Source organism: Mesorhizobium sp. SEMIA396 (genome assembly GCF_024518615.1).
Taxonomy (GTDB): domain Bacteria; phylum Pseudomonadota; class Alphaproteobacteria; order Rhizobiales; family Rhizobiaceae; genus Mesorhizobium.
Window position 1 is genome coordinate 1 of record NZ_JANIFC010000008.1, and the last position, 57157, is coordinate 57157.

A 57157-nucleotide genomic window follows, 5' to 3' on the forward strand; every position below is an offset into this window, starting at 1 on the left:
CGCCCTTATCGGTCTTCTTCACCGGGGCTGCCGCATTGATCTGCGTGCGCAGCGCCAGCAGCGCATCGAGTTCGCAATCGAGCGTCAGGTAGAAATGCGGGATGGTGGTCTTGGCTTCGACCAGGCGGCGCGCGATGGTCTTGCGCATATTGTCATGCGGGACGAGGTCGTAGGAGCCCTGTTCGAACAGACGCAGCACGTCCCCCTCCCCCTTGAGGGGAGGGTGGCCGGCCACAGGCCGGTCGGGTGGGGTCGCTTCGACCGGTGTCGGCGCCAGGGCGGTGCTGAATTGGGCGGCGCCTCCTGAGGCGACCCCCTCCGTCCGCTTCGCGGACACCTCCCCCTCGAGGAGGGAGGAAAGTGCGGCGTCGATATCGGCTTTTACAACACGGCCGTATGGGCCTGTGCCGGATACGGTTGAGAGGTTCAGGCCAGCCTCGCGGGCTAGGCGCCTGGCCAAAGGTGTTGCGCGGGCTTTCCCCTCCCCCTCGAGGGGAGGGTGGCCGGCCGCAGGCCGGTCGGGTGAGGTCGGTTCGACTGGGCTCGACGGTACAGGGGTGCCTCCTGAGGCAACCCCCTCTGTCGACTTGGTCGACGTCTCCCCCTCGAGGGGGGAGATTGGCGCATAGCTTTCATCGTCGGCATAAATCCATGCAACAGCTGCACCGACCGCAATATCGACACCTTCCTTGCCGGTGACGTCGCGCAGCACGCCGCTGGCCGGCGCGTCGATCTCCATCGCCGCCTTGTCGGTCTCGATCTCGAACAGCACATCGCCCTTCTTGACGTGCGCGCCTTCCTCGGCGAACCAACGCGAGATCTGTCCGGTCGCCATGTCCATGTCGACCTTGGGAAGAATGACTTCGGTCGGCATTTCTCAGCGAACCCCTTTCACGAGGTCACGCGCAGCGGTGATGATGTCGGGAATTTGCGGCACCGTCGCCTTCTCGAGCTCCGGATTATAGGGGATCGGCGTTTCAGCGCCGCCCAGCCGCACGATCGGCGCATCGAGATAATCGAACGCTTCGCTCTCGGCGATCATGGCGCTGACCTCGGCGCCGATGCCCAGCGTCTTGACCGCTTCGTAGACGCATAGCAGCCGCGACGTCTTCTTGACACTGTCGATGACGGTCTGCTTGTCCATCGGCCGGATGGTGCGGAGATCGACGACTTCGACGTCGATGCCTTCGCTCTCCAGCGCGGCAGCCGCGTCGAGCGCCTTCTGCACCATGATCGAGGTGGCGACGATGGTCAGGTCGCGGCCCTCGCGGCGGATATCTGCCTTGCCGATCGGCACGGTGTAATAGCCTTCGGGCACCGGTCCCTTCATCTTGTAGAGCAGCTTGTGCTCGAAGATCATGACCGGATCGGGATCGGCGACCGCCGCCAACAGCATACCCTTGGCATCATAGGGGGTCGCCGGCTGGATGACTTTCAGACCCGGCACATGGCCGAGCCAGGCTTCCAGGCTCTGGCTGTGCTGAGCCGCCGCACCGGTGCCGGAACCGGCGGGAAAGCGCATCACCACGGGAACTGAAACCTCGCCGCCCAGCATGAAGCGCATCTTGGCCGCCTGGTTGACGATCTGCTCCATGGCAAGCGTGGCGAAGTCGGAAAACTGGAACTCGAAGATCGGCCGCATGCCCGTGAGGGCAGCGCCCACCGCGACGCCCGCGCCGCCCAATTCCGAAATCGGCGTGTCGATGACGCGGTCAGCGCCGTAACGTTCGACCAGGTCGCCGGTGACCTGGAAGGCGCCGCCATAGACACCGATATCCTCGCCCATCAGGAAAACGCGTTCGTCCATGTCCATGGCGATCGCCATGGCTTCCTGGATCGCCTGGGCGTAGCTCAGTTCACGCACCATCGCGTCCATCACGCCTGCTCCGTATACACGTAATTTCCGGTCTCGCTGATATCGGGCGATGGGCTCGCCTTGGCGAACTCGATGCCCTCGGCGATCTCTTGCGCCACGGCATCGCGAATGGCCTCGATGCCCTTGTCGTCGATGAAGCCGAATTCCCTGAGCTCGCTTTCGAACAGGGTGATCGGATCGCGGTTCGACATCCAGTCCTCGATCTCTTCCTTGGTACGATAGCGGTTGCGGTCGCTCTTGGAATGGCCGCGATGGCGGTAGGTCTTGGACTCGATCAGCGTCGGCCCCTCGCCGGCGCGGGCTCGGGCGATAGCCTGATGAGACGCCTCGGCGACCTCGGAGAAGATGTTGCCGTTGACGATGACGCCCGGCATCGAATAGGCGGCGGCGCGCTCGGCGATGTTCTTGACCGCGGTCGAGCGGGCTGTCGATGTGGACATGCCGTAGCCATTGTTCTCGCAGACGAAAATGACGGGCAGCTTCCAGACCGCCGCCATGTTGAGCGCCTCGTGGAAAGCGCCTTCATTGTTGGCGCCATCGCCGAAGAACGAGACCACGACCTTGCCGGTCTTCATCATCTTGGAGGACAATGCCGCCCCGACGGCGATCGGGATGCCGCCGCCGACGATGCCATTGGCGCCGAGATTGCCCTTGCCGACATCGGCGATGTGCATCGAGCCGCCACGGCCCTTGCAATAGCCTGTGGTCTTGCCGAAGAACTCGGCGAACATGCGCTTGACCTCGGCACCCTTGGCAATGCAGTGGCCATGACCGCGATGCGTCGAGGTGATCTGGTCATCCTCGGCAAGCGGCATGCAGATGCCCATGGCGCTGGCTTCCTGGCCGATCGACAAATGCATGGTGCCGTGGATGAGACCGCGCGTGTAGCACTCCTCCGCGCCCTCTTCGAAGCGGCGGATCAGGTACATCTTGTGGAGCACCTCCCTGAGCTGCTCGGCGCTGTACTGGCGGTAGACGAAGGGCAGATTGGCGCGACTGTCAGTGACGGCTTTGCTGGCTGTGGCCATGATCACGCTCCCACGGACCCATAGACGAGCTTGTCCTGGCGGGCGCGCAGTTCGGCGATCTTGGAGCCCGCCGCGGGCGCTGCATTCGCGTAGGTTATGAGCTCGCCCTTCTTGATCGGCGCGGTGACCGAGCCGCCCTGCAGCAGGCCGCAGGGAATGGCCTTGGCGGCGCGCGCCTCCGGCGTCGTCATGATCCAGGCGCGGTAGCAATATTCACCGATCGCATCGAGCTTCTCGCCGGGCTTCATGTCCTTCTTGGCCACGGCGGCGACTTCGGCCACCGGTTTGGCCAGCGGCACCATGTCGGCCTTGCCGTAGAGCACGACGCGCGCGCAGGTCAGCGGCACTTCGAGCGAGGTCAGGTGATAGGGACGATGGAAAGTGAAATACGGGCCTTTGCCCATCTTCAAATCTTCCATGCGCTCGGAGATGCGCGGATGCGACATGTCGGCAACGACGAAGACGCCGGGCGCGACACCCTTGCCGATCGAATAGTCGACGACGCCGACCCTCGACAGCACGCCGCCATCCTTCTGCGGCACCAGCACCTTGGACAGTTCGCCAAGCGTGGCCGCCGGGCCATGCATGCCGGCCTTGTCTGGAACCAGGCCGGTGGCATTGGCGATCGCCGCCATCTCGACCATGGTCTTGGAGCCGTCGACGAATTCGACCAGCATCCGCACATTCATGTGCCGGCGCTTGGCTTCCTCCTCATAGTCTGGGGGAATGGCGTCGATGTTGAGCGGGTTGTTCTTGCCCTTGCCGGCGGCAACGATCGGATGCCCCATGGCCGAAACGAACTCGATCAGCTCCATGCAGGAGGACGGCTCATCGCCGGCGCCCAGCGAATAGGTGACGCCGAGCCGGTCGGCCTCGCTCTTCAGATAGGCGCCGATGGTGACGTCGGCCTCGACATTCATCATCACCAGATGCTTGCCATGTTCCATGGCGCGCAGCCCGATCTCGGCGCCGACGGCGGGAACCCCGGTGGCGTCGATGACGACGTCGATCAGATCATTGTTGATGACAAGGCTGGCATCGTTGGTGACCGCCACCTTGCCGGCTTCCATCGCCGCCGTCATCGCCGACGCGTTCGACACCTCGCGCGCATGCCCGGTTTCCTGGAAGGCGATATCGACGGCCTTGCTGGCGGCAGGCAGGTTCAGTTCGGAAATGGCGCCGATCTCGATGCCCGACATATGGGCGACACGAGTGACGATGTCAGTTCCCATCTCGCCCGAGCCGATCAGGCCGATGCGGATAGGCTTGCCCGACTTGGCGCGTTCCTCGAGATCGCGGGCAAGGCCCGTCAACGAAACATTGGAAGCCATACCGCTCGTTCCTCCCATAATGCAGGCTTGTTCGATTGCCTGACGGGTATTGAACATCTGTATTTCTGTCAAGACTAATGTCCAGATTGTCGTGCTTAAAACCACTTTCCAGGCAGCCCGAACCATGGACGAAAACGAAGCCGCGAACCGCACGGCGCGCGAAGACAGGTTCGCTCGCAGGCGGAGCCAGCGCGGAACGCTTTTTTGCGATTACGGCCGGTCGTGAAATAAAAGTACCGAAATATTAGATTGTAAAATTTATCTTTCACAGCGTGTTCTCGCGTGCTAGCGTCGCGTCATGAACTGGAAATGAACTGCGCTTCCTGGGGTGGCCTTTTCCGGTCTGTTCCAAATAGGTCTGCCAAGGGACGTTGCGGCCGATGAAGATGAAAACGCCTGGCGAGAAGACTGTTTCCGGTGAGACCGAGGTGGCCAGCGCGCTGGAAGCCAGGTTGCGCGAGGGCTGGCTGGAGTTCGCGCGGACCGAGCAGGCAATCGCGCGATACCTGCTCGCCAACATCCATGACATTCCCTTTGAAACTGGCGCCACCATTGCCGCCGGCGCCGGCGTAAGCGAGGCAAGCGTTACCCGTTTCGTGCGGCGTCTCGGCTACACCGACCTCAAGGAAATGAAGCGTGGCCTGCGCTCCGCACCGAAAGCCGCTGGCCCGGGCCTGGACAGTGCCGAGTTGCGTTTCCGCATCGGCGGCGAAAAGCAGGAACGATTGGCTCGCAGCCTGGAGATGGAGCAGCAGGCCTTGACCGCGGCTTATGGCCTTGCCCAGGGCGAGATATGGTCCGAAATCGTTCATCTGCTGAGCACCTGCGATCGCGTGAACTGCGTCAGCTTCCAAGCCGTGAAGGGACTGGGGCTCGATTTCGCGACGCGTCTGCGCTGGGTGAGGAGCGATGTCCGCTTTGCCGAAGGTTTGGGCGGCACGTTCTCAGAAATCCTCACCGATAGCGGCGAAAATTCTTGCGTGCTGCTGATCGACACGGCGGAATACGCAGCGATGAGCTTTCGGCTGTGCGCCCAGATCAAGCGCCGAAAGATTCCTCTGATCATCGTTACCGACAAATACAGTCATTGGGCATCTGAATACACAAAACTGGCGCTCGAAGTATCGACGCGCGTCGACCTGTACTGGGATTCGACGGCCGCCATAAGTTCGGTTCTGAACCTCCTCACGCATTCCGTTGCCGAGAAACTTGGCAAATCGGCCGAGACGCGGATGAACGAGCTGGAGGATATCGCCGGGATCCTGCGAACCTTCCACAAACCGCCACGGCGCGTCGCACGGCACATCAAAGAGGAAGAAGGCGAAGAATGACGATGCATCACCCGTTGCTGAAACCGTGGACAGTCAGGGCAGGCGCATGAAGTTGACGGAATACGCCGCCTATGACGGCGTCGGTCTGGCCGAGCTCCTACGCAATCGGGAAGTTACGCCGCGCGAACTGGGCAACTGCATCCTTTCAGGGATCGCCGCGGTCAATCCGCAGCTCAATGCCGTGATCGAAACCTATGCCGATGCGATCGAGGGGCTGGGCGACGTTCCCGGACCCGCACCTTTCCACGGCATGCCGACATTGACCAAGGATTTCCCTATCGAAGCCGGCCGGCCGGGAGAGTTTGGCAGCGTTCTCGCCAAGGGTTTCATCTGCGGCGAGGATCACGCCTTCTGGGCGAAAATGCGATCCGGCGGCCTTGCCAATATCGGGCGTACCACCACGTCGGAATTCGGCATAGCGGCGGCAACCGAATCCTCTCTCTATGGTGCGACACGCAACCCCTGGGATACCAGCAGGGGTGTTTCGGGATCGAGCGGCGGCGCAGCCGCGGCCGTTGCCGCCGGCATCGTTCCCGTCGCGCAAGGCGCCGACGGTGGCGGCTCCATTCGCACCCCCGCCGCCTTTTGCGGGGTCGTCGGCCTGAAGCCGTCCCGTGGACGGATCAGCGGCGCGCCGGAATCGAATGCGCCAATGCTGGGTCTCGCCATTTCATTCATGCTGACACGCTCGATCCGCGACACGGCGGCTTTGCTTGATCTGGGTTCTGGTGCGCTTCCCGGCGACAGCTATGAGATCGTCCCTCCGACCACCAGCTATGCCCAGGCGATCAAGACGCCACCCAAGGCTTTGCGCATTGCCCTGTGCACAACGTCCTGGTCCGGCTATCCGCTCGACCCCGAGGTGAAGGCGGCAGTCCTCGAAGTGGGCAAGAGGCTGGAGCAACTGGGCCACAAGGTCGTCGAAGCCGGGCCTGTGTTCGATTATGAGCGCTATCTGGCGGCACAGAAAGTGATCTGGGCAGCTTCTACGGCGCAGTCGCTCGACGAGTTGGCGGGCCTGCTGCGGCGGCCGATCGATGAAGACAGCCTGCAGCAGACGACACTTGCCGTCTACCGCCATGGCCGAACGCTCGATGCGGCAAGCCTGATCGCGGCTCTCGCGGTGTATGACCGGATCACGCGGACGGTTGGCGAATTCCTGGCCGTCCATGACGTGCTGGTGACGCCGACTTGCGCGATCTCGCCGGAGTTGCTCGGCACGTACGACCCGGATCGTCCTGGCCGCGACATCGACACGGTGTTCGCCGATCTGGCGCCGAAGGAGACGTTCAGCGCGCTCTTCAACGGCACCGGATCGCCGGCGATATCCCTGCCGCTCGGCTGGACGCAAAACGGCCTGCCGATCGGAGTGCAGTTTGTCGCCGCGTTCGGACGCGACGATCTGCTGCTGCGGTTGGGTGCGGTGCTTGAAGCCGACTACGCCTGGCACCAGCGCAAACCACCTACCCACATCACCAAGACTGCTTGAACCAACAACGACTGCTTGAACCAACAAGCATGGAACCGCCCCGGGAACATCATCAACGAAAATGGGAGATTGTCATGGACCGCAGAGTATTCCTCAAAAGTGCGGCGTTTGCCGGCTTCAGCATCGCGACGTTGCCGGCCACATTGCTTCGAGCCAATGCTGACGGCAGCAAGATACTGCGTATGGCCTATGGAGCCGAGGTTCTCACCCTGGACCCGATCAAAACCACTTACGGAGCCGATATCCTCATCCAGGGCATGATGTATGCACGCCTGCTGCATGCCAATGCCGATCGCACTGAAGTCGGCCCGGGCCTTGCCGAGAGCTGGGACATCGCGGATGACGGCAAGACCTATACCTTCCACCTGCGCGAGGCCAAATTTTCCGATGGGTCGCCGATCACGGCCGAGGACGTGGCGTTCAGCTGGAACCGCATGCGCTTCCAGAAGGATTCCGCCTATGCGGCGCCGTTCCAGCCCCTGACCAAGATCGAGGCAAAGGACGCCAGGACAGTGGTGATGACGCTCGATCGCAAATTCACGCCCTTCCTGACGCTGACCGAAATCTGGAATACCGGCATTGTGCCGAAGGCAGCGGTCGAGAAAATGGGCGACGACGCTTTCGCCAAGGCGCCGGTCACATCAGGGCCGTTCAAATTCGTCGAATTGAAGCCGGGAGACCGCGTGGTCCTTGGCCGCAACGAGCACTATTACCGCCAAGGCGAGCCCAAGATCGACGGCGTCGAATTCCGCTATGTCCCGGACGACAACACCAGGGTCTCGATGTTCCAGGCGGGCGAGCTCGATGTCTGCCTAGGAGTTCCGGCCCCGCGCATGGCCGAGTTGAAGGCCGCCGGCTTCCGCGCCGACCCTGAACCTTCGAGCACCACTTATGACATGCTGATCAACCATTCGGCAGAACCCTTCAACGACCTCAAATTCCGCCAGGCCGTCAGCTACGGCATCGACCGCACCGCCATCAATGCCGCGGTGACGCTGGGTCTCGGCACGCCGGCCAGTTCCATCATGAGCCCGACACTCGATTTCTTCGACAAATCGCTGCCAGTCATTGCCCGAGACGTCGAAAAGGCCAAGGCCCTGTTGGCTGAATCCGGCAAGACCGGAGCCAGTTTCGAACTCATTCAGAATGCCGGAAGTGCCGACGAGGAAAAGGCGGCGGTGCTGATCCAGGCGCAGTTGGCGGAAGTCGGCATCACCGTCAACATTGCCAAGATCGATTCAACCCAGGCATGGACCCGCCTCGCCGATGGCGAGTACCAGGCGGAAATGAACTGGTGGTACAACGAGACGCGAGATCCCGACAACGCATTGCGCTGGTGCGTCTGGGGCGCGGGCGACAACAAGTCCTACTACACCCGCTACAACAACGAAACGGTCGACAAACTGATCGATGAAGCCTCGGGCGAGGCGGACAATGCCAAACGGGCCGAGCTCTATGCCCAGATCCAGAAGACCGTGGTGGACGAGGTGGCGCAGGTGGCGCTCTATCACCCGACGTGGCTCAACGCCTATGCTCCGAGCGTGAGAGGGTTGGTCCTGAACGTCGGCCTGCAATTCTCGTCCATCGGCGGGACCAGCCTGGATTGATCGGCACAGGATGCGAGACGGGGACGAGATCTTCGTCCCCGTCTCGCATCGATTTGACACCAGGATCCCGACCCATGAATCGATTCTCCTTCGTGCTCAGGCGGCCGATACAGTTGATCCCCGTGCTGCTGGGTATCAGTGTGATCACCTTCCTGCTGCTGCAAATGACACCCGGCGATCCGGTTCGCCTCATGCTTGGCCCCAAGGCCAGTCAGGAGGCGATCGAATTCGTGCGGGCGCGATACGGTCTCGATCAGCCCATCCCCGTGCAGTATTTCTATTACGTGCTGAATTGCCTGCGCGGCGATTTCGGTCAGTCGATCGCCTTCCGGGGTCCCGTCAGCGGCGTCATCGCGGCACGGATCGCGCCAACGGTTTTCTTGATCCTCTATGGCCTCGTGATCTCGCTGCTGTTGACATTCGCGCTCGCGGTCACCGCTGCCCGGCAGCGCGGACGGTGGATCGATCACCTCATCCGTCTCGTCTGCGTCGCGGGCGTCGGCGTGCCGTCCTACTTTGTCGGCCTGCTGCTGATCATGGGCTTCTGCCTGCGGCTGAAGATCTTCCCCGTATCCGGTTACGGGCCGACCTTTTTCAACAATCTGTGGCATCTGTTCCTGCCGGCCCTGACGATCGGCATCGGGGTGACGCCGATCCTCGCGCGCAATCTGCGCGCGACCTTCATTCAGCAGATGGACAAGGATTACGCGATCGCCTGCCGCTCCAGGGGCCTGCCGGAAAGCTACATCTTTTCCCGGCATGTGTTCTGGAATTCCCTTTTGCCGACAGTCAATCTGCTGGGCGTCGTGGTCGCCTTCCTGATCGGCGGAACGGTCGTTGTCGAAAATGTCTTCAACATTCCAGGGCTCGGCAACCTGCTCATCCGCGGCGTTCTCACGCACGACCAGTTCGTCGTCCAGGCGGTGGCCCTGCTGCTTGCCGTAGGTGTCGTCATTTCGAATTTTGCCGTCGATGTCTTGACCGCCATTCTCGACCCACGGGTGGAATTATGAGCGATGTGATGCAGGGCAGCGGCTCCTTGGCCATGGCGCGTATCCGCACGATGCCGGCAACCTTGATCATTGGCGGCGCCATCACCTTGGCCTGGATCGTCGTGGCCATTTTGGCGCCGGTGCTGACCAGTTTCGACCCGATCAAGGTCGATGTGATGCAGGCGCTGAAACCACCTGGCGCCGAGCATTGGTTTGGCACCGACGCCATCGGCCGCGATGTCCTGGCGCGGACACTGTTTGCCGCACGCTACGATCTCGCCATGGCCTTCTTCGGCGTCGTCGGTCCGATCATCCTGGGGACGATCATCGGCCTTATCGCCGGCTATCTGGGTGGCCGGATCGATGCGGCGCTGATGCGCATCCTCGAGGTCACCGTATCATTTCCCTATTTCGTCCTCGTGATCGCCATCGTGGCCGTGCTGGGGCCCGGCCTCAAGAGCTACTTCATCTCGCTCACCTTGGTGAACTGGGTCAGCTATGCGCGACTTGTGCGGAGCCAGGCGCTGGTGCTGCGCGGCGTCGATTTCGTGCTGGCGGCACGTGGCATGGGTTTTGGGCATTTGCGCATCATGCTGTTCCACATCCTGCCGAATGCCATCGTCCCATCGATCGTCTTCGTCATGACCGATGCCGTGCTGGCCATCGTGCTCGGATCATCATTGGGTTTTCTCGGCCTCGGCGTACAACCGCCAACGCCCGAATGGGGCGCCATGATCGCGGACGGGCAGACCTACCTGACGACCGCATGGTGGATTGCGATCTTCCCAGGCATCGCCATCTGCCTTCTGGCGCTGGGCCTCTCGTTGACCGCTGATGGTCTCGCCCGCCTCCTGAACACGGAATCCTGAGATGAGCGACCTCGTCAGCGTCGAGAACCTCACCATCGACTTCGCCACCAATTTTGGCGACGTCCACGCCCTGCGCGGCGTCAGCTTTTCACTGAAAGCGGGAGAGGTCCTTGGGATCGTCGGTGAATCCGGATCGGGCAAGACGGTGGCCTGCAGAGCCATCCTCAAGCTGATTGCCGGCAACGCACTGGTGAAGTCGGGTCGGATCATGTTCGAGGGCAGCGATGTCCTCGCCATGAAGGATGCCGATCTGGGCCAGCTGCGTGGCGGGCAAGCGGCGATGATCTTCCAGAACCCGTCGACGCATCTTGATCCGATCATGACGGTCGGGCGTCAGGTGGGAGAAGCGATGGTGGTCCATCAGGGCGTATCCTGGCGGCAGGCCAATGCGCGGGCGGTCGGACTGCTCGAAGACATGCACATCAAGGACGCGCCAAGGCGCGCGGGCGCCTATCCTCACGAGCTATCCGGTGGCATGCGTCAGCGGGTGATGATTGCGGCGGCCCTTGCCTGCGAACCGAAACTGCTGATTGCCGACGAGCCCACGACGGCACTTGATGTCACGGTGCAAGCTCAGATACTCGACCTGCTCCGCGGCATCCGGCGTGAACGCAAGCTGTCGGTCATTCTGGTCTCTCACGACCTTGGCGTGATCGCGGAAATGTGCGACCGCGTCGTCGTCATGAAGGACGGCGCGGTGCTGGAAATCGGCTCGGTCGATCAGATCCTGCGTGACCCCGCCCATGAATACACGAAGCGCCTGATCGCTTCCCAACCCTCGCTGATGAAGCCGACCACGCATGCATGCCCCGTGGCGACGGAACCGCATCTCCTGGTGAAGAACCTGTGCGTGAACTTCTACCCAGGGCAGAGCCTTGCAGCCTGGGCGACACGCAAGCCGCCGCAGATCGTGCGCGCGGTCGACAATGTTTCGCTGGCATTGCGGCGCGGTGGGGCACTGGGGATCGTCGGCGAGTCCGGTTCCGGCAAGAGCACCATAGCCCGGGCCATTGCAGGCCTGGTGCAGCCGGAACAAGGAGAGATCGAGGTGGACGGCCAATCGCTCGATCGCGCGCTAAGGCAGCGCCGACCGGAGCAGGTTCGCAAACTGCAGATGGTGTTCCAGGACCCGTTCATGTCCCTCAACCCGGCGTTTACGGTTGCGCGAACTCTGGCCGAACCGCTGCGGCAACAGAACATCTGCCCGGAAAGAGACATCCCGGAGCGGATCCGCGAGCTGATGGAAAAAGTGGAATTGCCACGCCAGTTGCTGGACCGACGCACCACGCAGCTTTCCGGCGGCCAGCGGCAGCGCGTCGGCATCGCCAGAGCCCTGGCGCTGGAACCTGAGATATTGATCGCCGATGAAGTCACCTCCGCTCTGGACGTCACCATCCAGGCCCAGGTGCTCGGCCTCTTTGCGCGGCTGCGCCGCGAATTGTCGCTGACGCTGATCCTGATTTCCCATGATCTGGGCGTGGTGCGTTATCTCTGCGAGCACGTTGCGGTCATGCAGCACGGCAAGCTGGTTGAGTATGGCAATACGGAAGATGTCCTGGATCGTCCGCAGCAGGCCTATACGCGAGAGTTGATCGCCGCTATCCCGAAACTCTCGCGTCGAACGAGCAGCGGAATCCAACCAGGAGACACCCCGCTACTGGCCGCCGGAAGCAAATGCTGAGCCTTCGGGGCCGGGCTACTGTGCCGTCCAGCCGCCGTCCATCTGCAAGGTCGTGCCGGTGATCTGCCTGGCTGCGTCCGAACACAGGAACAGCGTCAACGCAGCAAGCTCATCGACGGTGACGAATTCCTTGGTCGGCTGGGCAGCGAGCAGCACATCGTGCTTGACCTGTTCCTCGGTCATGCCGCGCGCCTTCATGGTGTCGGGAATCTGCCTTTCGACCAGCGGGGTCCAGACATAGGGTGGGCGACGCCTATTTGGCGATCTCGAGCAGGGACGATACCAGAAGCTCTCGCTCATCTTTCGACAGGACATCCGAATCGAAGAGGTTCATGCTGCGCAATCCCTCGATGGCGAGATAGCAGATTAACAGCGATTTGAGATCCGGCGTCTCACCTTTCAGCCGCTCGAAAAGCTGCCTCTTGAAGGTCTTTATCGGCATCATGAAATCGGGATCCTCGGCGATGGCCGAGAAAATCCAGGACGCCGACGGCTGCTTTTCCTCGCAATCATTGGCTGACAGCCTGATGTAGACAGCCAGGGGATTTTCGTCCTTGTCATTTGTGCGGGCGGCTTCCAGTGCGTGCTCGAACTCACGCAGATAGCCTTCGACCAAACCTTGCATCAATTTGGCCTTGGTCGGGAAATTGTAGAGGAGCCCTCCCTTCGACACGCCGGCACGGCTGGCTACGGCATCCAGCGACAGGCTGCCTGGTCCGGATTCCCGGGCAACATCAGCCGCCGCGGCGAGAATCTTCTCGCGCGAATTCGGTCTTTGGGCTCTCATGGGGCCTCCCATCGCAAGCTTAGGCCCAATTGACAAGACCGTCCAGACGGTACAGGAAGACCGCCATTATTTGAAATCGGGACCCGCAGTCGATATGTGTCCCGATATCCGCGCTTCGCGCCGGATTTCGACTGAGGGGACTTCCTTGTTCAAGCGCATACTCCGTATCTTTATCATTGTTCTGGTTCTGGCTCTGCTCGTCGTCGTGGTCGGCGGCATCGTCGGCTTCAACTTCCTGCGCGACAACGGCATCAAGCAGTATTTCGCATCGATGAAGCCGCCGGCGGCAACCGTGTCGACCACCATCGCCAAGCCTTCGGCCTGGACGCCAGGCGTCGAGGCTATCGGTACGGTCAAGGCTGTGCGCGGTGTCGACCTGGCGGTCGAGACCACCGGTATCGTCAAGGACATCCTTTTCCATGCCAACCAGAAGGTGGCCGACAATGCGGTTCTGCTGCAGCTCGATGACGCCGTCGAGCGCGCCGATCTCGACGCACAGAAAGCGCAGGCCGCGCTCGACCAGACCTCGCTGGCCCGCGCCATTGAACTGACCAGGCGTGGCGTCGGCTCCGACTCGACGCTGGACACGGCGCGTGCGGCGGCCTCGGCCTCGGCATCTCAGGTCACCAAGCTGCAGGCCGTACTCGAACAGAAGCAGCTGACGGCGCCTTTCGGCGGCACGGTGGGCATTCCGAAAATCGATATCGGCCAGTATCTGGCGCCCGGCACCGCCGTGGTGACATTGCAGGACCTCGACACGATGCGGGTCGATTTCTCGGTTCCCGAACAGCAACTCGCCTTGCTCAAGATCGGCCAGACGATTCGATTGGGCCTTGGCGGTGAGGACAGGCCATTCGCAGGCGCCATTCGCGGCATCGACCCGAAGATCGACTCGTCCAGCCGGCTGGTGAACATCCGGGCGGAAGTCGCCAATCCCGATGGCAAGCTGACCCCCGGCCAGTTCGTGCAGGTGCGTGTCGAGCTGCCCGAAGAGCAGAACGTGCTGACCCTGCCGCAGACGGCGCTGACGACAAGCCTCTATGGCGACTACATCTTCGTGGTGCAGCCGGCCAAGCCTGCCGAGGCGGCCCCAGCCAAGCCGGAGGAAAAACCCGCCGCGCCGTCAGCCGACAAATCGGCGGAAGCCAAGCCTGCGGACACCAAGCCGGCCGATGCCATGAAGCCGGCGGCTGATGCAGCCAAGCCTGCCGCCGATGCGGCAAAACCAACCGACAAGGCTGCCGATCCGGCCAAGCCGGCGGCGGAAGGTGACAAGCCCGCGCTCGTGCTGTCGCAGGTGTTCGTCAAGCCCGGCCGCCGCAATCAAGGCATGGTCGAGATCGTCGAGGGGCTGAAGGCCGGCGACGAGGTCGTCACCGCCGGCCAGAACCGCCTCTTCAACGGCATGTCCGTCGTTGTGGACAACACCATCGACCCGACCAAATCGGCGAACAAGCAGGCCGAACAGCAATGAGCTTTTCAGATCTCTTCATTCGCCGGCCTGTTCTTTCGACGGTCCTTGCCTGCATGATCCTGCTCCTGGGTTTCCAGGGCATCTTCAACCTGTCGATCCGGCAGTATCCGAAGGTCGACGAAACCGCGATCACCATCACGACGGCCTATCCAGGCGCCAGCGCCGATCTGATCCAGGGCTTCATTTCCGCCCCGATCGCCCGCGCCGTCGCCTCGACCGAAAACATCGACTACGTCACCTCGTCCAGCCGCCCGTCCTCCAGCACCGTGACCGTGCAGATGAAGCTCGGCTCGAACCCCGACGTCGCGCTGACCGAAGTCCTGTCCAAGGTCCAGGGCGTGCGCGGCACCTTGCCGGACGCATCGAAGGACCCTGTCATCGTCAAGGGCACCGGCCAGCAGTTCGCGATGATGTACATCTCGATGCAGAACCCGAACATGACGAAGGAGCAGCTGACCGAGTATATCGAGCGCGTCATCAGGCCGCGCATGTCGACGGTCGAAGGCGTCGCCGACGTGCAGATCTTCGGCGCCCAGGAATACTCGATGCGCGTCTGGATCGACCCGGTCAAGCTTGCCGCGCGCGGCGTGACGGCCTCCGAACTGCTGACGGCGATCAACAATTCCAACTTCCTGTCGGCGCCCGGCAACACCCAGAACGAGTATGTCGTTTCCTCGATCACCGTGCGCTCGACATTGCAGACGCCGGAGGCATTCGCCGAGCTGCCGCTGCGCTCGACTGACGGCAATGTGGTGCGGTTGCGCGACGTGGCTCGCGTCGAACTCGCCGCCGAGAACACCGACACCCGGGTCTCGTTCAACGGCAAACCCGGCACCTTCCTCGCCATCTTCCCGACGCCGGCAGCCAATCCGCTGACCACGGCGGCGGCGCTCACCAAGCTGGTGCCGCAGATTCAGGAGACGCTGCCGAAAGGCATGACGATCGAGGTCGTCTACGACGCGACCGGGCAGATCAGCGCTTCGATCGAAGAGGTGTTCAAGACCATCGCCGAGGCGGTTGCCATCGTCATCGTCGTCATCCTTCTGTTCCTTGGCTCCTTCCGGTCGGTGATGATGCCGATCATCACCATCCCGTTGTCGCTGATCGGCGTCTGTTTCCTTTTGTTTGCGGTGGGCTATTCGATCAACCTGCTGTCGCTGCTGGCCATGGTGCTGGCGATCGGCCTGGTCGTCGACGACGCCATCGTGGTGGTGGAGAACATCCATCGCCATATGGAAGAAGACCACATGTCGCCGATGCAGGCCGCGTTCAGCGGTATGCGCGAAATATCGTCGGCCATCATTGCCATGACCATGACACTGGCCGCCGTGTTCGCGCCGCTGGCCTTCACCGGCGGCCTGACCGGCGCATTGTTCCGTGAATTCGCAGTCACGCTCGCCGGCTCAGTGGTGCTGTCGGGCGTCATCGCCATCACCATCACCCCGATGATGTCGGCACGCCTCCTGAAGTCCGGCACGCCGGGCCGTTTCCAGCGCATTGTCGACGGCGCCTTCGCTCGCGTCGAGCATGTCTATGAACGCGCCGTCACCGGGTCGCTCAATTATCGCCCATTGACGCTGATCATCGTGCTTGCGCTTGTCGGCGTCACCGGCTTCATGTTCACCAAGACCTCGAGCGAACTGGCGCCGGAAGAGGACCAGGGCTTTCTGCTCTCGATTGTGACAGGGCCGCGTTATGCGACCTCCGATTACACCGAGACATACGTCAACCAGATCCTCGGCCTGGTGAAGGATATTCCCGAAACACGGGCGCAGTTCTCGGCCGTCGCCTTCGGCGGCACGACAAACAGCGCCTTCGTCGGCTATGCCTTCAAGGATTGGGCGGAACGCAAGCGCAATTCGAAGGAACTGCAGGCCGACATCACGGCCCGTATCGCCAAAGTGGCCGGCGTCGAGGCCTTCGTCTTCGCGCCGCCGACGCTGCCCGGCTCTGGTGGCGGCCTGCCCATTTCCATGGTGGTGCGATCGACCGGCGCTTCCTCGGAAGTGTACGAGGTGGCCGAGCAGATCAAGAACAAGGCGCAAGCCTCCGGCCGCTTCATCGTCGTGCAGAATTCGATGGCCTATGACGCACCAGAGGTGACGGTGACCATCGACCGTGATCGCGCCGCGGCGTTGAACCTGCCGATCGCCGATATCGGCCGCACGCTGACCTTGCTGGTCGGCGGCGCCGAAGTGGCGCAGTTCGACCGTGACTCCAACAGCTACGACATCATCCCGCAGGTGCCGCAGGAGTTTCGCGACAACCCCGATAAGCTCGGCGAATACTTCGTGCGCAGCGTGACGGGCGAGATGGTGCCGCTCTCGGCGGTAGTCAAGATTTCGAACAATGCGGCGCCGGCGGCAATCGAGCAGTTCAACCAACTGAATTCGTCGACGATTTCGGCGCTCCCGCTGCCCGGCGTCACCACCGGCGACGGGCTGAAGGCGCTGGAGGACATCGCCAAGGAGAGCCTGCCCGACACCTTCTTCCTCGACTATTCCGGTCAATCGCGGCAGGAAAAGGAACAGGGCAACACCATCCTGATCGCTTTCGCGGCGGCCGTTGTCGTCATCTATCTGGTGCTGGCGGCGCAGTTTGAAAGCTTTCGCGACCCCCTGATCATCATGATGGCGGTGCCGCTGTCGATCTTCGGCGCGATCGTGCCGCTCAATCTGGGCCTCGGCACGCTCAACATCTACACGCAGGTCGGCCTGATCACACTGATCGGTCTGATCACCAAGCACGGCATCCTGCTGGTCGAGTTCGCCAACCAGCAGCGTGAAAAGCATGGCATGCGACGGCGCGACGCCATCATCGCCTCGGCCAAGGTGCGCCTGCGGCCGATCCTGATGACGACAGCGGCGATGGCGCTCGGCGTGGTGCCGCTGATCACGTCCAGCGGCGCTGGTGCCGCGGCCCGCTATTCGATGGGCCTGGTCATCTTCACCGGCATCCTGGTCGGAACCCTGTTCACGCTCTTCGTCGTGCCCATGTTCTACACCTTCATCGCCAGCAAGGACCTGCCTCATTTGGCGGAGAAGCCGGATCCCAAGCTGATGCCGGCACTGCCGAGCTAGGGTGGGGCTTCCTGCCCGGAAATGCGCAGGACAAATGCAAAAGAAAAGAGGCCGGAAACTTTCCGGCCTCTTTTCTTTTTGGCTGGGCTCCGCCGGTTTGAGCTGTACGCAATACCTCGGTTCGAGCTGTGCTCATACCGCAGCGTTTTCCGGTGGGAGCCTCGAGGCGCGCCAGCATGCTGACACGCCACCGTTTCCAGCCTGCTACTTGACGATGACGATGCTGGTGTTGGTCGCCCCGAAGGTTTCGACGAGCTGGTAGAAATCGGCCGCGTTGTCGGGGTGCAGCCGCACGCAGCCATGCGAAGCCGGCTGGCCGAGGCGCTTGATCGCGTAGGTCGCGTGTACCGCATAGCCGCCGCTGAAGAAGACCGAGTGCGGCATCGGGGCGTTGTCGTATTTCTTCGAATACCACATCTCATGCATGCGGGTCGGCTTGAACGAGCCGGTCGGCGTCACATGGGCCCGGTCGCCGGTGGAGACTTTCCAGGCGAAGGTCGGCCGGCCGTCGACGGAGACTTCCATGATCTGCTGCGAAAGCGAAACGCGTGCCACGATCTTGTTGGCGGCGTGCGCCGCACCCGAGCCGGCGCCGAGCAGCAGTGCTGCACCAGTCAAGGCAGCGGCGGTGATGTTGATAAGCTTGGCGGAAATGGCGGTATGCATGATGAAGTCCCCTCTCTCTGCCGGTTGGCCGGCTCCAGTTCGATGGCCGCTTATCCCAACGTCATGTTTCGAGAAGATTTCGCAAAACGCTCGTTTCTGTTTCGAATCTGTTTCCGCTGGTTAACAAACGCCTCCTTATAACCTGGCTGGAACAGGCTCGGCAGACCCACCCAGCCAAGACCAGGAGTCGGGAACATGAGTATCCGCCTCCAAACGAAAGTGCGAATTGGTGTCATGTGAAAGATCAAGCGTCAGCATCGAAACCAACCTGCAACAAAGCGCGGCTCCAAGCGGCATGATCCGGATACGGGGTGCGAGCAAAGTTGACGCAACGAAAACAGCCGGTAACGAACATGAGGACGAAATCAAACGCGCTGTCCTGGCTTCTCAGGATCAGCATCGCGGCAGCGGTCATCGGCGGCGTCGGCACGGTTGCCGGCACCCCGCTGACAAGGCTCGGCGCGATGACTTCGGGCGAGATTTCGACGCTGCATACCGCACTGTTTTTCGCCACGGTCTGGATTGTTTCCAGCCTGCGCATCGCCCGGCTCAAGGCCCTCTGGCGGGTCGGCCTTAGGCTGACGGGTTTGCGCGGCGCCTCCGGCAACTTGCTGCCGAGAGGACCGAAGGCCCGCGCCGCGACGGGGGGCTCCGTGGGCGGCGCGGGCACTTCGGGGGTATCCTGAAGAGACCCGCAACAGGTTCATTTTTGAAGAATTGGCATTTGGGGAACTGCGACGATGAAAACGAAATTCGCTGCTTCGGTGCTGTCCGCACTGCTTTACGCCCAGGGCCTGCTCGGCTTTGCCGGTCTTGCTACCGTGCTCCTCCGGGACCGCGCCCATGCAAGCGAACTCACCATGGGCAGTGACATGCCGGTGGGGCCATCGCTTCTGCTGGTACGCTGAGCGTCAAGAGCATCGGGCCCAGAGATGGAAAATCCGATGCCCGAAAAAAGGGATTGCGCCAGTAGCAGGCAGTCAGTCGGCAAATTGCCGCGGCGGATCGAACCGATAGCCGGCGCCACGTATTGTGGTGATGGTGTCGGTGTCGAGCTTGCGGCGCAGCCGCACGATGCGCGAATCGATCGAGCGATCGAAGGCGTCGGCGTTTTCGGCCGGTGCCGCGGCGATGATATCGTCACGCGTCAGCACCTTGCGCGGACTGGCCAGGAACAACCTGAGCAGGGCCACCTGGCCAGGCGAAAGCTGTTCCTCGGAGCCGGAGCGATGCATGACCATGGCCGATCTCAGATCGACGGTCGCGTTCTCCAGCACGATCAGTTCCTGGGTGCCCCTGCCGCGGCGCGAAAGCAGACCGCCGACACGGGCGGCCAGTTCACGGACATTGAGCGGGCTCTCGACGACGTCGGCCGCACCAAGCTCCAGCGCCAGCACCTTGTCGACAAGATCGGCCGGGCGGCAGATCAGAATGAAATCCGGTCCGCCCTCACCGCCCCCACCTTGGCCGCCATAACGCCGGAGCAGGTCCCGCCCCTCCGCCTGGCTGAGACTGTCGCCGACGACGACGACGTCGATGCCCTTTCCCGACAACAGCGATTCGGCCTCCCAGGGCTGGCGCGCCTGATGCACATCGTGACCGCGCCGCTCGAGATGGTCGGCGAGTTCGGTCGCCACCACTTCGGCTACCGAAACGAGCGCAATGACGGATCGTGCAGCCATGTTTTCCAACCGTTCCCTAGCAACCCGGATATGAGTGCTGGACATGATGTTTATACCCAATCTACTTTCCACTGAAAGTGGGAGCGAAAGCATCGTGCGGGCAAGAATTGTCATCGTCGAGGACGAGCCCGATCTACGGGACGCGGTCGCCGAATATCTTGGCGCCGCCGGCTATGAGGTGGCCACCGCCGAAAGTGCTGCCGCTGCGCGCAGCCTCGTTGAAACGCAATCGTTCCATCTCGCCATTCTCGACATCGCCATGCCGGGCGAGGACGGCCTCTCGCTCGGCCGCTGGCTGCGTTCGAAACTGCCGATCGGCATCATCTATGCGACAGCGGCCGGCACCGCGCTCGACCGCATCGTCGGGCTGGAACTCGGTGCCGACGATTACATCGTCAAGCCCTACGAATTGCGCGAAGTGCTGGCCAGGGTGCGCAGCGTGTTGCGCCGCGTTCCCCAGCCGAAGGAGCTCCAGGACAAGAAGGCCGGGACGGATCGCCGTTCCGTTGCCTTCGGTCCCTTCCAGGCCGACCTCGACGGCAGGCTGGTCACCGGCGCCAATGGCGCGGTGATCGACATGGCCAAGAGTGAGTTCGACGTGCTGGAGATTTTCCTCACCCGCGCCAATCGGCTGCTAACCCGCGCCGCGATCTCCGAGGCGATTGGCTTCACCGAAGATCCGGAATCGTCACGCGCCGTCGACATTCGCATCATGCGGCTGCGTAAGAAGATCGAGGCCGATCCCGCCAATCCGAAATTCCTGCGCACGGTGCGCGGCGAGGGCTATATCTTCTCGCTGCCGACCGGCGACGGCAACTGAGCACCGGGCCAGAAGGATTCGGTTGCTCGCCAGCCAGAATTGGCACGACTCCGAATTGGCGCGACTCCGGAATGACAGCACAAGATGATCGCTGAAGCAGCAAGCACCGATATGCAAGGGTTCAGGCAGGGCGCGGCGATGGCGGCCGTGCGTGTCGTTCGCCGGCTGCGCGAGGCCGGCGACTGGCAGCGCGAGATAGACGGCATACTGGAAACGCTCTGCCGGGCCATGGATTGCCAGCGCGGCATCCTGTTTCGCTTGCGCGAGCTGCCCGGCCAGGGCTTCGCCCAATCCGTCGCAGCCTACTGGATCGACCCTCTTTTCGGCGGCGAACTGGCGTCGCCGACCGTCATCATGCAATCGATCGTCAATTCGGACCCGCTGCTGGAGCGGCTGGCCGAGGACGAGAGGCAAGGCAAGGTGTTCGCCGGGCATACGCGCGACCTTGAAGGCTTCCTGAGGGCCGACTTCGAAAAACAGCACATCAAGTCGTTTCTGTCGGTGTCGGTATTTGCGCATGGCCATCTCTGGGGGACGCTGGCAGTCAATGACTGCGTCAACGAGCGTGCATGGACGGACGAGGAAGAGGCGACCCTGCACATCATCGCGCTGGCCATCGGCGACGCCATCGAGCGCTCGCCCTCCGACGCCCACGCCAGCGAGGTCATTCGCCGCACCATGCTGCAGGCCTCGCTCGACGCTATCGTCGTCATCGACGAGACCGGCTCGATCATCGAATTCAATCCGGCCGCCGAGAAGATGTTCGGCTTCCAGCGCAGCGACATCCTCGGCAAGGACCTGCTCGATACGATCGTGCCGATCTACTACCGCAAGGGCTATGCCTCAGGGGCCGAATACATGTCCGGCCGCGGCGCGCCGATGGTCGGCCAGCGGCTCGAGACGGTGACCCAGAATGCCGCCGGCGAAGTGTTCCCGATCGAGCTGACGGCGACCGAGATGCGGGTCGCCGACCGCCGCCTGATCTTCGGCTCCATCCGCGACCTGCGCGACAAATTGCGTGCCGAGGAAGAAATCGGCCGGCAGCGCGAGAAGCTGCACCAGAACGAGAAGATGGCGGCAATGGGTTCGTTGCTGGCCGGCGTGTCGCACGAACTCAACAATCCGCTGGCCGTGGTTGTGGCGCAATCGACGCTGCTGCACGAATTCGCTTCCGATCCGCAGACCAAGGTGCGCGCCGAGAAAGTCCGCGCCGCGGCCGAGCGCTGCGGCCGCATCGTCAAGAGCTTCCTGTCGATGGTCCGCCTCCATCCCGCGGCACAGGCCGAGACCGACCTCAACCAGGTGATCCGGTCGGCACTCGAAGTGACCGCCTATGGCGCGCGCTCAAGCGGCATCGTCATCGACACCGATTTCGCCGCCGGCCCGCTGCTGGCCATGGCCGACGCCGACCATGTGACGCAGGTAGCGGCCAACTTCCTCATCAACAGCCAGCACGCCTTGGCTGGCATTGCCGGTGACCGGCTGATCAAGGTGCGGACGTTCCGCAGCGACCGCGGTCATCCCTGCTTCTCGGTCGAGGACAATGGGCCCGGCGTGCCGGAAGCGATCCGCGGCCGCATCTTCGAATCCTATTTCACCACCAAGCCGGTCGGCGTCGGCACCGGCATCGGCCTGTCGATCTCGAAATCGATCATCGAGCGGCACAATGGCAATGTCTGGTTCGAGGAAGTGCTCCCGAGAGGCGCGCGTTTCGTCGTCCAGCTGCCGGCCATCGTGGCCGGCCTCGCCACCGCCGGCGACAACCAGCCGCGATCGAGCGGCCTGCGCCATGCCTTGATCATCGACGACGAGCCGGATGTCGCCGGCTCGCTCTCCGACATTCTCGAGCTGATGGGCATCAAGTCGCGGATCGTTCCTGTCTGGGAATCGGCCGCCGCCACTTTGAGCGGCCACATGCCGCCGGACATCGTCTTTTCGGACCTGCGCATGCCCGGCGTCAGCGGCATATCGATCTATCGCGAGCTGCTCGCCGAAAAGCCTGACCTGGCGCGGCGTTTCGTGCTGGTCACAGGCGACCTGATCGGTGCGAAAGCCGAAATCGAGGCCCTGCCGGCACAGCAGCGGCCGCAGATCCTGGAAAAGCCGTTCAGCACGCTTGATGTGCGCAGTGTGCTGTCTGCCATTGCCGAACAGGCGGCCTTTAAAGGATAAAAAAGAGGCCCCCGGGGGCGGGGGCCGAAGAAGAGCGCGCTGGAGGGAGCGCTCGGGGAGTCCAGAACATGATCCCAAAACGGGAACGGTTTCGGATCGTGCTACGACAAAATCAGAAAATATTCGGCGTGTCGGCCAACGGTGCGGCAGTGGCGATCATGCGGATGGCGCGGCTCTTGTGTGTTCCGGACTGTTCGGCGATTGCGCGCAGGCAATCGATACTCTCGGCACCCCAGGTCTGGCCCTTGCAGGCGAAGTCGGTCACCGGTACCGGCAGACGCGCGGTCCTGGTCGTCGTCTGCGCGCCGTCGATGAGATTGGACGGCGGATTCAACGAAGCGAAGGCCGGCCCGATTGTCGGCGTGAACGCCATGCCGACGAAGGCGCAAGCAGCCAGCACCATGAACATCGCCATGGGGTGGTCGCTGGCCCGCTGGCGCAGCGCCAGTTTCGGACGGCGGTCATTGCGCTCTGGAGCCTGAAGGCGGCTCTCGCCGCGGATCGTCTGGATTTTCGCATGCATTGCCTTCCCCTTCGCTGAGTTTCTTTTGGCGGTGAAATGAACTTATCCGCACTTTGTAACGACGATGGGGTGGCGAAGGACTGGCACTGTAACCAATTCGAAACAGCATTCGGGCGAAGTCGGGCAAAATCGGGCATAGCTTCGACGGCGCTCGGGCTCGAGGCGCAACCTGACCCGATCTTGCCAAACAGTTTTTCGAAAAGACCAGGCTCAGACCGGAGCTTGAAGCTCGGCAATGATCTTGTGCGCGGCGATACGCCCGGCAATGATGGCGCCCTCGACATACCCCGGAAACGACGGCGAGAGTTCTGAACAGGCGAGATACACCGGCGGTGCGCCGGCAAGGATCGTTCGCTCGGCATCTCTTGCTGTCACGTCGACAACAAGATCGCTGTACGCGCCGCCGCTCCAGCGATCTCCTACCCAGTCACGCAAACTGAAATCGATGACATCACCGGCATCCGGGCCAAGGGCTGCCTCCAACCGGCCGGTCACCTCCGCACGCAGTTCCACCTCGCCGAGGTCACGCCAGCGCAGCGCGAGCGACCCGCCGACGAACACGACGAGCGCGGCATGCTCCGCATCCTTGCCGGCGTCGCAGGCAAACAGCCCCGGCGGATCGAGCCACATCACCATGCCGTTCAAATCCCGCCCGCGCCAAAACGGTTTGGCATAGCGCACCAGGATCTTGATAGCCGCGCCGCTTTTCCAGGCGCCGAGCGCCCGCCCCAGTCCAGATGGCAAGGCGGGGGCAAAGGCGAGCTCCGTCACCGTCGCCGGGGGGACGGCAACCAGAACCGTGCGCGCCTCGATGGCACCCCCGGCCGAAACGACAAGAACACCTTGCGAACTATACTCGATGCGCGTGACCGGCTCGCTGAGCCGCAACCGATCACTGAGGTCGCGGGCCAGATCGTCGGCCAGTGAATGCATGGTTTCGCGCACGAAATATTGCAGCTCCGGCACCTCGTTGGTGACGCGTCGGTCATTGTCGATCAGATACCAGAGAGGAATCTGATCCAGCGTCATGCACCAGAGACCTTCGATCATCGAACGGAAGACGGCCCTGGCGTCGGCCGAATCGCGCTGGCGGGCAAGCCAGTCGGCAACGGTCAGTCCGGCAATCGAGACGTCGTCCGGATCGATCCCGTTCATGCGCTCGCGGATTGCCATTGCCGCGTCATAGATCCGCTCTGCTCGTTGTACGGACATCGTCGGCTGGGTGATGAAATCGCCATCGACATAGGTTTCAACCAGCGTCTTGCCGCGCGCCTCGATCAGCGCCATCAATTCCGGCATGTCCTCGCACAGGAACTGGCCGCCACTATCGATCCGTTCGCCAAGTCCGTTCAGGCGGGACTCGACGCGTCCGCCGACGCGGTCGCCTGCTTCGAGCAGAATGAAATCGATGTCGGCCTTCTTCATCTCGAGCGCCGCCGACAGGCCTGTGAAACCCGCACCGACGATGACGACATCGGTTCGCTCGAATTCGCCGCCCTCATCCGTGAAGGTCTTCAGCATTGCCGGCTATCCACCCAATCGCATCCGGCTTCCACCGACGAAGTATGTCCTTGTCGACATATGCCGGCGGGCCGCACACGCCATGCCGCAGGCTGTCTCTAACCTATCGTTTTCTCGAGCATATTGAGCCAGTTGCGATAGGCGATTTTTTCGATCAGTGCGCGGCCGAAACCGCGTGCCGCCAATGCATCGATCAGCTTCGGCAGGCCGGCGACATCCCCGATGACGGCCGGGATCATGGCGCCGTCGAAATCGGAGCCAAGACCAACGCCGTCCTCACCCAGCGCCTGCAGCAGCGAATCGATATGCCGCACCATGATGTCGAGGCTTGTGTCGGCATTCATGCGACCATCCTCGCGCAGGAAGCCGGTTGCGAAGTTCAGCCCGACCATGCCGCCGGTTTCGCGGATCGCGCCGAGCTGCCAGTCGGTCAAGTTGCGCGAATGGCCGCAGATCGCGTGCACGTTGGAATGGGTCGCGACCAGCGGCGCATCGCTGAGCGCCGCGACATCGCGAAAGCCCTTCTCGTTGAGATGCGAGAGGTCGATCATGATCTTCAACTGGTTGCAGGCCTTGACCAGCGCCTTGCCGGCATCGGTGAGGCCGGGGCCGGTGTCGGGCGAGGACGGGAAGCGGAACGGCACGCCGTGGCCGAAGGCGTTCGGCCGGCTCCAGACGATGCCGAGGGAACGCAGGCCGGCTTCATGCAGCACGTCGAGCATGGTGAGCTCGGGATCGATCGCCTCGACCCCTTCGATGTGGAACACTGCGGCGATCGAGCCTTGCGCCATGGCACCGCGCACATCGCCGGCGCTGCGGCAGACGGTGAGCGCTCCGGCCCGTTCCAGCCTGAACAGGATCGAGGCCATCGCGATGGTCGAGGTCAGCGCCTCATTGCGCGGAACCTCGGGGGGCAGCGGTTCGGCGGCGCTCGGCGCCAGGGGCACGGCGCCGCGCCTGGATTTCTCGACAGGTGGCGGAAAGATGGCGAACATGCCCCCGGCGAAGCCGCCGGCTTTCGCGCGCGGCAGGTCGATATGGCCGCCCGATTTCCCCTCGATGAACAGCTTTTCGACGTCCGTGTCTTTCGACTGATAGAGTCTGAGCAACGTATCATTGTGGCCGTCGAAGACGGGAACGAGATCGGTTTCGGTCATAGGGGATCATTCGGTTCGTTTGTCGGCGGCGGCTGAGATATACCATACCTACTTAGGCAGGATGCGCCACCCGCGCAAATGCCAGACCGCCCCGGGAGGATGGCAGCCGCTTGCCGCAACGTTTCAGGCAACGAAATCCCTACCGCTTCAGCACGTCGGCCCATTCCTGATGGCGGCGGAACTGGGCGTTGGCGAACGGGCAGAGCGGGATGATCTTCTTACCCGCCGCACGCGCATCCTCGACGGCGCGGGTGACGAGGCGAAGCCCGGCACCCTGGCCGCGAAAGACGTCCGGCACTTCGGTGTGGTCGATGATGATCTGGTGCTCACCGATCTTGGTGAAGGTCATCTCGGCCTCTGCGCCATCGGGTCCACGCAGGACATAGCGGCCCTTGGAACCGCGATCCTCAAGTTCGATCTCAGGCAGTTGGTCAGGCATCGCTATGCTCCTTGGGCAGCATCGGCAAAGAACCGCCGTGCCGCCTCGATCTCGTTTGGCCGCACCTCGTGCCCGCCATCGTGCCATTCCACTGTGACATCGGCGCCGTCGGCACGCAAATAGGCCTCGAGCCGCGTGGTCAGGTTCGGCGGGCAGATCGGATCGCGCTTGCCGGCGGTCATCAGAATATGGCGGCCGGCGAGACTGCCCTTCACCTGCGGCTCGAACGGGATCAGCGGATGCATCAGCACCGACGCGTCGAACAGGGCTGGAACCGCGAACACCACCGAGGCCAGGACATTGGCGCCGTTGGAATAGCCGAGACCCAGCACGGCCGATGGCTTCGCTGCTTCGACATGGGCCTTGACGAAGCCCGCCATCCTGATCGTCGCCCGTGCCAGATCCTCCATGTCGTAGACGCCCTCGCCGGTGCGGCGGAAGAAGCGCGCAGCACCTTGTTCGGACACATCGCCGCGCGGCGAGATAATGGTTGCCTGGGGCGCGAGATCGCGCCCCAGCGACAGAAGCTGGCTCTCATCGCCTCCAGTGCCATGGAAGACGAACAGCAATGGACCACCCGGCGAACCGGGCAGCAGCTTGTAGATGTAAGCGTCCTTGCTCATGACCTCAGCCTTCCAGTCTCTGCAGATGCTGTTCCAGATACGGCCGCAGGTGCTGGTGCTGCGACGGCAGCTTCAGCGCCTCGCCCAGATGAGCGGTATCCTCGTCGCGATCGAAACCCGGCTCGTTGGTGGCGACTTCGAACAGCACGCCACCCGGTGTGCGGAAATAGATCGCCCAGAAGTAGTCGCGATCGATCACCGGCGTCACCCCATAACCGGTGTCCATCAACGCCTTGCGTACCTCGAGCTGCCTGGCGCGGTTCTCGACCGCGAAGGCGACGTGATGGACAGAGCCGGCACCGAGATCGGCGAAGGCCGTGCTCGGCAGCGATTCGATGTCGATGACGTCGGCGCCATTGCCGTTCTTCACCGCCAGCCGCCTGAGATTGCCGGACTTGTCGACTTCCTCATAGCCCATGAACTTCAGCAGCTCCTCGGTGGCGCCGCCATCCTTCAGCCTGAGCGATACCGAATGTAAACCGCGGATCGCCTGGTCGACCGGAACACCGCCTTTCGCCCAGGGTGCTCTGCCGTCACCCTTGCCCTCGACCAGCGCGAAGCCGTCACCATCCGGTCCGGCAAAAGCCAGGCGCTTCTCGCCGAAGGTCTCTTCGCGCGACAGGCCGGTGACGCCCTCATCGGCAAAACGGCTTTCCCAATAGCCAAGCGTGCCTTCCGGCACCGAGTAGACGGTGGTTCCGACTTCCCCGACCCCATGCCGGCCCTTGCCTATATCGGGGAAAGGGAAATAGGTCATCACCGAACCCGGCGTGCCGGTCTCGTCACCGTAATAGAGGTGGTAGACGTCGGGCGCGTCGAAATTGACGGTCTTCTTGACCCGGCGCTGGCCGAGTTTCCTGGTGAAGAATTCGTTGTTCTGGCGGGCATCCCTGGCCATCGATGTGACGTGATGCAGGCCCTTGATCTGGTCGAGCATTGTCTTGCTCCTTCCTTGGTGCATGTGCGGCCCTCGCCGCTGTCCACGCCAATATGAGGACCAGAGCAGTTTAGGCAAAGGCGGCAAACACAGAATGGACTGTGTCGTAAAAGTGAACGATGGAACAAGGTTCGTTCACCAATTGGCCCGCAGAGTCGGGCTTGCGCCGTGGCCGGAATTCGGTTCCATGAACGGCGTTCGACATCCCGCGAAAAAGGTATCGTGAGTGACTGGAAAAGCCAGGCGGCCCAACATTCTCCTGATCACATGCGATCAGTGGCGTGGCGATTGTCTGTCCGCAGCCGGCCATCCGGTCGTGCAGACGCCCAATACCGACGCTTTGGCCGCGGAGGGTGTGCTGTTCAAGCGGCACTATGGCGGCGCGGCACCCTGTTCGCCCGCTCGCGCCTGCCTCTACACCGGCCTCTACCAGATGAACAACCGCGTCTGCCGCAACGGCACGCCGCTCGACGCTCGCCACGGCAACATCGCGCTCTCGGCTCGCGCCCTGGGCTATGATCCGACGCTGTTCGGCTACACCGACGTCTCGCTCGATCCGCGCCTGCTGGCGCCGGGCGATCCGCGGCTGCAAAGCTATGAAGGCGTGCTGCCGGGCTTTACGGTGCGCCAGTTGCTGCCCGAGCACCAGAAGCAATGGCTATCCTGGCTGGAACTGCAAGGTGTCGACGCCAGCGCCGGGTCCCCCGACATCCACCGTCCGCTGGCCGACGGCGTGGCCGGGACCATCAGCAACGCGCCGCCCGTCTACTCCGGGCAACAAACGCCGGCGGCTTTCCTGACCGGCGAATTCACGCGTTGGCTTGGCGAACAGGAGGACGCCACGCCGTGGTTCGCGCATCTTTCCTTCATCAGCCCGCACCCGCCTTTCATTGTGCCGGAGCCCTACAACACGATGTACGATCCGGCTGACAGCCCGGCCTTCCGGCGCGCGGCAAGCTGGCACGAAGAGGCGGAAAACCATCCCTATCTTGCCTATGATCTCGGCCGGCAGAAACAGATAAAATTCCGCCCAGACGCCAGAGGCAAGGTGCACGACTGGAGCGATGACGATTTTCGCCGCATCCGCGCGATCTATTACGGCATGATTTCCGAGGTCGATGCGCAACTCGGCTGCGTCTGGAAAGCGGTTAAGGCCGCAGGCGCGTGGGACGACACCATCATCGTTCTGACCTCGGACCATGCCGAGATGATGGGCGACCATTTCATGCTGGGCAAGGGCGGCTATTTCGACGGCAGCTACCACATTCCGCTGATCATTCGCGATCCGCGCCAAGGCAAGGCGACCGGCGGCAGTGTCGACAGCTTCACCGAAGCGGTCGACATTTTGCCGACGCTTCTCGACCTGCTCGGCCAAAAGCCCGCGCCGCATCTCGACGGCGCCTCGCTGAAGCCGTTCCTGGGCGGAGAAACCCCTACGGCCTGGCGCGATGCCGCACATTGGGAGTTTGACTTCCGCTCGATTGCCGCGGGCGAGGCCGAAAACCATTTCGGCATCGCCGCACGCCAATGCAACCTCGCCGTTATCCGCACGGAGCATTTCAAATATGTGCATTTCGGCGGCAATCTGCCGCCGCTGCTCTTTGATCTAAAAAGCGATCCGGGCGAGCTGGACAATCTCGCGGCCGACCCCGGCCATCTCACCGTGCGCCTGGAATTCGCCGAACGGCTGCTCGCCTGGCGGGCCGAACATCTCGACCAGTCGCTGGCGCTGGCCGAATTGACCCAGAACGGCCTCGTCGGCCATGCCGCTGGCCTGCCACCTGGCCACACATAAATAAAGCCCGCGCCGTTGCCAGCGCGGGCTTCATTGGGCTGAACAGAATTACCTTACGATCATGCGCTGCTGATCGCGCTGTTCGGCGTAACTGCCTTTATCATAGGCGGTTTGAGCCTCGAGCTGTTCCTTGGTGAAGGTCGTGTAAAGATATTTGTTGCCGTCCTTGTCGGTCATGAATTTGAGATTATCCATACCAACCGCGACCTCCTTTTCACCGACGCCTAAGAAGCCGCCAACGTCGACGATCACCGCGTCCGTCTTGTTGTCAGGCGCAAGCACGACATCGCCGATTTCGCCTACCCTGGCGTCGTTTGCGCCGTAGACAGTCGTGCCCTTCAGGTCATCGGCACGAATCTCGCCGACCGGCATCTCGGTCAACGTCGACTTGTCGATGGCGGCAGTCTGTGTCTGGTCGGGAGCCGAGGCGTCAGGGGTGGTCGCTGCCGGAGCTTCGGCGGTCTTATCTGCCGGAGCGACAGCAGGAGCCGTCGTGTCGGACGGCACAGCAGCCGGAGCGGTGGCCGCAGGCTCGTTGGAAGCCGTCGTGGCCGGCGCCGGATCATAGGCCTTGCGGTCGAAATCGGGCTGCGCCTGCAGCTCTTCCTTGGTGGTCTGGGCCACCAGCCAGCGGTCGCCATTCTTCTCGGCCCACTGCGCCTTAGAGAAATCATAGGTGACATTCTTGGCGCCGAGGCCAAGGAAACCGCCCACGCCGATGACCAGGGACTCGGCCTTGCCTTCCTTGGTCAGCACGATGTCGTTGACGTCGCCGATATTCTGCGCGTCATCACCGGTTCCGTTATATACGTCTTCACCGATGATGTTGGTGGCAAGGTTACCGTCCGCGCGCTTTACCGGTTCCGCCGGAGCGGCGTTCATGTCGGCCGGCTTTTGTGCCGTATCCGTCGTAGCAGGTGCCGTAGGTGCGGTCGCGTCGGTCGATGCCGCAGGTGCGGGGGCCGGACTGTAGGGCTGGCTGTCGAATTCCGCCTGAGCGGTCAACTCGTCCTTGGTCGTCTGGGCTACCAGCCAGCGGTCACCATTCTTTTCGGCCCACTGCAGCTTGCCGTACTCGAAGGCGACGCTCTTGGCACCGACACCCAGAAAACCGCCAACGTCGATGACGACGGATTTCGCCTGCCCATCCTTGTCGAAGACGACGTCGCTGACATTGCCGATGTTCTCGGCATCATCGCCGGTGCCGTTGTAGACGGATTCACCGATGATGTTGGTGACGATGCTGCCCTCTGCGCGGACCGTCGCGGCGCCTGACTCCTGAACGGCTGGGCTCTGTGCCGGCGCCGGGGTCGTCGCGCTCTGCGCATATGCGCCCGTCGCGATCAGTGTTGCGAGTGCGGTCGTGGCTAAAAGATTGCGGATCATGATAGTCTCTCCTCGTGCCTGATCTCATGCGCCGCGTCTTCGCCGGAAAGTCGGACGCGGCATCTACAGGTTCACAACGTTGTGACCAGTCTGTTGTTCCGACAAAACCGCGCCGTCCGGAAATCGAAATCACAGAAATGATCGAGCGGCTTAGAAGCCCGTTCGTGTCAAGGGAACCTTTTCCGTCGCCGCCGCGTTTCAGCCATCGGCTGGGCGTGTCCCGGCCACTTTTTGGCTGACATGGTGGAGCGGGGTATGAAATTCGCAGCGGTGCTGAACCGGGATGGCGGCACTTTGCGCACCACCGACCTCGTCGCCTTCTCCGACAGGATGCATCAGACGCTGGAGACGGCAGGGCACTCGCTCAGCATCGAAATTGTCGCCGGCAAGGACGTGGTGGAAACGCTCGACAGCGCGGCTTCGCGTCGCTCTGTCGACGTCGTGCTGGCGGGTGGCGGCGATGGGACCATTTCCGCCGCGGCCGCGCGGCTGATGGGCACGAAGAAGGCGCTTGCCATATTGCCGGCCGGCACCATGAACCTGTTCGCGCGGGGGTTGGGCATTCCGCAGTCACTCGATGGAGCGCTGAAATCCTTCGCCGACGGCGAAATCATCGCGGTCGACGTGGCGACAGCCAATGGCCAACCTTTCATACATCAGTTCTCGATCGGCATGCATGCAAAGATGGTGCAACTGCGCCAGAAGATGGAGTTCGGTTCGCGGTTGGGAAAGATCCGCGCCTCGGCCAAAGCGGCTTGGGCGACGATCAACAATCCACCTGCGATGAATGTGACGCTCAGCATCGGCGAAGCCGAAATGGCGGCACGCATCACCGGCATCGGCATCACCAACAATTTGTTCGGCGAAGGCCATTTGCCTTACGCCGACAATCCGGCGGGCGGCGTACTCGGTGTCTATGTCACGGTGGCGAAGCAGCGCGCCGAACTGGTCAAGTTTTTCTTCAACGTGGCGCGCGGCAAATGGCGCGACAACGAACATGTCGAAATCCACCAGACGAACAGAACGGTGCTGAAAATCCATTCGAGCAGCCGCAAGTTTCGCGCTGTGATGGACGGCGAATTGGTCAGGCTTGACCGTGAAACGGTAATCGAAATCCAGCCTGGCGCGCTGAATGTACTGGTGCCGGCGAGCGCGGCCCAATCGAGAGCCGCCTGATGCGATGCGTTGCAACGAACAAACCGGCTTTAGCCAGCAGGAGCCTGCTCGGTGGTGCTGGGCGTGGGGACATGCTGTTCATCGCTGGTTGGCGCCTTGATCAACACACCATAAATCTCGGCAATGCCCCACGCAGCAAACACCAGAAGCAATGCGGCGATCAGGATTCGAAATCCATGCCAGCCCCATCGCCCCTGCCGCGCCTTGTTTTCTGGAATGATCTTGGCCATGCTCGATCCCTGTCTCATTCTGCACCAGCTGGCGCGCTCGGCAAATCATGGTCGGGTAACGGTTCCTCGCTAGGATGGTTCCGGAAAAGCGCGCTGGCCTTGCACCAGCGCAAGCAGGCGACGGCGAAGACCGGGACGAGGCAAGTGGGGTGACTGGCAAGACGCAAACAGTGCCCGAGCTGCCGGCCGAAGTTGCGCGCGCAGTCAAGGATGTTGACCGGCTCGCCGTGCTGCACGGGTTGGAGGTGCTGGATACAGCGGCCGATCCCGATTTCGACCGCGTCAGCAGCCTTGCCGCGGCGGTGATGCAGGTGCCGATGGCCCTGGTCACGCTCGTCGACCTCGAACGGCAGTGGTTCAAATCCTGCTTCGGCCTGGACGAGGCCGAAACCGCGACCGACGTCTCCTTCTGCGCCCATGCGATTGCCGCCGGCGACGAACCGATGGTGGTGGTGGATGCAACGACGGATCCCCGTTTCAAGACCAACCCGCTGGTCACCGGAAAGCACCATGTCCGCTTCTATGCCGGCGCGCCGATGGTTGTGGCAGGTGCCCGCATCGGCACGCTGTGCGTGCTCGACCGCTCGCCGCATGGTTTTCCATCCCACGCTGAGCTCGACCAGTTGAAGTCGCTCGCCGGCCTCGCCGCCAGCCTGTTCACCCTCAAGGACACAACCCGCAGCGGCGCGATCGCCGAGGCCGCACTGGTTCGCGAGGAAAAACGACGCGCCATCGCACTCGATGCGGCGTCGCTCGCTAGTTGGGCATGGGATATCCGCACCGATATCATCGAATGCGACACATTGATGTCGGAGCTGTTCAGCCTGCCGCGATCCAACCGGCTGCGCGCACGCGACATCCTCACCGCCATCGATCCGCGTGACGTCTACCAGACCGAAACCCGCTTTCGCGACGCCCTGACCGGCAGCGACGACTATTTCGGCGAATACCGGGTGAAGGGCTTTCATCCGCCGCGCTGGCTCGCCACGCGCGGCCGTGTCATCGAGCGTGACGGCGACGGCAAGCCGACCTTGATCTTCGGCGTCAACTACGACATCTCCGAGCGTAAGCTCGGCGACGAACGCCAACGGCTGCTGCTGCGTGAGCTCAACCATCGCGTCAAGAACACTTTGGCGACCGTCCAGGCGCTGGCAACGCAGACCGTGCGCCATGCCCGCCAGCCAAGCGAGTTCCTCGAGGCGTTCGGCGCCAGGCTTCAGGCCTTGGGCATCGCCCACAATCTGTTGTCGGACCGCGAGTGGCGCGGCATTGGCATCAGTGAACTCGTTCAGATCGAGGTCAAACCTTTCGAAACGGCCGAGCAGCCGCGCATGACGATCTCCGGCGACGACCTGCTGCTGTCGCCCGACCAGGCCGTCGGGCTTGGCCTGATCCTGCATGAACTGGCCAGCAACGCGCTGAAATATGGCTCGCTGTCGGTGCCGTCAGGCAGGGTCGATCTCGGCTGGAGGATGCAAGGCAGGAGGGATGCCCGGCGTCTTGTGCTGACCTGGCGCGAAAGCGGCGGCCCGCAAGTCGCTCCGCCGGATCGGCACGGCTTCGGCTCGATCCTCATTCGCCGCAGCCTAGCCAAGGTCATTTCCAGCGAAGTGACCCATGAATTCCGGCCGGAAGGCGTGTTTGCCGAAATATCGATGCCGCTGGAAGAGTTGTCAAAGTGACCTCTCCCAACAGCTCTATATCCGTTCGCTCTCATCCAGATCGTCGGATTTCACATTCTCGCGGTAGATGGCGTAGGCCGCGAGCGCCACGGCCGGCCCCAGAATGACGCCGAGACCGCCTTTTCCCTTGAGCAGACTCGGCAGCACGGCGAGTGCGGCGGTGATGCCGATCGCCTTCATGTCGGCATTGCGGCGCTGCGCCCGGCGCCGGGCGCGTGAGCCTGCGGAGATCCGGTAGATCAGCAGGATAAGTCCGGCAAGCACCAGGAAACCGACGCCAAACCCCAGTGCCGCGGCAAGCGGCCCATAGCGCATCGCCGTCCAGATATAGGCGGCCCCGACAAGAAAAACGAGACCGCAAAGTGCGGCGGCCATGGCGATCACATAGACGATTGCCGCCGTGCGCGCCCGGTGTATGGCGGCCACGGTTTCCCCCGAGGCGAGGCCCGAGATCAGGGTTGCCAACATTCCCATCTGGAGCGCGACTAGCGACGCGCGATGAGCGCGAAAAGGAAGCCTACGCCGGCGGCGATCGCCAGTGACGTCACCGGCTTTTCACGCACGCTTGCCATCATCTGCGCTTCGATGTCCTTGGCATTGCTGCGCAGGCTGTCAAAGGCTGCTTCGCCCTGCGCACGCAACTGTTCGACCCCTTCCGTGGCTGCGCGGCGCGCGGTGCCATAGCCATGCTCGCCGGTCTTGGCCAGTTGTTTGGTGAGCTTGTCGATGTCGGCCTTCAACTGCCTGATGTCGGCTTCCAGGTCCGCATTTGCACGGGCGTCGTTTGCGGTCTTTCCTGCGGCAGTGGCCATGGCTTAACTCCTTGTGATTGCTTGGTTTCAAACGCGCTGCGCGTCTCAAGGTTCCGGCATTGGGGACAAAGTAGCCGAAAACGCATCGGCGCGCACCCGGTCCGCCGGCTCCGGCAAAACACGCTTCCTTAGATTAATGGCCGGCGCGCTTCACCCAGCCCTTCCCAGCCGGCGAGCCGCTTGAGCCCTTCATTGTCGGAAACCACGCAGCCGCCGTCGCGCCAGACGATCAGCTTGCGATCCATCAGCTTGCGGATCGTCTTGTTGGTGTGAACCAGCGACAGGCCAAGCGTATCGGCGATGTGCTGTTGCGTGATCGGTATCTGGACGGATTGGTTGCCATTCAGTCCGACAACCTTGGCGCGGCTGCCGATGAAGGCGATGAGATAGGCAGCGCGCTCGATCGCACTGCGGCGCCCAAGGCTGAGCAGATTCTCGTCCAGCATCCGCTCTTCACGCGATGCGATCCAGGTGATGTCATAGGCCAGCCCGGGATGATTGCGGTACAGCTCATGCAGATATTCGCGCTCGAAAACACACAGCAGCATCGGCGACAGTGCCTCCACGGAATGCTGCATCTCGCCCATCACACTGCCTTGCAGGCCAATCAGATCACCGGGCATGAGATAGTTGAGAATCTGGCGGCGGCCGTCCAGCAACAGCTTGTAGCGAAACGCCCAGCCGGAGAGCACGGTGTAGAGATGGGCGCTATGGCTTCCCTCCACCAGCACCGTGCCACCCTTTTCGACTGCGAGTTCGCCCTTCTTGAATTTGCTGATGAAGGCCAGTTCCTGTTTTTCGAAATCGCGAAAAATCGGCAACGGCCGCAATGGGCAGTTCTCGCAAGGATATTGGCGGCTGGAGAAAGCGCTATTGTTCTGAACCGACATTTCGACCCCCCTTCGAAAGCCGCTCTTGGAGAGCGCGTTTCAACGCGTTGCAAGGATTGAGGTTCCGCCCGCTTGCCACATGTCTTTTTTAAATGACAGCAAGCGAATTAGCGATCATGACTCCGGCGTTTCAAGGAGTCTTTGCCTGTGCCCACATTGCTCGACGGATTGCGGATTCTGGTCCTGGAGGACGAATTTCTGATCGCCATGGACGTCGAGCAGCTTTGCCGCGACCATGGCGCCGATGAGGTGGTGATCGCCCGTGACCTGACCGAGGTCGATGGCCGCGAGGTCGCCACGCGATTCGATGCAGCCATTGTCGACTTGATGCTGGGCGGCGCCTCAACCATCGATTTCGCCTCCGGGCTGCGCGCGGCAGGCATACCTTTCGTGTTTGCGTCGGGCTATTCGGATGTCGATGAAATCAAGGCATCGTTTCCGGGCGTCAGGCTGGTTGGCAAACCCTATTCGGGTGAAGACCTCGTGCAAGCGGTCGCCGCGGCCTGCGGACGCGCTTGAGACACGATCGCGGTCAGCTCGCCGGCGAGCTCGTTACCTGGGCCGAAATTGCGTCCGGACCATACTCGTCCTCGCCTGATATTTTCAGGATCTCCTGCAAGCGCGTACGGGCTCGGCTGACGCGGCTCTTGATCGTTCCCACCGCGCAACCGCAGATCTCGGCGGCCTCCTCGTAGGAGAAACCAGATGCGCCGATGAGGATGATGGCTTCGCGTTGGTCCTCCGGCAATTGCTCCAGGGCGCCGCGAAAATCCTTCAGGTCGAGCTGGCCGTGCTGGGCCGGATGAACGGCAAGCCTGGCCGTCATGATACCGTCGCTGTCCTGCACTTCGCGCCCGCGCTTGCGCATCTGCGAATAGAACTCGTTGCGCAGGATGGTGAAAAGCCAGGCCTTGAGATTGGTGCCGGGCTGGAAGCTCTCATGCTTGTCCCAGGCCTTGACGAGCGTTTCCTGGACGAGGTCGTCGGCTTTGTCGGCATTTTGCGTCAGCGACACGGCGAACGCGCGCAGACTTGGGATTGCCCCAAGCAGATCGGTCTTGAAGCCTTGTGAGACCGCGGCCATGCCTCAGTCCTTCTTCTGTGCGGGTTCAGCCCGTTCCAGCTGGCTAAGCAACTGGGAAAAGCGATCCGGCACATCGTCGGAGACCAGCGCGTCGTAATATTGTTTGAGTTTGCGTCCGATTTCGGAGTTCGGCCCAAGAGCATCACCAGAACCGTTCCGGCGCCTGCTCTCGGCGCCAGCCAGAATATCTTTCGTCATATCCTTCATTTTGCCCTTGTATTCCCAGCGCTCAAACCGCTCTTATCATACTCAACACAACGCAAGCGGCGCCCTCGTCTGGTTGCCCATCCCGACCCCAAACGCCCCTCCCCGGTATTTGTTCCGTCGAGGCGGAACTTTTTCTAAAAATCCGCGTTATCGTCAGGGCTTGCAGTCAGCTTGACCTGCTACGCATTCACGTCATTCTGAGGGAGACGTCTTACCATGAGCTTATCCGCCACCATCGCACCACATCTGCCCTTCCTGCGCCGCTTCTCGCGGGCTGTTTCCGGGTCGCAAGAGAGTGGTGATGCGCTGGTAGCCGCGATGCTCGAGGCCATCATCGCCGATATCGAGATATTTCCCGAAGCATCGAGCGACCGCATCGCGCTGTACAAGGTTTTCGCCAAGCTGTTCACATCGGTCGCCATCCGCGTTCCACAGGAGCAGGCGCAATCGGCGTGGGAACAGCGCACCGCCGCCAATCTGAATGCGATCGCGCCGCGGCCCCGTCAGGCCTTCCTCCTCGTGGCTGTCGAAGGCTTCAGCGAGGACGAAGCGGCTGAGATCCTCGACGTCGGCGACCAGGAGTTTTCAGAGCTGCTTGCCCAGGCGAGCAACGAGATATCCCGCCAGGTGGCAACCGACGTTCTGATCATCGAGGATGAACCGCTGATCGCCATGGATATCGAAGAAATGGTCGAGAGCCTCGGGCACCGGGTCGTTGGAACGGCGCGCACCCATGCCGAGGCCGTGATGATGTTCGGCAAGACACGGCCGAAGATGGTGCTGGCCGACATCCAGCTTGCCGACGGCAGTTCCGGCATCGAGGCCGTGAACGAGATCCTGTCATCGACGTCGGTGCCGGTCATCTTCATCACCGCCTTCCCCGAGCGCCTGTTGACTGGTGAACGACCGGAACCAGCCTTCCTGGTCACCAAGCCGTTCAATCCCGACATGGTCAAGGCGCTGATCAGCCAGGCACTGTTTTTTGACCGGCAGGCGAAAGCAGCCGCATAGTCGCGAATTGAGGAGTGGAGGAATTGAGGATTGAAGGCGATAGCCTCGCTCGCCGATTTCTCCAGATCATCAAAATCGTCAATTCATCAACTCAATTCTTCAATTCTTCACTTCGGGCCGCCTGATCCACGCATCGGGCGGTGAGGGCGAATTTCCTGCGCGTCCGGCTGCCGAACGAATTGCAAGCTCGGTCTTTTTCGGCAAAGGGTGGGAACAAACCGCAACCACCCACGTTTTTATCGCATCATTCGAAGGAGATGCATCATGCTTTACTGGGCGCTCGTATTTCTCGTCGTTGCGATCATCGCCGGCGCGCTTGGTTTCGGCGGCATCGCCGGTACATCTGCCGGCATAGCGCAGATATTGTTTTTCATCTTCCTCGCTTTCCTGGTCATTTCGCTTCTTGCGGGCCTGTTCAAAAGGGCTTCGTAAAGACGGACGGCCGAACACTGGAAGCCGCACCCCTCAAACGGTTTCCAGCCACCGCCGGGCGGTGTCCTTCAAAGGACGCCGTCCGGCGGACCGTTTTTTGGCGGCGGGTTCGGGAAACCTCTTTGGAACCCATTCACCGGTGAGCCGTTCAGCCTGAATTGGGTGGACAGTTTGGCCGATGGGTTCCAGGACCGGAAACAGGAAGGACGACGTGCAAAGCGATGAAGTCATCGCCCTCCATCCTGCCGAAAGCGGCATGCAGCTCGGCCGCGCCCTTCTTCACGCGTTGCACAATGCCGGCATTTCCGTTCTCTACCAGGATCGCGAGATGAAAACCGTATGGGCGCGCAACATGCGTGCGCCCTGGGTTTCGGACACCGCCGACAGCATCGGTATTTTGCCGGAGGCGCAGGCCGACCGCATCGGCGCGGCCAAGCGCGACGTCATTGCATCCGGCAACCCCCAACGTCTCGAGATCAGCGTTCCCGTCGAGGATGGCAGCCGCTGGTTTGAGGTCTGGATCGATGCCGACCACGGCGACGGCGGCACGGTGCAAGGCGTCGTCACCACGATGGTCGAGACGACCGAGCAGAAGCGCCGTGAGCAGACCCTGACGACGCTGTTGCGGGAGGTGAGCCATCGCTCGAAAAACCTGCTGGCGATCATCCAGAGCATAGCCACCCAGACCGGTCGCTACTCCGACAGCATCGGCGATTTCCTGACACGTTTTCGCGGCCGGCTGCAATCGCTGGCTTCGTCCCAGGATCTCGTGACCTCTTCCAACTGGCGGGGCGCCGCACTTCGCGAACTCGTATCGGGCCAAGTGGGCCGCTACGGCGGCGATCCGGTTCGCAGCCTGAGGTTTCAGGGGGCCAACCCCTATCTCAATCCCAACGCTGCCCTGCATATCGGCCTTGCGATGCATGAACTCGCCGTCAATTCGGTGAGCTATGGCGCCCTGTCGCGGCCCGATGGATTCGTCAATGTTACAGCCAACCTGACCGCCGCCGACACGGGAACCTCCCTGTCGCTGACATGGGCCGAGGCAATCGGAGCCAGTGATGTCAGGCGTAGCGAGAAGCGCTTCGGCAGCGTCGCACTCGAACGGGTCGTGCCGGCGTCACTGAACGGAACGGCGACGCTCGAAATCGCGGCTGGCCGTCTCGAGTACCGCCTTGTCGTTCCACACGGCAATTTCGAGACGGATTGAGCGACCCGAGCTTTCTTAACCAGCTGTTCACCATAAAAGCAGATGCTGTTTTTCCCAGATACCGCTGGAACCTGTTGCATCACCGAACATTTCCGCAGCAGGATTTGCAGCATGGTGCGGGAGGGAATGCCTTGACGGTTGCCGATATGAACAGACTGGAGCAGGCCGCCCGGATTTCCATGGGCGAGTTTGAGGACTCCGAGTCATCCGCGCCACCGCTGGCCCCTGTCCCCAACGGAGCCTTGCGCCTTGTTGCGTTGGCCTTGGTGGCGGTGATCGTGGTGGTCGCCCTGTACCAGCTGGTCTATTGAGGCCAGCTCGTTTCGGCCGGCGACAGAATCAATTGTCGCCGTCTTATTTCCCTGCCAGCGCGCCAGGAACTTTGGCTGATGTAGACCGTTACTATGGCGAGAGGACTTTCCCGCCATGGAACATATCGCTGCATTGCTGCTGGTCATCGGTTGCTCGAACACGATGGCCGACTGCCGTGAACTCCAGGTGCCCGTCAGCATTTTCGCGACCGCCGAGCAATGTGTGGCCGAGCGCCCATTCGTCTTGGGCGACGTGCAAGGGCAGGCTGATCACATCGTCGCCAAATGTCTTGCCGTCGATCCGGTGCTTGAAGACGACTATGATCAGATCGTCTGGAACGTGCGCGCCGATGGTACGCTTGACGCTTCATTGGCAATTTCCAGCCTGGTAATGGCGTCGAACGCGGCAGGCCCAGAAAAAGACTATCTTCACCAACAATAGATTGCAGCAGCAAAGGCCGTCATTTCATGCTAAATGGCAGCTGGAGCTTTACCAAGTGAGGACAAAAAGTGAGGAGTGACTCTATGCGGAAGATGATTATTGCCCTGGTTGCGGTGGTTGCCGTCAGCGGCTGCACCTCGACCGAACAGGACGTGGTTGGCGGCGGCTTGATCGGCGCCGGTGTCGGCGGCTTGGTCGGCGGCGGCAAGGGCGCGCTGATCGGCGCGGCCGTTGGCGCCGGTTCCGGCCTGCTGGTGCGCAATCTGCGCAACGGCTATTGCCAATATCGCGATCATCGCGGCCGGATCTACACGGCTCGCTGCAACTAATTCGGCGATAATCGAAACGTCGATCCGGAGGCTGGTCTGCTGGCCTTCGGATTTTTCATGTCCGGACGCTTGATCCTTTTCGGGAGAAGGTCGCGCTCAATTGGCGAGTGGAATTTTGATTTCCACGTTCAGCCCATTGGCCTGGTAGTCGCGCTTGATCGTACCGCGTAATTCGCGCGTCACGTTGAGATCGATCAGCTTGGTGCCGAAGCCGGTTTCGGCGGGAGCTTCGAGTTTCTTCTGCCCGTTTTCGCGCCAGTTGAGGGCCAGCGTCCTGTCGCGCCCACGCCCCTCCAGAGACCAATCCACTTTCAGTGCCCCCACGGAATTGCCGGCTTCGCCGTATTTCAGCGCATTCGTCGCCAGTTCGTGGAAGGTCAGGCCGAGCGCTTGCGTCGTGGTTTCGTCAAGCAGCACTTGCGGCCCTGACAGCAGCCCCTCGGGCAACTCCTTGCCGAACACCTGGCCGAGTTCGATGCGCAAGAGATCGCCAAGATCGGCCTTCTGCCAGCGAGAGCGCGTCAGCATGTCCTGGGACGCTGCCATCGCCTGCAGCCTGGCCGAGAAAGATGCGGAAAACTCGTTGACGTCGGTAGCCCGCGATGCCGTCTGGCGCGCGATCGCCAGCACCCTGGTGATCGAATTCTTGATGCGATGCTTCATCTCCTGCAGCATCAGGTCTTTTTCGATCAGGCTCTTTTCCGTGGTTTCGTGCAACCGCGACGCTGCCTCATAGGCCCGCTCCTGATATCGCGCCACCAGCGCGATGGCGCCCGCCAACAGCAGGCCGAATAGCCCCAGCATCACCGGAATGGCGCGCGACGACGGCTGCGAGAAGGCGCTTGTCGGCCGGAACAGGACAGTCCATGGCCGTCCGGCGACGATGATCTTTCGGGTGACCAGCAGCCTGTCCCCGAAAGTCGAAGCCGGCGGCGTCTCCGACCGGAACAGCAGATTGTCGCCGCTCACGGCACCATCGCCGTCATAGATTTCGGTGTTGACCGGCAGTAGCGGCGACCGGCTGAGCGCGGTCTGGAACAGATCGCGAGCCCGGAAGGCCGCATAGAGAAAACCTGATGTCGAGGATCTCGAAGCATTGATGACGTCGGGAGCGGTTTCGACATTGAGCCGCACGAAAACGAAGAAGCCGGTGAACGTCTGCGAGGCGCCCGTGTCCTGGCCCAGTTGCACCAACCCGCTGGCGTGCTGCTGGTCGTCGGACATCGCCTTTTCGATCGCCACACGCCGCATCGGTTCGCTGAACATGTCGTAGCCGATGGCGGCTTGGTTGGATGGATCCAGCGGTTCGAACAGCACGATAGGGGTACGCCAGGGTTGCGTGGTATCCGGGTAGATTGGATGACTGACGCCATAATCGTGCAGCATATCGCGTTCGACCGTCGCCTTGTCGCCCGTCTTTGCCAGCCTGAGGAAACCGATGCCGCGCAAGCCGGCGAAATTCTTGTCGACATCGAGCGCGTTGAAGAACGCCTTGAACTCATTGCGAGAAATATCGCCATTGCGGGCGTCGAACAGGGCCTGCGTCGAGCGCAGCAGCGACAGATGCAGGTCGATGCGGCTCTCGATCCGGTTGAGCGCGTCGTCGGCAGTCGCCTCGAACTTGATGCGCGCGGCTTCCTGTGTGGCGAAATAGGCGAAACCTGCCATCACCATGCTGATTAGTGCGACGGCGATAAAGGCGATGATCGGGAAAAGCTTCTTCAACGGATCGTGCGGTCCCTGAGCGATATCGGACCTTTATGGGCAAGTCGCCGTGCCAACACAATGCCACGGCCAAGCCATCCTTACGGCTGGCATATCACGTGTCCGGCAACGGCGAGCTGGCTTGATCTCAGGCTGCGATCTTCAGCGCACCCGGTCCTGGAATGGCGCCCGGCGGGCATTTGCCAAGAATGATCATCCCCAGCACCTCGTCCTGGGTGACATCGGTGGTGCGGGCGGTGCCAACGACCTGACCGTTCTTCATGACGCAGACCCGGTCGGCAAGCTCGAACACATCGTGGATGTCGTGGCTGATCAGGAAGATGCCGATGCCATCGGACTTGAGCTGCTTGACCAGTTCGCCGACCTGCGCCGTTTCCTGCGGACCAAGCGCCGCCGTCGGCTCGTCCATGATCAGGATGCGGGCGTTGAACAGGATCGCACGCGCGATCGCCACCGATTGCCGCTGGCCGCCCGACAGCTTGATCACCGGCTCCTTGAAGCGCTGGAAGCGGGGATTGAGCCGGCCCATCACCTTGCGCGCCTCGGCCTCCATGGCAACGTCGTCGAGCGTACCCCAGGCGGTCATCAGCTCGCGGCCGAGGAACAGATTGGCGGCGGCGTCGACATTGTCGGCCAACGCCAGCGTCTGGTAGATCGTCTCGATGCCGTATTTCTTGGCGTCGCGTGGATTGGAGATCGATGCCTCCTCGCCGTTGACGAAGATCTGGCCCGAATCGCGCTTGTAGGCGCCGGACAGGATCTTGATCAATGTCGACTTGCCGGCGCCATTGTGGCCGAGCAGCGCCACGACCTCGCCGGGGAAAAGATCGATCGAGGCGTCGTCGACGGCGCGGATGCCGCCAAACGCGATCGAGATGTTCCTCATGTCGATCAGCGCGGTGGCTGCAGGAGCAGTCTTGTCATTCATGGCATGCCCTCCTAGACGCGCTTGCGATAGACGGTGTCGAGCCACACGGCGATGACCAGTACGGCCCCGACGACGATGCTCTGCAGCGGCGAGTCGACGCCGAGCAGCACCATGCCGGACTGCAGCGACTGCATCAGCAGGGCGCCCAGCATGGCGCCGATGATCGTTCCCGATCCGCCGGCAAGCGACGTGCCGCCGATCACGGCGGCTGCAATGACGAGCAGTTCGTCGAGCGTTCCAAGCACGTTGGTGGCCGAATTCTGCCGGGCCGAGGAGATCGCCGCGGCAATCGTGGCCAGCACGCCCATGATCATGAACACCTTCATGGTGATCCATCGCGTGTTGATGCCGGCGAGATTGGCCGCCTCGGGATTGCCGCCGATGGCGAACACATAGCGGCCGAAACGGGTGCGGTTGGTGATGAAGGTCATGACCAGCCCGACGGCGACAGCCATCAGCACCGGTATCGCGATACCGTGGGCGATGAACAGGCCGCCTTCGGGAACGGTGATGTTGTTGGCGGCCGCATATCTGTTCACGATGCCGATCGGCCAGGGGTAGGAGTTGGCGAGCCAGACCGCACCCATGATGGCGCCGCAGGTGACGACTCCAAGCAGCGCCTCGGCCCAGATCGGACGTAGCGGAAACCGGAAACGCTTGCGCTGCACCCGCCCGTTGAACAGCCCAAACACCACGGCGAGGCAGGCGACGATCCCAACGACCCAGCTCCAGGTCGCGCCGATCGATCCCGCCGGCCCACCGCCCATCAGCTGAAAAGTGGCGTTAAGCGGCGCCACGGTCTGGCCTGAAGTGACCCACCAGGCGGCACCGCGCCAGACCAGCAGGCCGCCCAGCGTCACGATAAAGGCGGGCACTTCGAGATAGGCGATGACGAAGCCTTGAAAAGCGCCGATCAACAGGCCGAGCGCCAGGCCGATGACCAGTGCCAGGACCCAGATCCACGGGTTGCCGAGTTCGAGCCCGACAAAGCGCACCAGGAAATGCACCTGGGCAAATCCCATCACCATGCCGATCAGGCCCTCGGCGGAACCGACCGACAGGTCGATGTTGCGCATGACGATGACCAGCACCATGCCGCAGGCCATGATGGCAACCGCGGATGTCTGCACCGACAGGTTCCACAGATTGCGCGGCGTGAGAAAGGTGCGGCTGTCGAAATCGAGCGGATTGACGCCAAGGCGCAGGCTGGAAATGACATGCAGCCCAATCCAGATAACCAGCAGCGCGCCGATCATGCCGAGCATGCGGGTGTCGATCTCGGTCGCCTTCAGGAACCGGGCGACGGCGCCGAGTTCCGACGCGCGCGCCGTATCGGTCTGCGGGTTTGACGTCGTATCGGTCATGGTTTCCTCCCACCGGCTGGCCGTCTGACGCGCATGCCGGAGCCCAGCCTAGAAGCTATCCGCATGATGCGGAAACAGAATTCTTTGAGAAAACGCCGCGGCTTTTGGGCCGCGGCGTTCAGATATTGCAAAGTGGTACGGATCAGTTGCAGGCCGCCACGGTGCCGGCGGCGACACCCGCGCAGACTTCGTCCTTCTTGATCCAGCCGGCGTCGATGACGACGTTGAGATTGTCCTTGGTGATGGCAACCGGGGTCAGGAACAGCGACTTGACGGTGTTGCCGCCCGGCGTCGTGAAGTCCTTGGCGCCGGCGATGTCGCTCGTCTTCTTGCCGTCGGCCAGTTGCGAGGCGATCTCGGCGGCATTCTTGCCGAGCTCCCGCGCGTCCTTCCACACCGACACGGTTTGCGTGCCGAGGGCGATGCGGTTCAGCGCGGCGTGGTCGCCGTCCTGACCCGAGACCGGCACGGTGCCGGCCAAGCCTTGAGCCGTCAGCGCCGCGACGACGCCACCGGCAGTGCCGTCATTGGCCGCGACCACCGCGTCGACCTTGTTGTCGTTGGCGGTCAGGAACTGCTCCATGTTCTTCTGGGCGTTGGCGGGCAGCCAGCCATCCGTGTAGGCTTCGCCGACATTCTTGATCTTGCCGCTGTCGATGGCTTCCTTGAGCACTTCCATCGAGCCCGAGAACAGGAAGTCGGCATTGGGATCGGCACCGGAGCCCTTGATGAAGACGTAGTTGCCTTCCGGCTTGACCTTGAACACTTCGCGGGCCTGCATGCGGCCGACTTCCTTGTTGTCGAAGGTCAGATAGAAGACGTCCTTGTTCTCGATCAGCCGGTCATAGCCGACGACCGGAATGCCTTCGTCCAGCGCCTTCTGCACGGCCGGGCCGATGGCCGAAGCGTCCTGCGCCAGGATGATCAGGGAATTAGCGCCCTGCGAGATCAGGCTTTCGACATCGGTAAGCTGCTTGCCGGGATTGGACTGCGCATCGGCGGAGATGTACTTGTCGCCGGCGGCCTCGATCGCCGTCTTCATGGCGGCCTCGTCGGTCTTCCAGCGTTCTTCCTGGAAGTTGGACCACGAAACGCCGACAACCTTGTCCTTCGCCTGCGCGACAGACGCGAGCGTCAGCGACATGGCGGCACCCGCCAGGATGGCGGCCGTGAATCTTTTCATATTATCCTCCCTGCGCCGCGTATGGCGCGACCAAACTGACCCGAGGGCCGGCACAGAGGCTCTATTTTTTCGAGCCTCGAAAAAATACTGGGCCAACGCCCGAACGCTGTCAACATCGATTCTGATGGATTTTGATGTCATTTCGAGTTTTTTTCGAGTCTCGGAATAAATAAATGACACGGCATGCAGCTTCTGCCAGTATTTACCGGCGTCACCGACAGCGTTCCAGGGGCAGGAGGAACCGCGGCGACCGGGAGGATATGAAAGAACATGTCGGTCGGAATCCGCCACGACGATCTGCGCCGCCGCAACCGCGCCATGGTGATCGCGGCAGTGCGCCGCGCCGGACAGCCGTCACGAACCGAGATCGCCGCGACCACAAGCCTCAGCCATTCGACCATCTCGGCGATTTCATCCGACCTGATCGTCGAAGGCATCCTGACCGAAAGCAAGCCGAGCGAGGCCGGCTCGCTCAAACGCGGCCGGCCGCAGGTCGGCCTCAGTCTCAATCCGGAAGCGGCCGCGGTAATGACCGTGGTGCTGTCGCTGAACTTCCTCTCCGTCGCCGTCATCGACTATGCCGGCCAGGTGATATCCGAGGAACAGCGCCGGCTGGACACGCTGACGATGTCGCGCGAGTCGCTGATCGGGGAATGCACGGCCATCGTGCGGCGCCGCCTGGCAGATCCCGACCTGGACGTGCGCAGCATCGCCCGCATCGCGCTGGCCATCCAGGGCATCACCGACACCCGTGCCCGCGCCATGCTGTGGTCGCCGATCACGCCGCACACCGACATCGCCTTCGCTGACATATTCGAAGACGAGTTCGGCATCCCTGCCATAATGGAGAACGACTGCAACATGATGGCGGTGGCGCTGCGCTGGCGCGACCCCGATCGTTACCGCGACGATTTCATCGCTATCCTTTTGTCGCACGGCATCGGCATGGGACTGGTGCTGAAGGGCGAATTGTTCACCGGCACCCATTCTTCGGGCGGCGAATTCGGCCACATGATCCATCGGCCGAACGGCGCGCTATGTCGCTGCGGACGGCGCGGCTGCGTCGAAGCCTATGCGGGCAATTACGCCATCTGGCGCAACGCCAGGCAGATGGGCGAGGATGCAGAACCCGTCGCCGATGTCAGCGACGCCGACATGCGCGCCCTGGCTGCCGCGGCCCGCGAAGGTGACGGACCCGAACGGGAAGCCTATCGCAAGGCCGGCGAAGCGCTCGGCTACGGCCTCGGCAGCCTGTTCGCGCTGATCGATCCGGCGCCGGTCGCCATGGTCGGTGTCAGCGCCGCCGCCTTCGACCTGATCGAGCCGGCATTGCGGCAAGCGATTGCCCAGACCGCCGGCGGCCAGCATTCCAAATCGATTTCCTTCGACACCGAGCCGAACGAACTGCCGCTGATCCGCGAAGGCTGCGCCATGCGGGCGCTGATCTTCGTCGATCAGGAGATTTTTGCGCCGGGCGTGCAGGCGAGATCCGGTTTCGGCGGCAAGAACGTGGCGTGAGTTCAAACGAGGGAGTTCAGTCCTCTCGGATGGCGTATCCGGCCCCACGGATCGTGCGGATGACATCAGGCATACGGCCATTGTTGACCGCCTTGCGCAGCCGGCCGACATGCACGTCGACCGTGCGCTCGTCGATGTAGATCGTCTCGCCCCAGACATTGTCGAGCAGCTGGCTGCGCGAGAACACGCGGCCTGGATGGCGCATCATGAATTCGAGCAGGCGGAATTCCGTCGGCCCAAGCCGGATCTCGCTCTTCTTGCGATAGACACGGTGCGACTCGCGATCGAGCACGATATCGCCGACCTTTAGCACGCTGGACAGCACTTCCGGCTTGGCCCGGCGCAGCAGCGCCTTGACCCTGGCCATGAACTCCGGCGTCGAGAAGGGCTTGACCAGATAGTCGTCGGCGCCGGTCGACAGGCCGCGCACGCGGTCGCTTTCCTCGCCTCGCGCGGTCAGCATGATGATCGGCAGCCGCTCGGTCTCGGGACGCATTCGCAGGCGCCGGCAGAGTTCGATGCCCGAAACCGCAGGCACCATCCAGTCGAGCACCAGAAGATCGGGAACGTTCTCCTGCAGCCGGATTTCGGCCTCATCGCCGCGCGTCACCACCTCGACCTGGTAACCTTCGGATTCAAGATTGTAGCGGAGCAGCACGCCTAGCGGCTCCTCATCCTCCACCACCATGATGCGTGGTGCGATCATCGGCTGGTCACCCTTGTTATGCCGCTGGCGCGGACATTGCCGTCTCGTCCTGCTTCGGACGATTGGCTGGCAGCTGCGTGCCGGTCAAAACATAGTAGGCATTTTCGGCGATGTTGGTCACGTGGTCGCCGATCCGCTCGAGGTTCTTGGCGCAAAACAACAGGTGCGTGCACGCCGTGATGTTGCGGGGATCTTCCATCATGTAGGTCAGCAGCTCGCGGAACACCGAGGTGTATTTGACGTCGATGCGTTCATCATTGTTTCTGAGCGTGGCAAGCGCTGCCGCGTCAGCGGCGGCATACTCGTCGACGACCCCCTGCACCTGGATCAGCACCAGCTGCGCCATCGCGTCGATCGAATGCGAAAGATCGTGCGGCGTGACGCTCAGCCCGACAGTGCCGACGCGCTTGGCGATGTTCTTGGCAAGGTCGCCGATGCGCTCGAGGTCGCCGGCCATGCGGATCGAACCGACCACCGCACGCAGATCGTTGGCCATTGGCTGGCGCTTGGCGATCAGCGTGATGGCGCGATCGTCCAGCTCGCGCTGGCGGGCATCCATGATCGCATCGTCGGAAACCACGCGCTGCGCCAGCGCATTGTCCGAATTGAGCAAAGCCTTGGTCGAGCCACTGACCATCGAGCGGGCGAGATCGCCCATGTCGCGGATCAGCTGGCTGATCTGCTCCAGATCCTCATCGAAAGATGCAACGGTATGTTCACCCATGATCTTCGTCCCTCATATGCCTGAGCTCAGCCGAACCGGCCGGTGATGTAGTCCTGGGTGCGTTTGTCGTCGGGGGTGGTGAACATCTTGTCGGTGGCGCCCTCCTCGACCAGATAGCCTAGATGGAACATCGCGGTGCGCTGCGACACGCGCGCTGCCTGCTGCATCGAATGGGTGACGATGACGATCGTATAGTTCTGGCGCAGTTCGTCGATCAGTTCCTCGACGCGAGCAGTGGCGATCGGGTCGAGCGCCGAACACGGTTCGTCCATCAGGATCACCTCGGGTGACACGGCGATGGCGCGTGCAATGCACAGACGCTGTTGCTGGCCACCGGAAAGACCCGTGCCAGGTTCCTGCAAACGGTCCTTCACCTCGTTCCAGATCGCCGCCTTCTTCAAGCTCGACTCGACGATCTGATCCATGTCGGCCTTGCGCTTGGCCAATCCGTGGATGCGCGGGCCATAGGCGACGTTCTCGTAGATCGACTTGGGGAACGGATTGGGTTTCTGAAACACCATGCCGACGCGCGCCCTGAGTTCGACGACATCGATGTTCTTGTCGTAGATGTCTTCTTCGTCGAGCGTTATCTTGCCGGTTACCCGCGCGGAATCGATGGTGTCGTTCATGCGGTTGAGGCAACGCAGGAAGGTCGACTTGCCGCAGCCGGAGGGGCCGATCAGCGCCGTCACCTGATTCAGGCGGACGTCGAGATTGACATCGAACAGCGCCTGCTTCTCGCCATAGAACACGCCGACCTTGTCGCCACGCATTTTGATCACTTCGTTCGACTTGGCGTTCATCTTATCGCCCACTGCATTTTCAAGGGACTGTTCGGTCATGATGTTCATACCAAAATGCCTTTTTTCTACCAGCGCCGCTCGAACCGACGCCGAAGCACGATCGCGGTGATGTTCATGGCCATGAGGAAGACGAGCAGGATGATGATCGCGCCCGACATGCGCTCGACGAAGGCGCGTTCGGCCTCGTTCGCCCACATATAGATCTGCACCGGCAGCGCAGTGGCCGGATCGAAAGGCGTCGTCGGTGGATCGGCGACGAAGGCGACCATGCCGATTAGCAGCAGGGGCGCGGTTTCACCGAGCGCACGCGCTAGACCGATGATGGTGCCGGTGAGGATGCCGGGTGCGGCAAGCGGCAGGATGTGCTGGAACACCATCTGCATCTTGGAGGCGCCAAGACCGAGAGCCGCCGAGCGGATCGACGGCGGCACCGCGGCAAGTGCAGCGCGCGTCGCGATGATGATCGTCGGCAGCGTCATCAGTGTCAGCACCAGGCCGCCGACGAAAGCGGCGGAGCGCGGCATGCCCAGGAAATTGATGAACACCGCGAGGCCGAGCAAGCCGAAGACGATTGACGGCACCGCTGCCAGATTGTTGATGTTGACCTCGATAAGGTCGGTGAAACGGTTCTTCTTGGCGAACTCTTCCAGATAGATGGAGGCGGCGACGCCGATCGGCAGCGCCAGGAGCAACACGATCACCATCATATAAAACGAGCCGATGATCGCCACGCCCATGCCCGAGGTTTCCGGGCGGCTGGAGGCGCCGTAGGTGAACAGGCCGCTGTTGAAGTGCTCGGCCATCGCGCCCTCGGCCTTGAGCTTGTTCATCCAGGTGATCTGCTGGTCCGAGACCTTGCGTCGCGCTTCCTCGACACTGAGGTCGATCTGGCCCTTGAAAGCCGAGTCGAGATTGGCGGCGGCGAGGATGTTGACGTTGCGTGTCGTGCCGATCACGGACGGATCGGCGGCAACGATGTCGCGCAACTGGACGCGGGCGCCTTCCGACAGGAAGCCCTTGAGCTTCTGGATCATCGGCTTGTCATCAGGAGAGATGCCGAGCTTGGCCACAAGCGCGTTTTCGGCGAGCTTGGGATAATTTGCCTTGATCAGAACGCTCGGATCGGTTGCACGCTTGCCGGAAGGATCGATCACCTTCTCGTCGAACGAGATCGGCAGTGATACCGTCGTCTGCCAGAAGGCGGTGTAGCCTTTCGAGACGATGGTGATCAGCATGATTGCCAGGAACGCCAGGCCTACGGAAATCGCCACGACGCCATAGAAGCGGAAACGGCGTTCGGCGGCGTAACGGGCCTTCAGGCCGATGTCGCGGCGCGGATGGGCCGCCGCCCTGACCATCGTATCCATGGAAATGTCGGTCATTCGTACTGCTCCCGATATTTGCGCACGATGTAGAGCGCGACGATGTTCATCACCAACGTCAGCGCGAACAGCGTCAGGCCGAGTGCGAAGGCGACCAGCGTCTGCGGCGAATTGAACTCGAGGTCGCCGGTGAGCTGGTTGACGATCTTGACGGTGATGGTCGTCATCGCCTCGAACGGGTTGATGGTGAGGTTGGCGGCGACGCCCGCCGCCAGCACGACAATCATCGTTTCGCCGATGGCGCGCGAGGCGGTCAGCAGGATGGCGCCGACGATGCCGGGCAGTGCAGCCGGCAGGATCACCCGCTTGATCGTCTCGGAGCGGGTCGCGCCGAGGCCAAGCGACCCGTCGCGCATGGCGCGCGGCACCGCGGTTATGATGTCGTCCGAGAGAGAGGACACGACCGGGATCAGCATGACGCCCATGACCAGGCCGGCGGTGAAGATGCTCTGGCCCTGGATGAAGGGCGAACCGCCGGTCAGCGCCGCGGACAGGTCGCGCAGGAACGGCCCAAGCGTGACGACGGCGAAGATGCCGTAGACGATGGTCGGTATGCCGGCCAGAAGTTCAAGCGCCGGCTTAACCACCGAGCGCACCTTGGGCGTTGCATATTCGGCCATGTAGACAGCCGACATCAGCCCGACCGGCACCGCAACCAGCAGCGCGACGGCGGCGATGTAGAGCGTGCCCGCAAGAAGCGGGATCAGGCCGAATTGGCCCTGGCTGCCGCCCGAACCGGCAGCGGCAAAACGCGGATCCCAGACGGTGCCGAAGAAGAAACTCATCGGCGAGACGCTTTCGAAGAAGGTGATCGTCTGGAACAGCATCGAAAGCACGATGCCGATGGTTGTCAGGATGGCGATGGTGGAGGCGGCAAGCAGCCCCCACAGCATCAGCCTCTCGACATTGTTGCGGGCCCTGGCGCGCGGCTCGATCTGCCTGAGCGCATAGAAGGCGCCGGCGATCGAGGAAACGAGAATGACAATGGCGCCGAACAGGCCGAGCCGGTCCTGGACCTTGTTCGCCTCGACGGCGATCGGGATCATGTAATCCTGCGTGTCGCTCGCCAGTGCCACACCCTTGGCGGCGAGCAGCGGCTGCAGCTCGGCAAAGCTGGCAGGCATTGCGGCCAGTGTGCCGGCATCGAGTTTGCGCAGGCCCCTGGCGAGGCTCTTTACGAGGCTGACATCCAGTGCCTCACTGGCAACCTTGCTGTCGACGGTGCGCTCGGGCAAGGCAGTGTGAATGTGTCGGTCAAGATAGACGGAAGACCCGACGGTCCAGACGGCAAGCAGCAAAAGAGCAGGCAGAACGGCGAGCAGGAAGGCCCACCAGCCATGATAGTGGGCGCGCGAATGCGGCTTGACCTTGCCATTGTCCTGGGCCGCGGCACGTTGCCGACCGATGAAAAAGGCAACCAGGCCGACGGCAACGACGATGGCCAGTACGAGCAAGGACGACATGGACCCACCCCAAGAGAAATTCTTACGCAGCCGCCATTGCGGCCTGCGATGAAACCGGGGCGCGGGATTTGGCCCGCACCCCGGTTCGGCAGCTGATTACATCGACTTTCCGGCGGCGAAAGCGTCACGCTGGGCCTGACGCTCGGCATCCGGAGCAGCAACGAGGCCGTATTCGGCGAGCGGGCTTTCCGGGCCAACCATCTGGTCGTCAAGGAAGAACTCGACATATTCCTTGAGGCCGGGAACGACGCCCAGATGCGCCTTCTTGACGTAGAAGAACAGCGGGCGCGAGACGGGATACTTGCCGCTGGCGATCGTCTCGGTCGAAGGCACGACGTCTTCCACGGTGGCGACCTTCAGCTTGTCGGCATTGTTCTCATAGAAGGCGAGGCCAAACACGCCGACGCCGGTCTTGTTGGAGTCGATGCGGGCGAGCGTCTCGGTATAGTCGCCATCGATGTCGACGGCCTTGCCGTCCTTGCGGATGGCGATGCAGGTTTTGCCGATTTCCTTGTCGTCGGCAATGCCGGCGGCCTTGAGAGCAGCCTTGTCACAGCCGGCATCGAGAAGCTTGGTCTCGAACACTTCGCGCGTGCCATGCTTTTCGCCCGGAATGTAGGCGGCGATGTCCCAGTCGGGCAGCTTCGGATTGACCTGGCTCCACTTGGTGTTCGGATTGTCGACGAGCTTGCCGTCGACGACCAGCTTGGCTGCCAGCGCCTTGTAGATGTCGGCGGGAACCAGCGCCCAATCCGGGCCCTTGATGTCGGTGGCGAAGACGATGCCGTCATAGCCGATCCGGACTTCCTGGACTTCCTTCACGCCGGCGTCGGCGCAGGACTTGAGTTCGTCCGCCTTGATCGGACGCGACGAATTGGCGATGTCGATCGTGTCTTCGCCGACGCCCTTGCAGAATTCCTTGATGCCCGCGCCGCTGCCGCCGGATTCGACGACCGGGGTCTTGAAGTTGGTGAATGTTTCGCCGAACTGCTCGGCGACAATCTTGGCATAAGGTAACACGGTCGATGACCCGGCGACCTGGATCTGGTCGCGCGCGGCGGCGAAGCCGGACGTCGCGGCGAGCGCAAGCGCAGCGGCCGACGCCGTATAGAGGAATTTCTTCATGTGGCCTGCTCCTGTTCGGAAGATGGTCTCTCGGCGCTCGTCAGTCGGCGCCCGCTGAGGCCAATAGCCTTCGATTATAACAGTCGCATGACAGTTTGATGTCACCCCGGTAACGCGTCATCGGGATGAGCAGAATGCCGCCTGGCCGGCACTCCCGACGCAGCCCCGCTTTGTCACCGGAATCAGGGACTTGCTCGATTCGGTCGAGGCTGGCCGGCGATTTGGGGATCAGCCGGCCTTTATGAAGAAAAGCCGGACGGGAGCGCGTTGCTCTCAGCCAGACGGTGTCGTGGCCGGGCCATCGCCGAAAACAGGTCCGTTGGGGTAGGTTGACGCTGTCTCATGCCGGCGGTCGCTGCTCCCGCCCGTAACTGGGAAGAGCGGAATTCGAATGTCGCCATTGTCTCGGCTGGATGCCGCCTTTCATATGGTGCGATCGCACCATAGTCTTGGCCGCTGACAGGGGCGCGAATCTTCGCCGTATTCCCGGTACTCGGGCAGAGCCGGCCTTACCCGGCGTTGCGCTGCGCCTGCCGGCTGGCGCCGACCCAGCGCTCGACCTTCTCGAGCAACGCCCGGGGACTGATCGGCTTGGGCAGATAGTCGTCCATGCCTGCCTCCAGGCAGCGCTCGCGGTCGCCCTTCAGCGCATGCGCGGTGACGCCGACGATCGGCACATGGGTGCCGGTTTCTTCCTCCAGCCGGCGAATGGCGGCGGTTGCTTCGAGACCGTTCATCTCCGGCATGGAGACATCCATCAGGATCATGCACGGGTTCAGCCGGCCGAAGGCGTCGAGCGCCTTGCGGCCATTGCCGACGATCTCGAAACCATAACCGGTCTCGCCGAGGATCTGGGTGAACACCATCTGGTTCACCTCATTGTCCTCGGCCACCAGGATATCCAGCCTGTCGCCGCCAGCCGCCACCGGTGGCCGGGGGCGAATTGAGGGCGGCTGCAGCAGCGCCCGCTGTTCGGACGGCGCCGAGGGCTGCGTCCGCATCACATAACCCGCAGCGACGTCGGCTGCGAGCGGCTGCGCGTCGCTGCCGCTCGTGTTGTGGCGATGCCGCTGGATGGTGGCGACCAGCGTTTCCAGCAGCACCGAGGAGCGCGCCGGCTTGATCAGCTGGGCATCGATGCCAAGATCGCGATAGCTGGTGTTGGCGAGCGACTGGTCGACCGAGGTCAGCATGATGATCGGCATGCCGGCAAGGCCGGCGGTGCTGCGCACGATCCGCGCCATTTCGGCGCCGCTCATTCCAGGCATCTGGTAGTCGAGCACGACGCAATCGACCGGGACACCATAGGCAGCGGCGGCGATCAGTACCTTGAGGCCTTCGGCGCCGCTTTCGGCCGCGCAGGAATCGAACGTCCACGATGTCATCTGTTCGGTCAGGATGGCCCGATTGACGGCATTGTCGTCGACAATCAGCACACGCGCACCGGTCACGTCGATCGGCATGATGCGCTGTCCGTTCTGCTGTCCGGCCCGCGGCAGCGTCACCGAGAACCAGAAAGTCGAGCCCTTGCCTTCCGCACTTTCGACCCCGATGTCGCCGCCCATCAGTTCGACGAGCCGCGAGGTGATGGCAAGACCGAGGCCGGTTCCCTCATGCCGCCTCGTCGAAGAGGTGTCGACCTGGCTGAATTTCTCGAACACCAGTTTCAGTTTTTCCTCGGGGATACCGATACCGGTATCGGTGACCGAGATCGTCAGCTTCGTTCCGGTCGGAACCCTCTCGCCGGTGACGTCGACCAGCACATGGCCTTCATCGGTGAATTTCACCGCGTTGCCGAGCAGGTTGGTGACGATCTGTCTGATACGGCCGACATCGCCGACGAACAGGCTCTCGAGCCGAGGTTCGACACGCACGATCAGCTCGAGGTCTTTTTCCTTGGCTCGTGTCGACACCAGTGTCGCCACATCCTCGATCGCCTCGGCCAGATTGAAGGGCGCCGGATCGAGCACCAGCTGACCGGCATCGATCTTGGAGAAGTCCAGTATGTCGTTGATGATGGTGAGCAGCGCATTGCCCGATTTCACGATGATGTCGGTGAACGTCTTCTGCTTCGGGTCGAGGTCCGATTTGGCCAGCAGTTCGGCCATGCCGAGCACGCCGTTCATCGGCGTGCGGATCTCATGGCTCATATTGGCGAGGAATTCCGACTTGGCGCGGTCGGCGAGCACGGCGCGCTGACGCGCCTCGCGCAGTTCGGCCTCTCGCATCTTCAGCTCGGTGATGTCGGTGGTCGAGCCGATCAAATAGAGCGAGCCGTCGGAGGCGATCATCGCGCCCTTGCGGGCGAATTGATGCCTGACGCTGCCGTCGGCCAACGTCACCGTCTCTTCGACCTCCTGGGTTTCGCCGGTGCGCAGCACGGCGAGGTCGCCATTGACGAAAGCCTCGCCATCCGGCCCGAAAATCTCGATGTCGGTCTTGCCGATAGCCTCTTCCTTGCGGAAGCCCGTGAGATCGCACCAGCCCTTGTTGACATAGAACTGCCGGAGATCGGAGCGCTTGGCGTAGATCGATACCGGCACGTTGTCGATCAGGCTGCGGAACACCTCGTTCTCGCGCATGCTCTCTTCCAGCGCACGCTCGCGCGCCTTGACGTCGGTGATGTCGGTGCTCGAACCGACCAGATGCACCGACCCGTCCAGCGTCACCAGGCGGCTCTTGCGCGTCATCAACTGCCGAACCGTGCCGTCGCGATGGGTGACGGGTTCCTCGACCTCCCTGACGGCGCCCGTCACGGCGACTTGCGTGTCGTCATGGCTGTAGCCATCGGCGTCCTGCGCACCGAACAACTGCCGGTCGGTGCGGCCGATGACATCCTCCTTGGCCAAGCCGGTGATCGCGCACCAGGCCTTGTTGACGAATTCTATGCTCAGGTCCTGCGCCTTGATGAAGGCGGCCACCGGCAACTCGTCCATCACGTGCCGGAACAGGTCGATCTGGCGCATCGAATCGCGCAATGCCGCCTCGCGGCTCTTGATCTCGGAGATGTCAACGCGAACACCGATGAAGGTGCCATCATCGGTCCGCATGTCGTAGACTTGGTACCAGCGGCCGTCGGGGTTATGACGCTCGTAGCAGGAATTGGGCAAGCGGTAGCGGGCGAGGATCGCATCCAGCCAGCGGTCATGGTCGC

Annotated in this window: 54 protein-coding genes and 1 pseudogene (1 of these 55 cut by a window edge); 23 read left to right on the forward strand and 32 right to left on the reverse strand. The window is 62.3% G+C overall.

Features of this window, described 5'->3' with window-relative positions:
* From NP503_RS19315 to NP503_RS19330, 4 genes are all read right to left on the reverse strand, one after another.
* A partial coding sequence (locus tag NP503_RS19315; protein WP_127272035.1) for a biotin/lipoyl-containing protein occupies window positions 1–874 on the reverse strand: 874 nt, incomplete at its 3' end.
* Between the two features lie 3 nt (window positions 875–877).
* The gene (locus NP503_RS19320; RefSeq protein WP_127267172.1) at window positions 878–1876 is read right to left on the reverse strand and encodes an alpha-ketoacid dehydrogenase subunit beta; all 999 of its coding nucleotides are present in this window, start codon (window positions 1874–1876) and stop codon (window positions 878–880) included.
* Window positions 1876–2904 (reverse strand): thiamine pyrophosphate-dependent dehydrogenase E1 component subunit alpha, encoded by a 1029-nt coding sequence (locus NP503_RS19325; protein WP_127267165.1) that lies wholly within the window; start codon window positions 2902–2904, stop codon window positions 1876–1878. Before NP503_RS19325 ends, NP503_RS19320 begins: the two co-directional genes overlap by 1 nt.
* A gap of 2 nt (window positions 2905–2906) precedes the next feature.
* Window positions 2907–4235: an NAD(P)H-dependent oxidoreductase gene (locus tag NP503_RS19330; RefSeq protein WP_127267166.1), complete on the reverse strand. Its 1329-nt coding sequence runs from the start codon at window positions 4233–4235 to the stop codon at window positions 2907–2909.
* Window positions 4236–4663: 428 nt separating this feature from the next.
* Between NP503_RS19330 and NP503_RS19335 the strand changes: the two genes are divergently transcribed.
* From NP503_RS19335 to NP503_RS19360, 6 genes are all read left to right on the forward strand, one after another.
* The gene (locus tag NP503_RS19335) at window positions 4664–5566 is read left to right on the forward strand and encodes a MurR/RpiR family transcriptional regulator (protein WP_164749042.1); all 903 of its coding nucleotides are present in this window, start codon (window positions 4664–4666) and stop codon (window positions 5564–5566) included.
* Between the two features lie 46 nt (window positions 5567–5612).
* Window positions 5613–7055 carry an amidase gene (locus NP503_RS19340; RefSeq protein ID WP_127267168.1) on the forward strand — a complete coding sequence of 481 codons (1443 nt, stop codon included), beginning with the start codon at window positions 5613–5615 and terminating at the stop codon, window positions 7053–7055.
* A gap of 74 nt (window positions 7056–7129) precedes the next feature.
* A complete protein-coding gene (locus NP503_RS19345) occupies window positions 7130–8662 on the forward strand; it encodes an ABC transporter substrate-binding protein (RefSeq protein WP_164749041.1) in 1533 nt (510 codons plus the stop codon).
* Window positions 8663–8736: 74 nt separating this feature from the next.
* On the forward strand, window positions 8737–9675 hold the full coding sequence (locus NP503_RS19350; protein ID WP_127267170.1) for an ABC transporter permease: 939 nt from the start codon (window positions 8737–8739) through the stop codon (window positions 9673–9675).
* Complete coding sequence (locus NP503_RS19355) at window positions 9672–10523, forward strand: ABC transporter permease (RefSeq protein ID WP_236383514.1); 852 nt, start codon at window positions 9672–9674, stop codon at window positions 10521–10523. The genes NP503_RS19350 and NP503_RS19355 overlap by 4 nt, the downstream gene beginning before the upstream one ends.
* Window position 10524: 1 nt before the next feature.
* Window positions 10525–12204 carry an ABC transporter ATP-binding protein gene (locus NP503_RS19360; RefSeq protein WP_127267171.1) on the forward strand — a complete coding sequence of 560 codons (1680 nt, stop codon included), beginning with the start codon at window positions 10525–10527 and terminating at the stop codon, window positions 12202–12204.
* A gap of 15 nt (window positions 12205–12219) precedes the next feature.
* Here the strand turns inward: NP503_RS19360 and NP503_RS19365 are convergent.
* Window positions 12220–12450 (reverse strand): annotated as a pseudogene (locus NP503_RS19365) (SDR family oxidoreductase); the annotation flags it as partial.
* A gap of 7 nt (window positions 12451–12457) precedes the next feature.
* On the reverse strand, window positions 12458–12991 hold the full coding sequence (locus tag NP503_RS19370; protein ID WP_023811021.1) for a TetR/AcrR family transcriptional regulator: 534 nt from the start codon (window positions 12989–12991) through the stop codon (window positions 12458–12460).
* A gap of 145 nt (window positions 12992–13136) precedes the next feature.
* On the opposite strand from NP503_RS19370, the gene NP503_RS19375 reads away from it, so the two are divergent.
* The gene (locus tag NP503_RS19375) at window positions 13137–14465 is read left to right on the forward strand and encodes an efflux RND transporter periplasmic adaptor subunit (protein ID WP_127272038.1); all 1329 of its coding nucleotides are present in this window, start codon (window positions 13137–13139) and stop codon (window positions 14463–14465) included.
* Window positions 14462–17545 (forward strand): efflux RND transporter permease subunit, encoded by a 3084-nt coding sequence (locus NP503_RS19380; RefSeq protein ID WP_127272041.1) that lies wholly within the window; start codon window positions 14462–14464, stop codon window positions 17543–17545. Before NP503_RS19375 ends, NP503_RS19380 begins: the two co-directional genes overlap by 4 nt.
* A 204-nt stretch (window positions 17546–17749) precedes the next feature.
* Here NP503_RS19380 and NP503_RS19385 read toward each other — a convergent pair whose 3' ends face one another.
* A complete protein-coding gene (locus tag NP503_RS19385; RefSeq protein WP_023811018.1) occupies window positions 17750–18211 on the reverse strand; it encodes a L,D-transpeptidase in 462 nt (153 codons plus the stop codon).
* A gap of 353 nt (window positions 18212–18564) precedes the next feature.
* On the opposite strand from NP503_RS19385, the gene NP503_RS19390 reads away from it, so the two are divergent.
* On the forward strand, window positions 18565–18897 hold the full coding sequence (locus NP503_RS19390) for a hypothetical protein (protein ID WP_027037042.1): 333 nt from the start codon (window positions 18565–18567) through the stop codon (window positions 18895–18897).
* Between the two features lie 54 nt (window positions 18898–18951).
* On the forward strand, window positions 18952–19119 hold the full coding sequence (locus tag NP503_RS19395) for a hypothetical protein (protein ID WP_081738724.1): 168 nt from the start codon (window positions 18952–18954) through the stop codon (window positions 19117–19119).
* Between the two features lie 72 nt (window positions 19120–19191).
* Here the strand turns inward: NP503_RS19395 and NP503_RS19400 are convergent, their stop codons facing one another.
* The gene (locus NP503_RS19400; RefSeq protein WP_127271440.1) at window positions 19192–19893 is read right to left on the reverse strand and encodes a response regulator transcription factor; all 702 of its coding nucleotides are present in this window, start codon (window positions 19891–19893) and stop codon (window positions 19192–19194) included.
* Window positions 19894–19939: 46 nt separating this feature from the next.
* Here NP503_RS19400 and NP503_RS19405 point away from each other — a divergent pair, with 46 nt between their 5' ends.
* Window positions 19940–20713 carry a response regulator gene (locus NP503_RS19405; RefSeq protein WP_206517176.1) on the forward strand — a complete coding sequence of 258 codons (774 nt, stop codon included), beginning with the start codon at window positions 19940–19942 and terminating at the stop codon, window positions 20711–20713.
* 84 nt (window positions 20714–20797) lie between these two features.
* Window positions 20798–22885, forward strand: a complete 2088-nt coding sequence (locus tag NP503_RS19410) for an ATP-binding protein (protein WP_164748876.1) — start codon at window positions 20798–20800, stop codon at window positions 22883–22885.
* 112 nt (window positions 22886–22997) lie between these two features.
* On the opposite strand, the gene NP503_RS19415 is transcribed toward NP503_RS19410, so the two are convergent.
* From NP503_RS19415 to NP503_RS19440, 6 genes are all read right to left on the reverse strand, one after another.
* A complete protein-coding gene (locus NP503_RS19415; RefSeq protein ID WP_127271289.1) occupies window positions 22998–23408 on the reverse strand; it encodes a hypothetical protein in 411 nt (136 codons plus the stop codon).
* A 210-nt stretch (window positions 23409–23618) separates the two neighbouring features.
* The gene (locus tag NP503_RS19420; protein ID WP_127268957.1) at window positions 23619–24929 is read right to left on the reverse strand and encodes a flavin monoamine oxidase family protein; all 1311 of its coding nucleotides are present in this window, start codon (window positions 24927–24929) and stop codon (window positions 23619–23621) included.
* A 98-nt stretch (window positions 24930–25027) separates the two neighbouring features.
* Window positions 25028–26086, reverse strand: a complete 1059-nt coding sequence (locus tag NP503_RS19425) for a dipeptidase (protein WP_127268955.1) — start codon at window positions 26084–26086, stop codon at window positions 25028–25030.
* A gap of 139 nt (window positions 26087–26225) precedes the next feature.
* Window positions 26226–26525 carry a GNAT family N-acetyltransferase gene (locus tag NP503_RS19430; protein ID WP_013529296.1) on the reverse strand — a complete coding sequence of 100 codons (300 nt, stop codon included), beginning with the start codon at window positions 26523–26525 and terminating at the stop codon, window positions 26226–26228.
* A gap of 2 nt (window positions 26526–26527) precedes the next feature.
* Entirely contained in the window at window positions 26528–27148 is a 621-nt protein-coding gene (locus NP503_RS19435) for an alpha/beta hydrolase (RefSeq protein ID WP_127268953.1), read from the reverse strand.
* Between the two features lie 4 nt (window positions 27149–27152).
* Complete coding sequence (locus NP503_RS19440) at window positions 27153–28085, reverse strand: VOC family protein (RefSeq protein WP_127268952.1); 933 nt, start codon at window positions 28083–28085, stop codon at window positions 27153–27155.
* A 226-nt stretch (window positions 28086–28311) separates the two neighbouring features.
* On the opposite strand from NP503_RS19440, the gene NP503_RS19445 reads away from it, so the two are divergent.
* Window positions 28312–29880: an alkaline phosphatase family protein gene (locus tag NP503_RS19445; protein WP_127271286.1), complete on the forward strand. Its 1569-nt coding sequence runs from the start codon at window positions 28312–28314 to the stop codon at window positions 29878–29880.
* Between the two features lie 48 nt (window positions 29881–29928).
* On the opposite strand, the gene NP503_RS19450 is transcribed toward NP503_RS19445, so the two are convergent.
* Window positions 29929–31266: a PRC-barrel domain-containing protein gene (locus NP503_RS19450; protein ID WP_127269169.1), complete on the reverse strand. Its 1338-nt coding sequence runs from the start codon at window positions 31264–31266 to the stop codon at window positions 29929–29931.
* Between the two features lie 255 nt (window positions 31267–31521).
* Here NP503_RS19450 and NP503_RS19455 point away from each other — a divergent pair, with 255 nt between their 5' ends.
* The gene (locus NP503_RS19455; RefSeq protein WP_127269170.1) at window positions 31522–32442 is read left to right on the forward strand and encodes a diacylglycerol kinase family protein; all 921 of its coding nucleotides are present in this window, start codon (window positions 31522–31524) and stop codon (window positions 32440–32442) included.
* Between the two features lie 29 nt (window positions 32443–32471).
* Here the strand turns inward: NP503_RS19455 and NP503_RS19460 are convergent, their stop codons facing one another.
* Window positions 32472–32672, reverse strand: a complete 201-nt coding sequence (locus NP503_RS19460; RefSeq protein ID WP_127269171.1) for a hypothetical protein — start codon at window positions 32670–32672, stop codon at window positions 32472–32474.
* Between the two features lie 170 nt (window positions 32673–32842).
* Here NP503_RS19460 and NP503_RS19465 point away from each other — a divergent pair, with 170 nt between their 5' ends.
* Complete coding sequence (locus NP503_RS19465; RefSeq protein ID WP_164748878.1) at window positions 32843–34354, forward strand: sensor histidine kinase; 1512 nt, start codon at window positions 32843–32845, stop codon at window positions 34352–34354.
* A 15-nt stretch (window positions 34355–34369) separates the two neighbouring features.
* Here NP503_RS19465 and NP503_RS19470 read toward each other — a convergent pair whose 3' ends face one another.
* The 3 genes from NP503_RS19470 to NP503_RS19480 form a co-directional block, all read right to left on the reverse strand.
* On the reverse strand, window positions 34370–34828 hold the full coding sequence (locus tag NP503_RS19470) for a hypothetical protein (protein WP_127269173.1): 459 nt from the start codon (window positions 34826–34828) through the stop codon (window positions 34370–34372).
* A gap of 11 nt (window positions 34829–34839) precedes the next feature.
* Entirely contained in the window at window positions 34840–35166 is a 327-nt protein-coding gene (locus tag NP503_RS19475; protein WP_023811001.1) for a YqjD family protein, read from the reverse strand.
* A 128-nt stretch (window positions 35167–35294) separates the two neighbouring features.
* Window positions 35295–36056 (reverse strand): Crp/Fnr family transcriptional regulator, encoded by a 762-nt coding sequence (locus tag NP503_RS19480; RefSeq protein ID WP_127269632.1) that lies wholly within the window; start codon window positions 36054–36056, stop codon window positions 35295–35297.
* 207 nt (window positions 36057–36263) lie between these two features.
* Here NP503_RS19480 and NP503_RS19485 point away from each other — a divergent pair, with 207 nt between their 5' ends.
* Entirely contained in the window at window positions 36264–36575 is a 312-nt protein-coding gene (locus tag NP503_RS19485; protein ID WP_164748877.1) for a response regulator, read from the forward strand.
* A 13-nt stretch (window positions 36576–36588) separates the two neighbouring features.
* Here NP503_RS19485 and NP503_RS19490 read toward each other — a convergent pair whose 3' ends face one another.
* Both NP503_RS19490 and NP503_RS19495 read right to left on the reverse strand, forming a co-directional pair.
* Complete coding sequence (locus tag NP503_RS19490) at window positions 36589–37140, reverse strand: RNA polymerase sigma factor (protein WP_013529285.1); 552 nt, start codon at window positions 37138–37140, stop codon at window positions 36589–36591.
* Between the two features lie 3 nt (window positions 37141–37143).
* Complete coding sequence (locus tag NP503_RS19495) at window positions 37144–37347, reverse strand: NepR family anti-sigma factor (protein ID WP_127269630.1); 204 nt, start codon at window positions 37345–37347, stop codon at window positions 37144–37146.
* Between the two features lie 216 nt (window positions 37348–37563).
* Here NP503_RS19495 and NP503_RS19500 point away from each other — a divergent pair, with 216 nt between their 5' ends.
* The 6 genes from NP503_RS19500 (at window position 37564) to NP503_RS19525 (ending at window position 41082) form a co-directional block, all read left to right on the forward strand.
* The gene (locus NP503_RS19500; RefSeq protein ID WP_023810997.1) at window positions 37564–38358 is read left to right on the forward strand and encodes a response regulator; all 795 of its coding nucleotides are present in this window, start codon (window positions 37564–37566) and stop codon (window positions 38356–38358) included.
* Window positions 38359–38622: 264 nt separating this feature from the next.
* Window positions 38623–38790: a DUF1328 domain-containing protein gene (locus tag NP503_RS19505; protein ID WP_013529282.1), complete on the forward strand. Its 168-nt coding sequence runs from the start codon at window positions 38623–38625 to the stop codon at window positions 38788–38790.
* Window positions 38791–38968: 178 nt separating this feature from the next.
* A complete protein-coding gene (locus tag NP503_RS19510) occupies window positions 38969–40000 on the forward strand; it encodes a sensor histidine kinase (protein ID WP_164748875.1) in 1032 nt (343 codons plus the stop codon).
* A complete protein-coding gene (locus tag NP503_RS19515) occupies window positions 39997–40311 on the forward strand; it encodes a hypothetical protein (RefSeq protein ID WP_236383520.1) in 315 nt (104 codons plus the stop codon). Before NP503_RS19510 ends, NP503_RS19515 begins: the two co-directional genes overlap by 4 nt.
* Before the next feature lie 115 nt (window positions 40312–40426).
* Window positions 40427–40753 carry a hypothetical protein gene (locus NP503_RS19520; RefSeq protein ID WP_127267715.1) on the forward strand — a complete coding sequence of 109 codons (327 nt, stop codon included), beginning with the start codon at window positions 40427–40429 and terminating at the stop codon, window positions 40751–40753.
* An 83-nt stretch (window positions 40754–40836) separates the two neighbouring features.
* On the forward strand, window positions 40837–41082 hold the full coding sequence (locus tag NP503_RS19525) for a YMGG-like glycine zipper-containing protein (RefSeq protein ID WP_023810994.1): 246 nt from the start codon (window positions 40837–40839) through the stop codon (window positions 41080–41082).
* Window positions 41083–41178: 96 nt separating this feature from the next.
* Here the strand turns inward: NP503_RS19525 and NP503_RS19530 are convergent, their stop codons facing one another.
* From NP503_RS19530 to xylF, 4 genes are all read right to left on the reverse strand, one after another.
* Window positions 41179–42807, reverse strand: coding sequence for a CHASE domain-containing protein (locus NP503_RS19530; protein ID WP_127267716.1), 1629 nt, complete (start codon window positions 42805–42807; stop codon window positions 41179–41181).
* Between the two features lie 127 nt (window positions 42808–42934).
* On the reverse strand, window positions 42935–43735 hold the full coding sequence (locus NP503_RS19535; protein WP_127267717.1) for an ATP-binding cassette domain-containing protein: 801 nt from the start codon (window positions 43733–43735) through the stop codon (window positions 42935–42937).
* 11 nt (window positions 43736–43746) lie between these two features.
* The gene (locus NP503_RS19540; protein ID WP_127267718.1) at window positions 43747–45099 is read right to left on the reverse strand and encodes a sugar ABC transporter permease; all 1353 of its coding nucleotides are present in this window, start codon (window positions 45097–45099) and stop codon (window positions 43747–43749) included.
* A 142-nt stretch (window positions 45100–45241) separates the two neighbouring features.
* Window positions 45242–46282, reverse strand: coding sequence for a D-xylose ABC transporter substrate-binding protein (gene xylF, locus NP503_RS19545; protein WP_013529274.1), 1041 nt, complete (start codon window positions 46280–46282; stop codon window positions 45242–45244).
* Between the two features lie 270 nt (window positions 46283–46552).
* On the opposite strand from xylF, the gene NP503_RS19550 reads away from it, so the two are divergent.
* Window positions 46553–47800: an ROK family protein gene (locus NP503_RS19550; protein ID WP_127267719.1), complete on the forward strand. Its 1248-nt coding sequence runs from the start codon at window positions 46553–46555 to the stop codon at window positions 47798–47800.
* 16 nt (window positions 47801–47816) lie between these two features.
* Here the strand turns inward: NP503_RS19550 and phoB are convergent, their stop codons facing one another.
* The 7 genes from phoB to NP503_RS19585 form a co-directional block, all read right to left on the reverse strand.
* Window positions 47817–48506 (reverse strand): phosphate regulon transcriptional regulator PhoB, encoded by a 690-nt coding sequence (gene phoB, locus NP503_RS19555; RefSeq protein ID WP_010911896.1) that lies wholly within the window; start codon window positions 48504–48506, stop codon window positions 47817–47819.
* Window positions 48507–48522: 16 nt separating this feature from the next.
* On the reverse strand, window positions 48523–49230 hold the full coding sequence (gene phoU, locus NP503_RS19560; RefSeq protein ID WP_127267720.1) for a phosphate signaling complex protein PhoU: 708 nt from the start codon (window positions 49228–49230) through the stop codon (window positions 48523–48525).
* A gap of 26 nt (window positions 49231–49256) precedes the next feature.
* Window positions 49257–50081 (reverse strand): phosphate ABC transporter ATP-binding protein PstB, encoded by an 825-nt coding sequence (gene pstB, locus NP503_RS19565; RefSeq protein ID WP_127267721.1) that lies wholly within the window; start codon window positions 50079–50081, stop codon window positions 49257–49259.
* A 17-nt stretch (window positions 50082–50098) separates the two neighbouring features.
* The gene (gene pstA / locus NP503_RS19570) at window positions 50099–51415 is read right to left on the reverse strand and encodes a phosphate ABC transporter permease PstA (protein WP_127271981.1); all 1317 of its coding nucleotides are present in this window, start codon (window positions 51413–51415) and stop codon (window positions 50099–50101) included.
* Entirely contained in the window at window positions 51412–52878 is a 1467-nt protein-coding gene (gene pstC, locus NP503_RS19575) for a phosphate ABC transporter permease subunit PstC (RefSeq protein WP_127271979.1), read from the reverse strand. The genes pstA and pstC overlap by 4 nt, the downstream gene beginning before the upstream one ends.
* Before the next feature lie 96 nt (window positions 52879–52974).
* Window positions 52975–54003 (reverse strand): PstS family phosphate ABC transporter substrate-binding protein, encoded by a 1029-nt coding sequence (locus tag NP503_RS19580; RefSeq protein WP_127271977.1) that lies wholly within the window; start codon window positions 54001–54003, stop codon window positions 52975–52977.
* Window positions 54004–54512: 509 nt separating this feature from the next.
* Window positions 54513–57157, reverse strand: partial view of a PAS domain-containing protein gene (locus NP503_RS19585; protein ID WP_164748826.1) — the 3' portion only. It continues 1921 nt past the right edge of the window; 2645 of the gene's 4566 nt are visible here — the last part of the coding sequence; the start codon falls outside the window, past its right edge; it ends in the stop codon at window positions 54513–54515.

Bases quoted from the DNA above. Each gene is read 5' to 3' on its own strand.
- NP503_RS19320 (WP_127267172.1), bottom strand. From the start codon at position 1,876: ATGGACGCGATGGTGCGTGAACTGAGCTACGCCCAGGCGATCCAGGAA.
- NP503_RS19325 (WP_127267165.1), bottom strand. From the start codon at position 2,904: ATGGCCACAGCCAGCAAAGCCGTCACTGACAGTCGCGCCAATCTGCCC.
- NP503_RS19330 (WP_127267166.1), bottom strand. From the start codon at position 4,235: ATGGCTTCCAATGTTTCGTTGACGGGCCTTGCCCGCGATCTCGAGGAA.
- NP503_RS19340 (WP_127267168.1), top strand. From the start codon at position 5,613: ATGAAGTTGACGGAATACGCCGCCTATGACGGCGTCGGTCTGGCCGAG.
- NP503_RS19345 (WP_164749041.1), top strand. From the start codon at position 7,130: ATGGACCGCAGAGTATTCCTCAAAAGTGCGGCGTTTGCCGGCTTCAGC.
- NP503_RS19350 (WP_127267170.1), top strand. From the start codon at position 8,737: ATGAATCGATTCTCCTTCGTGCTCAGGCGGCCGATACAGTTGATCCCC.
- NP503_RS19355 (WP_236383514.1), top strand. From the start codon at position 9,672: ATGAGCGATGTGATGCAGGGCAGCGGCTCCTTGGCCATGGCGCGTATC.
- NP503_RS19360 (WP_127267171.1), top strand. From the start codon at position 10,525: ATGAGCGACCTCGTCAGCGTCGAGAACCTCACCATCGACTTCGCCACC.
- NP503_RS19370 (WP_023811021.1), bottom strand. From the start codon at position 12,991: ATGAGAGCCCAAAGACCGAATTCGCGCGAGAAGATTCTCGCCGCGGCG.
- NP503_RS19380 (WP_127272041.1), top strand. From the start codon at position 14,462: ATGAGCTTTTCAGATCTCTTCATTCGCCGGCCTGTTCTTTCGACGGTC.
- NP503_RS19385 (WP_023811018.1), bottom strand. From the start codon at position 18,211: ATGCATACCGCCATTTCCGCCAAGCTTATCAACATCACCGCCGCTGCC.
- NP503_RS19390 (WP_027037042.1), top strand. From the start codon at position 18,565: ATGAGGACGAAATCAAACGCGCTGTCCTGGCTTCTCAGGATCAGCATC.
- NP503_RS19395 (WP_081738724.1), top strand. From the start codon at position 18,952: ATGAAAACGAAATTCGCTGCTTCGGTGCTGTCCGCACTGCTTTACGCC.
- NP503_RS19400 (WP_127271440.1), bottom strand. From the start codon at position 19,893: ATGGCTGCACGATCCGTCATTGCGCTCGTTTCGGTAGCCGAAGTGGTG.
- NP503_RS19405 (WP_206517176.1), top strand. From the start codon at position 19,940: ATGTTTATACCCAATCTACTTTCCACTGAAAGTGGGAGCGAAAGCATC.
- NP503_RS19410 (WP_164748876.1), top strand. From the start codon at position 20,798: ATGATCGCTGAAGCAGCAAGCACCGATATGCAAGGGTTCAGGCAGGGC.
- NP503_RS19415 (WP_127271289.1), bottom strand. From the start codon at position 23,408: ATGCATGCGAAAATCCAGACGATCCGCGGCGAGAGCCGCCTTCAGGCT.
- NP503_RS19420 (WP_127268957.1), bottom strand. From the start codon at position 24,929: ATGCTGAAGACCTTCACGGATGAGGGCGGCGAATTCGAGCGAACCGAT.
- NP503_RS19425 (WP_127268955.1), bottom strand. From the start codon at position 26,086: ATGACCGAAACCGATCTCGTTCCCGTCTTCGACGGCCACAATGATACG.
- NP503_RS19430 (WP_013529296.1), bottom strand. From the start codon at position 26,525: ATGCCTGACCAACTGCCTGAGATCGAACTTGAGGATCGCGGTTCCAAG.
- NP503_RS19435 (WP_127268953.1), bottom strand. From the start codon at position 27,148: ATGAGCAAGGACGCTTACATCTACAAGCTGCTGCCCGGTTCGCCGGGT.
- NP503_RS19440 (WP_127268952.1), bottom strand. From the start codon at position 28,085: ATGCTCGACCAGATCAAGGGCCTGCATCACGTCACATCGATGGCCAGG.
- NP503_RS19450 (WP_127269169.1), bottom strand. From the start codon at position 31,266: ATGATCCGCAATCTTTTAGCCACGACCGCACTCGCAACACTGATCGCG.
- NP503_RS19455 (WP_127269170.1), top strand. From the start codon at position 31,522: ATGAAATTCGCAGCGGTGCTGAACCGGGATGGCGGCACTTTGCGCACC.
- NP503_RS19460 (WP_127269171.1), bottom strand. From the start codon at position 32,672: ATGGCCAAGATCATTCCAGAAAACAAGGCGCGGCAGGGGCGATGGGGC.
- NP503_RS19470 (WP_127269173.1), bottom strand. From the start codon at position 34,828: ATGGGAATGTTGGCAACCCTGATCTCGGGCCTCGCCTCGGGGGAAACC.
- NP503_RS19475 (WP_023811001.1), bottom strand. From the start codon at position 35,166: ATGGCCACTGCCGCAGGAAAGACCGCAAACGACGCCCGTGCAAATGCG.
- NP503_RS19480 (WP_127269632.1), bottom strand. From the start codon at position 36,056: ATGTCGGTTCAGAACAATAGCGCTTTCTCCAGCCGCCAATATCCTTGC.
- NP503_RS19485 (WP_164748877.1), top strand. From the start codon at position 36,264: ATGGACGTCGAGCAGCTTTGCCGCGACCATGGCGCCGATGAGGTGGTG.
- NP503_RS19490 (WP_013529285.1), bottom strand. From the start codon at position 37,140: ATGGCCGCGGTCTCACAAGGCTTCAAGACCGATCTGCTTGGGGCAATC.
- NP503_RS19495 (WP_127269630.1), bottom strand. From the start codon at position 37,347: ATGAAGGATATGACGAAAGATATTCTGGCTGGCGCCGAGAGCAGGCGC.
- NP503_RS19500 (WP_023810997.1), top strand. From the start codon at position 37,564: ATGAGCTTATCCGCCACCATCGCACCACATCTGCCCTTCCTGCGCCGC.
- NP503_RS19505 (WP_013529282.1), top strand. From the start codon at position 38,623: ATGCTTTACTGGGCGCTCGTATTTCTCGTCGTTGCGATCATCGCCGGC.
- NP503_RS19510 (WP_164748875.1), top strand. From the start codon at position 38,969: ATGGGTTCCAGGACCGGAAACAGGAAGGACGACGTGCAAAGCGATGAA.
- NP503_RS19520 (WP_127267715.1), top strand. From the start codon at position 40,427: ATGGAACATATCGCTGCATTGCTGCTGGTCATCGGTTGCTCGAACACG.
- NP503_RS19525 (WP_023810994.1), top strand. From the start codon at position 40,837: ATGCGGAAGATGATTATTGCCCTGGTTGCGGTGGTTGCCGTCAGCGGC.
- NP503_RS19535 (WP_127267717.1), bottom strand. From the start codon at position 43,735: ATGAATGACAAGACTGCTCCTGCAGCCACCGCGCTGATCGACATGAGG.
- NP503_RS19540 (WP_127267718.1), bottom strand. From the start codon at position 45,099: ATGACCGATACGACGTCAAACCCGCAGACCGATACGGCGCGCGCGTCG.
- xylF (WP_013529274.1), bottom strand. From the start codon at position 46,282: ATGAAAAGATTCACGGCCGCCATCCTGGCGGGTGCCGCCATGTCGCTG.
- NP503_RS19550 (WP_127267719.1), top strand. From the start codon at position 46,553: ATGTCGGTCGGAATCCGCCACGACGATCTGCGCCGCCGCAACCGCGCC.
- phoB (WP_010911896.1), bottom strand. From the start codon at position 48,506: ATGATCGCACCACGCATCATGGTGGTGGAGGATGAGGAGCCGCTAGGC.
- phoU (WP_127267720.1), bottom strand. From the start codon at position 49,230: ATGGGTGAACATACCGTTGCATCTTTCGATGAGGATCTGGAGCAGATC.
- pstB (WP_127267721.1), bottom strand. From the start codon at position 50,081: ATGAACATCATGACCGAACAGTCCCTTGAAAATGCAGTGGGCGATAAG.
- pstA (WP_127271981.1), bottom strand. From the start codon at position 51,415: ATGACCGACATTTCCATGGATACGATGGTCAGGGCGGCGGCCCATCCG.
- pstC (WP_127271979.1), bottom strand. From the start codon at position 52,878: ATGTCGTCCTTGCTCGTACTGGCCATCGTCGTTGCCGTCGGCCTGGTT.
- NP503_RS19580 (WP_127271977.1), bottom strand. From the start codon at position 54,003: ATGAAGAAATTCCTCTATACGGCGTCGGCCGCTGCGCTTGCGCTCGCC.